42 protein-coding genes and 4 tRNA genes are annotated in these 42313 nt (G+C 51.8%); 33 read left to right on the top strand and 13 right to left on the bottom strand.

Translation table 11 applies throughout. The annotated features are described in order from the left end of the window. Window positions 1–95 precede the first annotated feature (95 nt). A complete protein-coding gene (gene cspD, locus AC5E51_RS14570; protein WP_491778759.1) occupies window positions 96–353 on the bottom strand; it encodes a cold shock domain-containing protein CspD in 258 nt (85 codons plus the stop codon). Window positions 354–544: 191 nt separating this feature from the next. Between cspD and clpS the strand changes: the two genes are divergently transcribed. Together clpS and clpA are read left to right on the top strand one after the other, a co-directional pair. Beyond that, complete coding sequence (clpS, locus tag AC5E51_RS14565; RefSeq protein ID WP_491778758.1) at window positions 545–925, top strand: ATP-dependent Clp protease adapter ClpS; 381 nt, start codon at window positions 545–547, stop codon at window positions 923–925. Between the two features lie 14 nt (window positions 926–939). Continuing rightward, complete coding sequence (gene clpA / locus AC5E51_RS14560; RefSeq protein WP_301378763.1) at window positions 940–3198, top strand: ATP-dependent Clp protease ATP-binding subunit ClpA; 2259 nt, start codon at window positions 940–942, stop codon at window positions 3196–3198. 27 nt (window positions 3199–3225) lie between these two features. On the opposite strand, the gene infA is transcribed toward clpA, so the two are convergent. The 3 genes from infA to aat form a co-directional block, all read right to left on the bottom strand. Further along, a complete protein-coding gene (infA, locus tag AC5E51_RS14555; protein WP_028292799.1) occupies window positions 3226–3444 on the bottom strand; it encodes a translation initiation factor IF-1 in 219 nt (72 codons plus the stop codon). A 67-nt stretch (window positions 3445–3511) separates the two neighbouring features. Next, window positions 3512–4219 carry an arginyltransferase gene (locus tag AC5E51_RS14550; protein WP_491778757.1) on the bottom strand — a complete coding sequence of 236 codons (708 nt, stop codon included), beginning with the start codon at window positions 4217–4219 and terminating at the stop codon, window positions 3512–3514. After that, window positions 4216–4911, bottom strand: a complete 696-nt coding sequence (aat, locus tag AC5E51_RS14545) for a leucyl/phenylalanyl-tRNA--protein transferase (protein ID WP_491778756.1) — start codon at window positions 4909–4911, stop codon at window positions 4216–4218. The genes AC5E51_RS14550 and aat overlap by 4 nt, the downstream gene beginning before the upstream one ends. Window positions 4912–4976: 65 nt before the next feature. Here aat and AC5E51_RS14540 point away from each other — a divergent pair, with 65 nt between their 5' ends. From AC5E51_RS14540 to cysG, 6 genes are read left to right on the top strand one after another with little or no spacing between them, the layout of a single operon-like run. Further along, window positions 4977–7652, top strand: a complete 2676-nt coding sequence (locus AC5E51_RS14540; protein ID WP_491778755.1) for a DNA translocase FtsK — start codon at window positions 4977–4979, stop codon at window positions 7650–7652. 24 nt (window positions 7653–7676) lie between these two features. After that, window positions 7677–8315: an outer membrane lipoprotein periplasmic chaperone LolA gene (lolA, locus tag AC5E51_RS14535; protein WP_491222669.1), complete on the top strand. Its 639-nt coding sequence runs from the start codon at window positions 7677–7679 to the stop codon at window positions 8313–8315. Beyond that, on the top strand, window positions 8305–9624 hold the full coding sequence (locus tag AC5E51_RS14530) for a replication-associated recombination protein A (RefSeq protein WP_301378749.1): 1320 nt from the start codon (window positions 8305–8307) through the stop codon (window positions 9622–9624). The genes lolA and AC5E51_RS14530 overlap by 11 nt, the downstream gene beginning before the upstream one ends. A 2-nt stretch (window positions 9625–9626) precedes the next feature. After that, window positions 9627–10001 (top strand): fluoride efflux transporter CrcB, encoded by a 375-nt coding sequence (crcB, locus tag AC5E51_RS14525; RefSeq protein ID WP_076517717.1) that lies wholly within the window; start codon window positions 9627–9629, stop codon window positions 9999–10001. Window positions 10002–10009: 8 nt separating this feature from the next. Further along, the gene (gene serS, locus AC5E51_RS14520; protein WP_301378747.1) at window positions 10010–11323 is read left to right on the top strand and encodes a serine--tRNA ligase; all 1314 of its coding nucleotides are present in this window, start codon (window positions 10010–10012) and stop codon (window positions 11321–11323) included. Next, entirely contained in the window at window positions 11320–12699 is a 1380-nt protein-coding gene (gene cysG / locus AC5E51_RS14515; protein WP_068440387.1) for a siroheme synthase CysG, read from the top strand. Before serS ends, cysG begins: the two co-directional genes overlap by 4 nt. Here the strand turns inward: cysG and AC5E51_RS14510 are convergent. From AC5E51_RS14510 to tusD, 5 genes are read right to left on the bottom strand one after another with little or no spacing between them, the layout of a single operon-like run. Further along, entirely contained in the window at window positions 12688–13656 is a 969-nt protein-coding gene (locus AC5E51_RS14510) for a glycosyl transferase family protein (protein ID WP_068440390.1), read from the bottom strand. The two genes, cysG and AC5E51_RS14510, sit on opposite strands and share 12 nt — an antisense overlap. Next, window positions 13653–13976, bottom strand: a complete 324-nt coding sequence (locus tag AC5E51_RS14505; protein ID WP_068438666.1) for a TusE/DsrC/DsvC family sulfur relay protein — start codon at window positions 13974–13976, stop codon at window positions 13653–13655. The genes AC5E51_RS14510 and AC5E51_RS14505 overlap by 4 nt, the downstream gene beginning before the upstream one ends. 1 nt (window position 13977) lies before the next feature. Then, complete coding sequence (locus AC5E51_RS14500) at window positions 13978–14244, bottom strand: DsrH/TusB family sulfur metabolism protein (RefSeq protein WP_068440393.1); 267 nt, start codon at window positions 14242–14244, stop codon at window positions 13978–13980. A 2-nt stretch (window positions 14245–14246) separates the two neighbouring features. Then, window positions 14247–14591, bottom strand: a complete 345-nt coding sequence (locus AC5E51_RS14495; protein ID WP_068439947.1) for a DsrE family protein — start codon at window positions 14589–14591, stop codon at window positions 14247–14249. Then, on the bottom strand, window positions 14591–14977 hold the full coding sequence (tusD, locus tag AC5E51_RS14490; RefSeq protein WP_068439949.1) for a sulfurtransferase complex subunit TusD: 387 nt from the start codon (window positions 14975–14977) through the stop codon (window positions 14591–14593). Before tusD ends, AC5E51_RS14495 begins: the two co-directional genes overlap by 1 nt. A 134-nt stretch (window positions 14978–15111) precedes the next feature. Here tusD and AC5E51_RS14485 point away from each other — a divergent pair. Continuing rightward, window positions 15112–15202 (top strand) — tRNA-Ser (locus AC5E51_RS14485). A 376-nt stretch (window positions 15203–15578) separates the two neighbouring features. Here AC5E51_RS14485 and AC5E51_RS14480 read toward each other — a convergent pair. Then, a complete protein-coding gene (locus AC5E51_RS14480) occupies window positions 15579–16502 on the bottom strand; it encodes a histone deacetylase family protein (protein ID WP_068439816.1) in 924 nt (307 codons plus the stop codon). 73 nt (window positions 16503–16575) lie between these two features. Between AC5E51_RS14480 and AC5E51_RS14475 the strand changes: the two genes are divergently transcribed. The 10 genes from AC5E51_RS14475 (at window position 16576) to AC5E51_RS14430 (ending at window position 25414) form a co-directional block, all read left to right on the top strand. Continuing rightward, window positions 16576–19290: a bifunctional acetate--CoA ligase family protein/GNAT family N-acetyltransferase gene (locus AC5E51_RS14475; protein ID WP_068440442.1), complete on the top strand. Its 2715-nt coding sequence runs from the start codon at window positions 16576–16578 to the stop codon at window positions 19288–19290. Window positions 19291–19345: 55 nt separating this feature from the next. Next, window positions 19346–19996 carry a UvrY/SirA/GacA family response regulator transcription factor gene (uvrY, locus tag AC5E51_RS14470; RefSeq protein WP_068440446.1) on the top strand — a complete coding sequence of 217 codons (651 nt, stop codon included), beginning with the start codon at window positions 19346–19348 and terminating at the stop codon, window positions 19994–19996. Next, on the top strand, window positions 19996–21822 hold the full coding sequence (gene uvrC, locus AC5E51_RS14465; protein ID WP_301378739.1) for an excinuclease ABC subunit UvrC: 1827 nt from the start codon (window positions 19996–19998) through the stop codon (window positions 21820–21822). Before uvrY ends, uvrC begins: the two co-directional genes overlap by 1 nt. A gap of 8 nt (window positions 21823–21830) precedes the next feature. Continuing rightward, window positions 21831–22373, top strand: a complete 543-nt coding sequence (pgsA, locus tag AC5E51_RS14460; protein ID WP_068439446.1) for a CDP-diacylglycerol--glycerol-3-phosphate 3-phosphatidyltransferase — start codon at window positions 21831–21833, stop codon at window positions 22371–22373. 91 nt (window positions 22374–22464) lie between these two features. Further along, window positions 22465–22540, top strand: a tRNA-Gly gene (locus tag AC5E51_RS14455). A 182-nt stretch (window positions 22541–22722) separates the two neighbouring features. Beyond that, a tRNA-Cys gene (locus AC5E51_RS14450) sits at window positions 22723–22796 on the top strand. A 34-nt stretch (window positions 22797–22830) separates the two neighbouring features. After that, window positions 22831–22917 (top strand) — tRNA-Leu (locus AC5E51_RS14445). 101 nt (window positions 22918–23018) lie between these two features. Continuing rightward, complete coding sequence (locus tag AC5E51_RS14440) at window positions 23019–23861, top strand: radical SAM protein (protein WP_301378737.1); 843 nt, start codon at window positions 23019–23021, stop codon at window positions 23859–23861. 9 nt (window positions 23862–23870) lie between these two features. Then, the gene (locus AC5E51_RS14435; RefSeq protein ID WP_068439443.1) at window positions 23871–24389 is read left to right on the top strand and encodes a DUF1285 domain-containing protein; all 519 of its coding nucleotides are present in this window, start codon (window positions 23871–23873) and stop codon (window positions 24387–24389) included. 164 nt (window positions 24390–24553) lie between these two features. After that, window positions 24554–25414: a DUF6160 family protein gene (locus AC5E51_RS14430; RefSeq protein WP_301378735.1), complete on the top strand. Its 861-nt coding sequence runs from the start codon at window positions 24554–24556 to the stop codon at window positions 25412–25414. 104 nt (window positions 25415–25518) lie between these two features. Here AC5E51_RS14430 and AC5E51_RS14425 read toward each other — a convergent pair whose 3' ends face one another. Next, window positions 25519–27159 carry an electron transfer flavoprotein-ubiquinone oxidoreductase gene (locus AC5E51_RS14425; protein ID WP_491778754.1) on the bottom strand — a complete coding sequence of 547 codons (1641 nt, stop codon included), beginning with the start codon at window positions 27157–27159 and terminating at the stop codon, window positions 25519–25521. A 284-nt stretch (window positions 27160–27443) separates the two neighbouring features. Here AC5E51_RS14425 and AC5E51_RS14420 point away from each other — a divergent pair, with 284 nt between their 5' ends. From AC5E51_RS14420 to gorA, 13 genes are all read left to right on the top strand, one after another. After that, window positions 27444–28193 (top strand): electron transfer flavoprotein subunit beta/FixA family protein, encoded by a 750-nt coding sequence (locus tag AC5E51_RS14420; protein WP_273091856.1) that lies wholly within the window; start codon window positions 27444–27446, stop codon window positions 28191–28193. A gap of 14 nt (window positions 28194–28207) precedes the next feature. Next, window positions 28208–29137, top strand: coding sequence for an FAD-binding protein (locus AC5E51_RS14415; RefSeq protein WP_491778753.1), 930 nt, complete (start codon window positions 28208–28210; stop codon window positions 29135–29137). A 174-nt stretch (window positions 29138–29311) separates the two neighbouring features. Then, window positions 29312–30592: a UDP-glucose dehydrogenase family protein gene (locus AC5E51_RS14410; RefSeq protein ID WP_491778752.1), complete on the top strand. Its 1281-nt coding sequence runs from the start codon at window positions 29312–29314 to the stop codon at window positions 30590–30592. 8 nt (window positions 30593–30600) lie between these two features. After that, on the top strand, window positions 30601–32124 hold the full coding sequence (gene gspE, locus AC5E51_RS14405; protein WP_297533552.1) for a type II secretion system ATPase GspE: 1524 nt from the start codon (window positions 30601–30603) through the stop codon (window positions 32122–32124). Between the two features lie 3 nt (window positions 32125–32127). Further along, complete coding sequence (gene gspF / locus AC5E51_RS14400) at window positions 32128–33345, top strand: type II secretion system inner membrane protein GspF (protein ID WP_297533553.1); 1218 nt, start codon at window positions 32128–32130, stop codon at window positions 33343–33345. A 10-nt stretch (window positions 33346–33355) separates the two neighbouring features. Then, window positions 33356–33799 carry a type II secretion system major pseudopilin GspG gene (gene gspG, locus AC5E51_RS14395; protein WP_068438701.1) on the top strand — a complete coding sequence of 148 codons (444 nt, stop codon included), beginning with the start codon at window positions 33356–33358 and terminating at the stop codon, window positions 33797–33799. Between the two features lie 5 nt (window positions 33800–33804). Beyond that, window positions 33805–34374, top strand: a complete 570-nt coding sequence (gene gspH / locus AC5E51_RS14390; RefSeq protein ID WP_068438698.1) for a type II secretion system minor pseudopilin GspH — start codon at window positions 33805–33807, stop codon at window positions 34372–34374. Then, window positions 34367–34753, top strand: coding sequence for a type II secretion system minor pseudopilin GspI (gspI, locus tag AC5E51_RS14385; protein ID WP_297533554.1), 387 nt, complete (start codon window positions 34367–34369; stop codon window positions 34751–34753). Before gspH ends, gspI begins: the two co-directional genes overlap by 8 nt. Continuing rightward, complete coding sequence (gene gspJ / locus AC5E51_RS14380) at window positions 34753–35457, top strand: type II secretion system minor pseudopilin GspJ (RefSeq protein WP_297533555.1); 705 nt, start codon at window positions 34753–34755, stop codon at window positions 35455–35457. The genes gspI and gspJ overlap by 1 nt, the downstream gene beginning before the upstream one ends. Beyond that, window positions 35450–36439 carry a type II secretion system minor pseudopilin GspK gene (gene gspK / locus AC5E51_RS14375; protein ID WP_297533556.1) on the top strand — a complete coding sequence of 330 codons (990 nt, stop codon included), beginning with the start codon at window positions 35450–35452 and terminating at the stop codon, window positions 36437–36439. Before gspJ ends, gspK begins: the two co-directional genes overlap by 8 nt. Before the next feature lie 22 nt (window positions 36440–36461). After that, window positions 36462–37646, top strand: coding sequence for a type II secretion system protein GspL (gene gspL, locus AC5E51_RS14370; RefSeq protein ID WP_297533558.1), 1185 nt, complete (start codon window positions 36462–36464; stop codon window positions 37644–37646). Next, window positions 37643–38161, top strand: a complete 519-nt coding sequence (locus AC5E51_RS14365) for a type II secretion system protein M (protein ID WP_297533560.1) — start codon at window positions 37643–37645, stop codon at window positions 38159–38161. The genes gspL and AC5E51_RS14365 overlap by 4 nt, the downstream gene beginning before the upstream one ends. 121 nt (window positions 38162–38282) lie before the next feature. Beyond that, complete coding sequence (gene gorA, locus AC5E51_RS14360) at window positions 38283–39641, top strand: glutathione-disulfide reductase (protein ID WP_491778751.1); 1359 nt, start codon at window positions 38283–38285, stop codon at window positions 39639–39641. 126 nt (window positions 39642–39767) lie between these two features. Here the strand turns inward: gorA and AC5E51_RS14355 are convergent, their stop codons facing one another. Beyond that, window positions 39768–41027, bottom strand: a complete 1260-nt coding sequence (locus AC5E51_RS14355) for a DNA-binding protein (RefSeq protein WP_245820078.1) — start codon at window positions 41025–41027, stop codon at window positions 39768–39770. Between AC5E51_RS14355 and AC5E51_RS14350 the strand changes: the two genes are divergently transcribed. Beyond that, window positions 41022–42050: a site-specific integrase gene (locus tag AC5E51_RS14350; protein ID WP_035458165.1), complete on the top strand. Its 1029-nt coding sequence runs from the start codon at window positions 41022–41024 to the stop codon at window positions 42048–42050. The two genes, AC5E51_RS14355 and AC5E51_RS14350, sit on opposite strands and share 6 nt — an antisense overlap. 12 nt (window positions 42051–42062) lie before the next feature. Here the strand turns inward: AC5E51_RS14350 and AC5E51_RS14345 are convergent. Beyond that, window positions 42063–42313: YnfA family protein (locus AC5E51_RS14345; protein ID WP_303955721.1), on the bottom strand; the 251-nt coding region annotated here is incomplete at its 5' end.

Here is a 42313-nt window from a genome sequence, read left to right as displayed (position 1 = left end):
CGAGCCTCAGATGAGGCTCGTTATATGATCCCAAAACTGTGGGACAGCAGTGGCCTTCCGGCGGTTTTTTATGCGCGCCTGAAACAGATTGCGCCTCAGGCAGGCTCTGCTTGTTCAGCCTTTGCTGCTGGTGCTGAAGCCTCTGCACCTTCAAGGGCCCGGATGTTGATCGCGTGCAGTCCTTTATCGCTGGGTTTGATGTCGAATTGGACAGATTGCCCTGCTTTCAGTGTGCGGTATCCGTCCATATCAATGACTGAGTAATGGGCAAACAGATCTTCATTGGTTTCGTCACTTAGGATAAAACCGTAACCTTTGGCGTTATTGAACCACTTTACAGTCCCTGTTTTCATCGCAAATCTCCTTATAACTACAGATATAGGTGCGTTTTTCGTGGATAGGGCTTGTATACCCTAGTCGTATAGAACCTACGCCGCCCATTGTGGCCCGTCAAGACACTAATTAACCTAATTAATTACATATTCGACTAAGGTGGTATGCCTGAGTGGTCGGGTTGGCCTGACAGCGTTATCATGTGACTAATTTGGCAAACACAGAATCCCATCGACGCGTCATGTATAAATATCAACTAAGCTTAAATGGTCAGGATCCTCATCACGAAGAAGACGGAAATATTGCGGTTCAGGAGTCCCTGCCGGAGCTGAAGCGCCCGTCGATGTATAGTGTGGTGATGATGAATGATGACTACACCCCAATGGAGTTTGTTGTAGAGGTTTTACAACAGTTTTTCAGCAAAACACCGGAGCAGGCGACCGAGATTATGCTCGCGGTCCACATGAAAGGCAGTGCCGTGTGTGGCGTCTATACTAAAGACATTGCTGAAACTAAAGCAGAAATTGTGAATCAATACTCCAAGGACTGCCAACATCCGTTGATGTGTGAGATAGCCCCGGCAGACGACTGAAACCAGGAGGCTTTATGCTGAATAGAGAACTCGAGCAAACCCTGAATGAAGCATTCAAGGAGGCTCGTTCTAAGCGTCACGAATTTATGACAGTCGAACATCTGCTGTTGGCGCTGCTAGACAATGATGCGGCTTCGACCGTACTTCAGGCTTGCGGAGCCGATATTGTCAAACTTCGCAAAGATCTGGATGACTTCGTCGATTCCACAACTCCCCTTATCCCTGAATCTAATGGCGAGCAGGAGACTCAACCAACGTTGGGTTTTCAGCGCGTCCTGCAGCGTGCCGTATTCCACGTTCAGTCATCGGGCAAAACCGAAGTCTCCGGTGCGAATGTTCTTGTCGCTATCTTCAGTGAGCAGGAGAGTCAGGCTGTTTATTTCCTGAAGCAGCAGAACATCGCTCGCATTGATGTGGTTAATTACATCTCTCACGGTATTTCGAAAGTCAGCGGCCCTGAAGAGGGCGCTGATCAGGCGGCAGACAATCTCGATGAAGAAGCGGAAACGGGTTCGAAGTCCGCTCTTGAAGGGTATGCGACTAACCTCAATCGCCTGGCGCGCGAGGGTAAAATCGACCCATTGATCGGACGCGAGTTTGAAGTTAATCGTCTTGTGCAGATTCTGGCGCGTCGACGTAAGAATAATCCGCTTCTGGTGGGTGACTCTGGTGTCGGTAAAACTGCCATTATTGAAGGTCTGGCTAAGCGCATTGTCGATGAAGAAGTGCCAGATGTGATCAGCGATGCTGTTGTCTACAGTCTCGACATGGGCGCACTTCTGGCTGGTACCAAATACCGGGGTGACTTCGAAAAACGTTTTAAAGCATTGCTGGCAGAGTTGAAGCGTCAGCCTCACGGCATACTGTTTATCGATGAAATTCACACCATTATCGGTGCGGGGGCCGCCTCTGGTGGCGTTATGGATGCGAGCAACCTGCTGAAGCCGCTACTGAGCTCAGGTGAGGTGCGCTGCATTGGCTCTACCACGTTCACAGAGTTCCGTGGCATTTTCGAGAAAGACAGTGCTCTGACTCGTCGCTTCCAGAAGATCGATGTTGCAGAGCCGTCTGTTGAGGATACTTACAAAATCCTCAAAGGCCTCAAGTCCCGCTTTGAAGAGCACCACAAAGTTAAGTACACGGACAAAGCCCTTAAAGCCGCTGCAGAGCTGGCTGATCGCTATATCAATGACCGCAATATGCCCGATAAGGCCATTGATGTGATTGATGAGGTAGGTGCTTTGCAGCAGATGGTTCCACCAAGCAAACGTAAAAAGACCATCAATGTCGGAGAAGTAGAAGAGGTGGTCGCAGCGATAGCACGAATTCCACCGAAGTCTGTTTCTGCGTCTGACAAAGAACTGCTCTTTGGTCTCGAAGATAAGCTTGAGATGGTAGTGTTTGGTCAGAATGAAGCGATTCAGACACTCTCAACTGCCATTAAGATGTCTCGTGCCGGGTTGAACAGCCCGCAGAAGCCGATCGGCTCTTTCCTCTTTGCTGGCCCAACCGGCGTCGGTAAAACTGAGGTTACGAAGCAGCTGGCGTCTGTCATGGGCATGGAGCTTGTCCGCTTCGACATGTCTGAGTACATGGAGCGCCACACGGTATCTCGCCTGATTGGTGCGCCTCCGGGTTATGTGGGGTATGACCAGGGCGGCTTGCTGACAGAAGCGGTAAATAAAACGCCTCATTGTGTTCTGCTTCTGGATGAAATTGAGAAGGCTCACCCTGAGGTGTTCAATATTCTGCTTCAGGTTATGGACCACGGTACGCTGACGGATAACAATGGTCGCAAGACGGATTTCCGTAACGTGATTCTGGTTATGACGACCAATGCCGGTGCTGCTCAGATGAGTCGTGCGAGTATTGGTTTCACCCAGCAGGATCATACAACGGATGGTGCCGAGGAGCTTAAGAAGCTGTTCACACCTGAGTTCCGCAACCGTCTCGACAGTGTTATTCAGTTCGCGCCGCTTACGCCGGATACCACGCTACATGTTGTCGATAAATTCCTGGCTGAACTTCAAGGGCAGCTGGACGACAAGGGCGTACTGCTGAACGTTGATGATGAGGCCCGCAACTGGCTTGCTGAGCACGGCTATGACGAGAAAATGGGTGCTCGCCCAATGGCTCGTTTGGTTCAGGATAAGATCAAGAAACCGCTGGCTGAGAAGATCCTGTTTGGTGATCTTTCGAAGGGTGGTGAGATTGAGATTACCGTCGTCGACGGCGAGCTTTCGTTGGAATTACCTGAGGCAATGCCGGCCTGATGGCCGGCAGATTGCCGAAGGCGAGGATCAGCGAGCGCGGTAAGTGATGCGTCCCTTACTGAGATCGTAAGGTGTCAGTTCCACTTTAACTTTGTCGCCAGTAAGAATACGGATGTAGTTCTTACGCATTTTGCCGGAAATATGAGCGGTCACTACGTGACCGTTTTCCAGTTTAACCCGGAACATTGTATTAGGAAGCGTGTCGATGACTTCGCCTTCCATTTCAATGTGATCGTCTTTTGCCATTCGTCACCTGTCTGAAACTTGTTCAATGCGCGCGCATTCTGCCTTAAAACACTCGCTATGGCAAAGCTTAGGCGGGATTTAGGCGTATCCAGTCGTTATCACTCAGAACTTCAAGAGGAGTGAAGCGTGCTTTGTAGCTCATTTTTCGGCAGTTCTCGACGTAATAGCCGAGGTAGTTGTAGGGAAGTCCGACGCTTCGGGCTAACAGCGTCAGGCGGATAATCATGGATGTGCCTACTGATTCGCTTTCGCGGTCCGGCTCGTAGAAGCAATACACAGCCGAAAGCCCATCATTGAATCTGTCGAAAACCAGAACACCAATTACCCCCTCGCCATCCTCGGCCACGAGAAACTGTGTGTTGCCGAGGCTTTCGCCAATAAACTCATCGTAGGTCTGTCGGGAGGGGGGATACATGTCGCCATCCTGATGCCTCGCATTGATATATCTGCAGTAGAGATCGAAGAACTCAGGACTATCCGACAGAGGGCGCACCGACACCTGCCAGTGGCGAGTTCGACTGAGTACGCGTTTCATGTTTCTGCTCAGGGTAAATTGCGCAGTTGGGATTCTGATGGACTGGCATTCGCGGCACGATGGGCAGGAGGGCCGGTAAATGAGCTTTCCGCTGCGCCGGAAGCCCAGCCGACTCAAGGCGCTCATGGTATCTATGTCTGGTACTATCCTGGGGTCGACATACTGACTCTGCGCTTGTCTGTCTTCAAGGTATGGACAGGCGTGTGTCTCGGCAGGTGTAAATAAGGGGATTGATCTCATTTCAGAGCGCCGGGAAGTGGTGGAGGCGAAGGCTTGTTTGCTCCCGCGAGAAGTCGGCTCTCAAATTCAGGGCGATCCAGCTCTATAATACCGAATCGCTCCAGATGTGAGGTTCGCATCTGGCAATCAATCATCTCAAAACCAAGTTCAAACAGGAGTGGGGCGGCGGTAGCAAAGGCCACCTTTGATGCTCCGCTGTGTTGGGTAAACATACTTTCGCCAAAGAGAATACGTCCTATGGATAGCCCATAGAAACCACCACACAAGGCTCCGGACTTATCCCAGCACTCTATTGATATCGCCCGACCTGCGTTATGGAGTCTGGGGTAGTTATCAATAATCTCATCGTCTATCCAGGTACCTTCGCTGTCGGCCCGGGGAGCCATACAGCCCTTTATTACTCCTCTGAAATCAAGGTTCGCTGTGACGCGAAGATCGGTATTGCGAACCTCGCGGGCAATCCTTTTAGGAATTCTGAAGGTTTCCGGAAGAATGACTGCCCGAGGCATAGGAGTCCACCAGAGTCGTGCCTCATCAGGGTCATTCCATGGAAAGATTCCTTTCCGGTAGGCGCAATCCAGCCAGGCGGGGCTCAGATGGCCGCCAGCGGCAAGAAGTCCTTCTGGCTCTTCGAGTGCTCTACTTGTATCTGGGAATTCCGGCGGCCGGAACTCATCTAACCAATCAATCATAGTTATGAACAGGCTCGTTTAGCCGTGTTAGACTGTGGACGTTTGACCATTAGCAGGACGATATTTTGTCATCGCAGCACTCTGAAATCGACAACAAACAGAAAAATATGTCGGACGACGGCTGGCGTAAACGCCACGACATAGGGTTTCTTCTGCTTACGCTTGGTTGTGTTTTGCTGTTTCTGGCTCTCTTTTCTTATGACCCGGAAGATGTCGCATGGTCTGTTGTCGGCAGCGGCACAGCAGATAACTCCATCGGGCGCGTCGGAGCCTACCTGGCCGACTTTCTGCTTCACGGCCTGGGATATCTCGCATTCGCTTTTCCTGCTCTGATCATGGCTAAGACCTGGTTGTTGTTCCGCAAGGCGCCAACCGTAGAAGGGCGGGTCTGGGTGCTCAGGGCCAGCGGCCTGTTACTCATTCTTATCTCACTTGCCGCTCTGGCAGATGTTAGTATCTGGCGCGGTGAGCTCCTCCCAGCTGGTGCCGGCGGCATCATAGGCGAGGGCGCTATAGCGCTGATGGTGCCGCTGTTCGGCTTTATCGGGTCCGTCTCAATTCTGATTGTCGCACTGGCACTCGGCCTTGTGTTGTTTCTTGAGTTCTCCTGGCTGATGTTTTTCGAGCGGGTCGGTGGTGCTGCTCTTTCTTTTGTTGGGCGCATTTCCGGAAACAAGAAAGCTGACTCTCAAAGCGTGGAGAAAGCCGGTACTACTGCCCACAACCAAAAAACGACCGGTGACAGCATCCTTCACAAGGCATTCGCCTTTATCGCCAGGAAACGTGCGACTGGCACCCAAGAGCCTGACTCTGCCAATAAGCCTGAAATCACCGCCTCGAACTCAGGTTCACCTAAGAATAGCCGGTTCGATCCGCCATCAGTCGGTGCGGCATCCGATGCAGACAAGGACCCGCTCGACAGCTTCGCAGGTTTTAGTGCATTGGATGACCAAGGTGACGATTCGCTCGTAAGTGATCTGCCCTGGGATGTCTCTAAGTCTGAACCTGGCCCTGAAGCCGAGCCCAAACCCGCACCTGCCGCCCAGGCAAGAAACGAAGAGGCAAGAAACGAAGATGCCATCCCGGTACAGGCTGTGGCCGCTCGCGAAGTGCCCAAGACGGCACCCAATACTGACATCATCGAAAACGCTGTTGCCGATGTTAAGTCTTTGAAAATTGAGCCGCTCGAAAAGCGCGAGTCGCGCCCAAGCGACCGGGCCAAACGAGACCTGCAAGGCAAATTATTCAAAGGTAACGACCCGTTACCTTCAATTGCTTTGCTGGACCCTCCCAAAAGCGATGGCAAGGCCGGCTTCTCGGAGGAACGTCTGCACGACTTATCCGAGCTGCTGGTGCAGAAACTTGCCGACTTCGGTGTAAAGATTGAAGTGACTGCTGTGGCACCGGGCCCGGTTATTACGCGTTTTGAGATCCAGCCGGCACCGGGTGTGAAGGCCAGTAAGATATCGAACCTGGCGAAGGATCTCGCACGCTCGATGGCCATGGTTGCGGTACGTGTTGTAGAGGTCATACCGGGCAAGTCGGTCATGGGGATTGAAGTCCCTAACGAAAATCGCGCCATGGTTACGCTGGGTGAGGTCTTGTCGTCCGAAGATTACGATAAGTCGAAATCACCGCTTACGCTCGCGCTGGGTCATGATATTGCGGGCAATCCCGTGATTACTGACCTTGCCAAGATGCCGCATCTACTCGTTGCAGGTACGACAGGCTCGGGTAAATCGGTGGGTGTGAATGCAATGCTGCTTTCACTGCTATTCAAGTCTACGCCCGAAGAGCTAAGGTTGATTCTGGTCGATCCGAAGATGCTGGAATTATCCGTCTATGAAGGGATTCCTCATCTGCTGACACCTGTTATCACTGATATGAAAGAGGCCGCCAGTGGCCTTCGTTGGTCGGTCGCTGAAATGGAACGCCGCTATCAGTTAATGGCTGCAATGGGTGTTCGTAATATTGCCGGTTATAACAAGAAGGTTAAGGACGCCATTGAAGCGGGTACGCCACTGGCTGATCCGCTTTGGCAGATTGATCAATCATTCGATACGACTCCGCCCACGCTTGAACCCTTGCCGTACATTGTGATTGTCGTGGACGAGTTTGCCGACATGATGATGATGGTTGGTAAGAAAGTAGAAGAACTCATCGCTCGAATCGCTCAAAAAGCACGTGCGGCAGGCATTCATATGATTCTGGCGACTCAGCGCCCATCTGTGGACGTTATTACCGGCTTGATCAAAGCAAACGTACCGACGCGGATTGCATTCCAGGTGTCATCAAAAATCGACTCGCGGACCATTCTTGATCAGGGCGGAGCTGAGCAGCTGCTGGGGCATGGCGACATGCTGTTTATGCCTCCAGGTAACGCTTTGCCTGAAAGGGTTCATGGAGCCTTCGTTGACGATGACGAAGTGCATCGCGTCGTTGCAGAATGGAAGCAACGTGGGGAACCTGACTACATCGAAGAAATCACACAAGTGGGTGAGGATGGTTCGGTGCCGGGGATGGGCGGCGATGACGCCGACGGTGAAAAAGACGATCTGTACGATCAGGCGGTTGCCTTTGTGACCGAATCCGGTAAATGCTCGATCTCATCAGTGCAGCGTAAATTACGTATTGGCTACAACCGGGCCGCAAGGCTCGTCGAGACCATGGAGGCAGCGGGTGTCGTTTCACCACCAGCTCACAACGGTAGTCGTGAAGTTATTGCACCACCTCCTGCTTAACTCAAATAAAAGTAGAGTCTTTTTATGTTTTCAAAGCTGACCGCATTCGCAGGCGGGATTATTTTTTCTGTAGTGTCATTGGGTATCCAAGCAGGTGAGGCGCTGGAGGAATTTACCTCAAGGCTGACGTCCCTCAACTCGATGGAAACCGAGTTCTCGCAGGTGACCATGGATCAGAATGGGGAAGTATTGCAGAGTTTATCAGGGACACTCTCGGTTCAGCGACCAGGAAAAATGCGTTGGCAAACAAACCCGCCTTACGAGCAACTGGTCGTCTCCGATGGCGAATCTGTATGGGTTTACGATATGGATCTGGAGCAGGTCACTATTCGTAATCTTGAGTCGAAGCTTCAGGAAACCCCAGCACTGCTTCTGAGTGGTGATGTCAGCAATATTTCTGACAGCTACACAGCAACAAGAGAGCAGGCTGGTAAAGCCGTGCGTTACAGGTTAAAGCCTCAGGATGCCAGTCAGTTGTTTGAAGCGCTTGAGTTTGACTACGTCAATGATGAAGTTGAGTTTATGCGTATATTCGACGCTGCCGGGCAAATCACCGAAATTCGCTTTACTGGTCAGCGAGTAAACCCTGAGCTTGATCCAGCTGCTTTCACCTTTGTTGCGCCTGATGATGTTGACGTAATCGACGGGCGCCATGGCAGCTGATTTATTTTCGCAGGATAAACCATACGAGCCGTTGGCTTCGCGCCTCAGGCCAGGCTCGCTCGACGATTACATCGGACAGGAGCATGTCGTCGGAGAAGGGGCGCCTCTTCGGAATGCTTTAAATGCCGGCCAGATACACTCTCTTATCCTGTGGGGGCCTCCAGGTGTAGGCAAAACCACGCTAGCTCGTCTTATCGCCAGCTACGTCGATGCTCAGTTTCTGTCACTGAGTGCGGTCATGGCAGGGGTCAAAGAGATCCGTGCGGCCGTTGAGCAGGCGCGACAGGCAGCGGGGAGTGGCCGCAAATCACTGCTTTTCATCGACGAAGTTCATCGCTTCAATAAGTCACAACAGGACGCCTTCCTGCCATACGTTGAGGACGGAACCTTTATCTTTGTTGGGGCAACGACAGAAAACCCGTCGTTTGAGCTGAATAATGCACTTCTCTCGCGAGCGCAGGTCTACATTCTTAAGTCTCTTACGGACGATGACCTTGTTAAGGTCATTCGGCGTGGACTTGAATCGGAAGGAGTTGAGCAGAAAGATCAATCTCCGCTTTCTGTTCTTGCCGCTGCCGCGGATGGCGATGCTCGCCGCGCCCTGAATCTGTTAGAGCAAGCGCTGCAGCTGAATGGCGGGTCTTCTCTCAGTGACGACGATGTTAGGGCGGTATTAGTTAGTAGTCTGCGCAGGTTCGATAAAGGCGGCGATGCCTTTTATGAGCAGATATCAGCTTTGCACAAATCGGTCCGGGGTTCTGATCCGGATGCCTCCCTCTACTGGTTCAGTCGTATGCTCGACGGAGGTTGCGATCCGCTCTATATAGCAAGGCGACTTGTCCGTATGGCGAGCGAGGATATTGGCAATGCCGATCCTCGCGCACTCTCTGTCTGTACTGCCGCATGGGAGGCTCAGGAGCGCCTGGGCAGCCCTGAGGGAGAGCTCAATCTGGCCCAAGCCGTTGTTTACTTAGCATGCGCCCCAAAGAGCAACGCAGTTTACACAGCGTACAAAGCGGCGAGGAAACTGGTGCAGTCAACACCGGGCTATGAGGTACCATTACACCTCAGAAACGCTCCCACTCAGATGATGTCTGACATGAGTTACGGTGCCGAGTACCGCTATGCTCATGACGAGCCTGAAGCATTTGCCGCGGGTGAAAACTATTTCCCTGAAGCCCTGGCGGATGAGCGTTTTTACTCACCGGTAGCTCGCGGCCTTGAGCAGAAGATTGGTGCCAAACTGGATCACCTTCGTGAACTCAATCGCCTGAGCGATAAGAAACGATATACAGACGGCGGTAGTTAACTTTGGCGTATTTATGGATCGCTCTGGGAGGAGCGCTGGGCGCGGTCGCGAGATTCAGCATGGCAACGGCGGTATTTAAGTGGTTTGACCGGCCTTTCCCCTATGGCACGCTTTCAGTGAACCTGTTAGGCTCCTTCGCCATTGGCGTCGCCTATATCTGGCTCGTCGAAAATGGGTTTGGTGGCGATCACCACCGTCAATTGGCGATGGTGGGTTTTTTAGGTGCATTTACTACCTTTTCTACCTTCTCATTAGAAAGTATTTCTCTACTTCAGCAGGCGCGATATGAAGCGTTTCTGGCCTACATAGGTGTCAGTCTGCTGGGGTGTCTTGCTGCTACGGCCGCAGGAATGTGGCTCTCAAAATCTCTGGTTTAAGAAGAACAATGCTCGATATTAAGTACATTCGCGACAACATAGATGATGTTAAAGATGCCCTCGCCAAGAAGGGCTTTTCATTTGATGATGTGGAATTCGGTCGACTTGACGATGCACGTAAAAAAGCACTGACTGAAGCTCAGTCGCTGCAGGCAGAAAAGAAGAAAGCATCCAAACAGATTGGCCAGCTGATCGGACAGGGCATGTCGCCAGAAGAGGCGAAGGCTCAGGTAATGAGTGGTCTGGATGCCGATATTACGCGCGCAGAGCAAGCTGCTAAGCAGGTTGAGTCTGATCTTCGCGAAATGCTGATGGCGATTCCGAATGTGCCCCTGGCGGAAGTGCCTGCGGGCAGCGATGAGGACGACAATGTTGAAGTCCTGAAATGGGGTGAGCCGCGCGAGTTTTCATTCGTGCCGAAAGATCACGTAGATGTAGGCGAGCCGCACGGCCTTAATTTCGATGCCGGTGCTGTGGTTGCAGGCTCTCGTTTTGCCGTCATGAGCGGTCCTATCGCCAGAATGCACAGGGCACTGACCCAGTTCATGCTTGATACGCACACACTCGAGCATGGTTACGAAGAAACTTACGTGCCGTACCTGGTTAACCGTCAGGCGCTCGAGGGCACAGGCCAGCTGCCTAAGTTTGAAGAAGATCTCTTTAAAATTCCGCAGGCTCAGGGTGATAAAGATCTGTATATGATTCCTACCGCTGAGGTTCCTGTAACCAACCTGCTGCGTGACACAGTCAATGATGTCGAGCTGCCGGTGAAAAAAGTTGCCCATACCCCATGCTTCCGTAGTGAAGCGGGTAGTTATGGTCGTGACACCCGAGGCATGATTCGCCAACATCAGTTCGACAAAGTCGAGCTGGTTCAGTTTGTTAAGGCGGAAGATTCAGAGAAGACTCTTGAAGAATTGACCGGTCATGCTGAAGCTATCCTTCAGAAACTGAATCTCCCATACCGCAAGGTGATTCTGTGTGGTGGTGACCTGGGCTTTTCCGCAGCCAAAACCTACGATCTTGAAGTCTGGCTCCCCGGTCAGCAGAAGTACCGTGAAATCTCCAGCTGCAGTACTTTTGGCGATTATCAGGCTCGTCGGATGCAGGCGCGCTGGCGTAATCCTCAGACAGGCAAACCCGAACTGCTCCACACACTGAACGGCTCAGGTTTGGCCGTCGGCCGGACACTGGTCGCTATTCTTGAAAACTATCAGGAAGAAGATGGTTCGGTTTCTGTACCAGAGGCGCTTCGTCCATACATGGGTGGTACTGAGCGGATCAGTACTGAGAAGGTTGCCTCTGAGCGGAAAGGTGCGTGAGCAACAGTCATCTACCCCTCGTAATTAATGCATCGCGAGCTCGCTTTTATATCATCGGCGGGGGAGCGGTTGCTGCGAGAAAAGTGAAAACTCTGATCGATACCGGTGCGATGATTTACGTTATTGCGCCCAATATCGATAATGCGATCCTTGATCTGGCTGGTGACAGACTGACTTGCCACGAGCGTGTCGCCGGAGAAGAAGATTACCGAGCGGGCGACTATGTTGTTCTGGCGACGGATGACAAGGCGACAAACGAACATCAGGCTCGTCTCGCCAGAAGCTCTGGCGCGTGGGTTTGTCGTACTGATGAGCCTGAAGACAACGATTTTTCCTTTCCCGCGGTTGTCGATCGTTCACCGCTGAAGGTTGCGATCTCCACCGGTGGGGCAACCCCTGCACTGACGCGGCTCGTCAGAGACCGCATCGAAGCATTTATCCCCACAGATTACTCGCGGCTTGGCCAGTGGCTGGAGTCGCTGAGGCTAAGGTTGCGCAGCGAGGGCACACCTAAGGAACGGGGGGTGTTCTGGCGAAGACTGATGCAATCTCAGGCCCCCGATCAGGTGTTGGCAAGACAAGAAGCATCAGCCGATAAGATAGTCGAGGGATTGCTCTCTGGTGAGAATATCTCTGCCGGAGAGGCATTTCTTGTAGGCGCGGGCCCCGGTGATCCTGACTTGTTGACCTTTCGGGCTCTGCGTTTGATTCAGATGTCAGACGTTGTCTTCTACGATCGTTTGGTCAGTCCAGCCATACTCAGCCTATTACCCGATGATTGCGAGCGGCATTACGTTGGCAAGGCGAGGAGCGACCATGCTGTCCCTCAGGATCAAATCAATCAGCGATTGGTTGATGAAGCTCTGAAAGGTCGAAGAGTGCTGCGGCTCAAGGGTGGAGATCCCTTTATTTTTGGTCGTGGCGGTGAGGAAATTCAACAGTTAGCAGAGGCAGGTATTCCATTTCAGGTTGTGCCCGGAATTACCGCTGCAAGCGGCTGCTCATCGTATGCTGGCATCCCGCTTACTCATCGGGATCATGCACAAAGCGTACGTTTCGTAACAGGGCATTTGAAGGACGGCACCTGTAATCTGCCATGGAATGAACTGATTCATCCACAGCAGACACTTGTAATCTATATGGGATTGGTTGGTTTGCCGGAGATCTGCAATCAGCTGATCGCGCACGGCATGCCTGCAGAAACACCGATTGCGTTGATCGAGAAGGGCACCTTACCGGACCAGCAAGTGCACACGGGTACGCTCGCTTCCATGCCTGAATACGTCGCTGACCGGAAGATTCAAGCCCCTACGCTCACGATTGTGGGGAGCGTCGTCAGCCTTCACTCTACGCTTAACTGGCGCTCAGGCCAGTAAGCTTTTATCCCGCTCTGCCCAGGCTTTGCTGCATTGCGATAAAGCGGATACGTAGTCTGTTGACTTAAGCATGGCACACAGGGCCAGGGCGGCTGTGCGTAGCACGGCATCGTGACCATATTGCGAGTGGTCCTGGCCTTGCCAGAGTTTGATGAGATGTTCGGTGTTCGGGCTTGCGGCTTTATCATCATAGTGGGATGAATCATTGGCAATCCGAAACTGGGCTTCTTCACCCTCAACAACCACTGTCACCTGACAGGGACGCTCAGGATTTACCTCAAATTCGCCACCTTCACCCTTGATGATGGCAGCCGTATCCTGATTAATACTTGCCGCCATAGAGTGAGTCGTCCGGTAATCCGGGTGGAATATGCCCTGCACAGAAGGCACGCCTGCCGGAGCGATTGTTTTAAGCACCGTATTGATCGGTGAACGCACCCCCAGGACTGACTTAAGACTAAGCCACTGTTGTAGCGTTGGGTGCACCTCAGAGCAGGGCAGGTAGACTAATGGAGCGGTAATCGTACCCAGGGAATCTCTGGTTGCGGCAGGTAAGCCAAGCTCCTGAAAAACTTCATGGGCATAAACCCGACCCAGAGTGTGAGCCAAAGTGCCGTGTACAAGGATACGATGCCCCATCTGACCAAGCAGTAGCGCAGCTAGCACCCACCACATCGGCTGGCGCCGTTTGCCTGCATAACTCGACCAGACCAGGTCAAAATGTCCAGCTGGCTCGGGCCAGTACTCATTAACTGCAGACGCAAACCCGGCTATTTCATCAGGGGTTTCTTCAAGTACCCGCAGCAGCATAAATATTGCACCGAGTTGAACATCTTCATAACGACCTGCGAGCATCTCGCCCATCGTAAATCGCGCTTCTTCGAACGTCATATTTCGGCTGGCGTTCTTTCCTCTGGCAAGGATGCGCACGTAATCAGCCAGGGCGTGTTGTGTCACAGGCAATTCTCCGGTCTTGGAAGGCCAGCTATTCTTGCGGCTTTTTTCGCCGGACTTTCAGGAAATAATGTCATCAGGTAAATACTCCCTGCTTTGTCAGCACCGAGTGTCTGCTTAATATAGCGGGAGAGGGGTCTCATCGCTGGCGCGAGGTCAAACTCGGCGTAGAAGGCGCGAATGGCATTGATGATTTCCCAATGAGCGTCTGTAAGGATGATACCTTCATCTTGCGCAAGCACTGCAGCAACATCCGCATTCCAGTCGTTAAGTTCAACCAGAAAGCCGTCTTTATCCAGTGTCAGGTCATTGAGGGACGCCATCTCAGAACCAACTTATTACTTGCTGGCTATCTGCCGTCAGGGTTACCCACTCGGGATCGCTGATCAGACGAGCATTAGTCTCATTGATTCCGCGGACCTGAGCGTCCTCTGTCAGCATAAAAAGATCAGCGTCTGAGCTGATCTGCTTTGCTCTCTCGATCTGGTAGCAGCCGTCTCCTGCGAGCAGGACTGCATCCCCCGGCAATAGTGCGGCTTTGACCTGGCTCAGTGTGTCAGGCGAATCTGAAAATAGGGTGTGAACAATCATGATCAGAAAGATACCACATGATGGGCATCTCTGGCCCAGTTTGCCGCTTCCTGCTGCGAAATAGTCTGGCAGGTATCGAAAGTTTTCGGGCTTTCGTCTGAGGTTGCCGGTCCGCCAGCTACAGCAATGTCATCAATACCGTACATCGGGAGTGCCGCAAGTAGCTTAGCCGGGGACTTTCCTCCGGGTTTGCGCGAAGCCTGGCCCGCGTTAAGCCAATCAATGCCGCGACCTGAGAAAAGAATTTTCACTTCGATATCAAAAGCCGCCATAGCCAGTGCATACTCCAGCGCCTCGCAGTCAGGCGTCGGTGGACGAGTGATGTTAATCAGAATGGAAGAGCTCATCAGAATTGCACCATTTTCTCACTGTCATGAACAACCTCGGCCATCTCCCCAAGCCCGGTGAGCGTGAATGAGGGGTGTATCGATGATACGCCAAGGTTATAGCGCTCAGCTTCCCGCTCATCAACAATCCCTCTGCGTACGCTGTTAGCAATGCAGGCGTGTAAAGGGATAGAGATTTCTTCTGCAAGCTCCGCCCAGCTTTGCGCAATCGATTTCTGCCCCTGCGGTGGGGTCTGAAGGCGATTTGCAGCGAGTACAGCATCGCCGTAGAAAAATATCCTCTTTATCGAATGATCACTTTCCAGAGTCGCACGTATAAACCGCATGGCCAATTGATGCTGGCTTCCCTGAAAAGGTGAGCTGGATATGAGTATGGTGTAGTTCACTGAAGCCCCCAAGATTTACCACCCATGATAGCCCTGTGGTTGAGTACTGTCAGCTCTAAAGGTAAGGCGGTAACGAATTGATTTTAAAAAAGAAGTTGACGTGGAAAATGAGAGAGGTAATATAAGCGCCGTTCGGAGGGATGGCTGAGCGGTTGAAAGCACCGGTCTTGAAAACCGGCATAGGTTAATAGCCTATCTAGGGTTCGAATCCCTATCCCTCCGCCACTTATTTCATAAAAAAGCCCAGCATATTGCTGGGCTTTTTTGTTTTTGAATTCATGTTTTCGTATTGATCTGTACAGATACCGTTCTAAAACAAAGATCGGGCTGCAGCGATCAGGACGGATGTGCTCACACATGCCGTCAATGCAATCAGCGCCATCTCTGCCTTTGTTACGCGTGACAGCGATTCTGGTGTAGCAACAATTGCGTAAATAACTCCAGTTTCTTGCTTTGGTCTCATAGCAGTATCCTGTTTGTTGGAACTGCTGAAATCATGCCATCTGCAATCGGGAAAATCGTGCGTACCTCTGTGGCTTTCTGTGACAGACGGTAAGTTTTGCACTCCAGAGTGTGACAGGGATTGTGAAAATAAAGCGCGCTAGTTTGACTGCAGGCCTGTCAGGTATGCAGCGACGGAACGACCCAGGGCGTTGAGGTCGTATCCACCTTCCAGAATACTCAGTACGGGAGTGTTTCTTGTTGCTGCAATGTTATCAATCAAACAGCCAAGCCAGTTATAGTCTGAATCCAGTAAATTCAATTCCGCCATTGGGTCATCTTTGTGGCCATCAAAACCCGCGGAAACGATAATAAGCTCAGGCGCATACGACTTCAGCGCTGGCAGCCAGTGCTCTTCGATCATAGCCCTGAAGGTTGCACTGCCGGTGCCAGACTCAAGCGGAACATTGATCAGGTTATTGAACTTTGACTGCTCGTAGTGAGTGTATGGGTAAAAAGGGTGCTGAAAACTGGAGCAGATGAGAAAACGCTGATCATTCCCAAGAATATCTATAGTGCCATTGCCCTGATGGGCATCGAAGTCGAGAAGGGCTATCCGCTGAAAGTGGTGGACGTCAGCAGCCCTGAGCGCTGATATGGCAACGTTATTGAAAAAGCAGAACCCCATGGCCTTGCGGTGTTCTGCATGATGACCCGGCGGGCGCGTTGCAACGAAGGCACGCGACTGTTCGCCTTTTGCAAGGTCATCCAATGCTGCTGTACAGGACCCTGCCGACCACAAGGCGGCATTGAGTGAGCCGGGTGACATGGCGGTATCTTCGTCAACGTAGATATGGCCATGCTTAGGTTGTATCAGGTGGAGCTGTTCAACATAGCCTTTGCTGTGCGCCCGAAGGATGTCTGGCATATCAGCCGACCGACCATTGACATGAATCAGTTGCTCCCAGATGCCCTGAGATTTAAGCTCCTGCTCTATGGCCATGATTCGCATGGCGTGTTCGGGATGGTCTTCATCCGTAAAGTGCGAGAAGTGCTCTTCCGACGTGTAATACGCTAATGGCATCTGTTCCTGACCGTCTTGTTTTTGCTCAGTGTACTCTCGACTGGCACAAACACAAAAAACCAATGGAGGTTTGATGGGTACCCGATCTCTTGAACGCTTTGTGCAGCCCGAGTCGATCGCTGTGATTGGTGCATCTGACAGGCAGGGCAGTCTTGGCGGTGCAATTGTCAGAAACCTCCTGGAGGCAGGGTACGAAGGCAAAATCCAGCCTGTTAACAGCAAGGGCTATAAAGAGATTTATGGCTTGCCGGCGGTGGCAAAAATAAGTCAGCTGAAGAACCCTCCCGACCTGGCTATTATCTGTACCCCTGCGGACTCCGTTGCGCGTGTAATAAAGCAGCTGCACGCTATTGGTGTCGAGGCCGCCATGGTGCTCACGGGCGGGATGGCGCGCACACGTTCGCGGCAGTTCCGGCCTAACTCGGAAAAAATCGACCGCATCGTTAAACAGACCCGGATGCGGATTCTGGGCCCTGACTGTCTTGGTATCGTTATCCCACACAGGAAGCTCAATGCAAGCTTCCTTCATGTCCCTGTCAGGCAGGGTAGTATTGCCTACATAGGGCAGTCGGGAACGCTCGCCTCTGGCGTAATGGACTGGGCTTACAGCAGGGGAATTGGGTTCTCTCATGTCGCAACGCTGGGTCGCAGCGAGGACGTGACACTTCCGGATCTGATCGATTACATATCTCAGGAACCTAAGGCCCGGACATTGCTCATCCAGCTTGATGAAATTCGCTCAGGCCGGGCGCTGGTTCGGTCTCTGCGCGCAGCTTCCAGGCACAGGCTTGTATTGGCAGTAAAGAATAACCGTTTTTCTGACAGCCCTCTCAATCCTGTGTCTTCTCCTAAAGGATTGTCTCGCCGCGACGACCTGATTGATGAGGTTTTAGCCAGAGCAGGGGTTCTCAGGGTAAATGCAACGGATGAACTGTTTGATTGCGTGGACGCCCTGAGTAATCGCCGCGAACGCTTCGGACCCCGGCTTGCCGTTATTGCGAACGGTCGAGGCCCTGCGATTATCGCGATGGATCGACTACTACACGACGGTGGTGAGCTTGCGACCTTTACGAAGGATGGATCGCAGGTACTGAAGAGCCAGCTTCCAGACTATGTCAAAGCCGAAAATCCGTTGCTTCTTAATCCTGAGCTGAAGCCCGAGCAGTTGAGCGCTGTTGCTAAAACAGTTCTCACGGATCGTAATGTCGACGCACTGCTGGTTATATTCACACCAGGATTGGGAACAGACGCACAAGCAAACGCAGAGGCCCTGATAGAGGTCGCTGCTCATACCCAGAAAATGGTGCTCACGAGCTGGGTCGGTGAATATTCGGTAGAAGGCGCGAGGGCCAGTTTTGATCGCGCAAAAATCCCGACATTTGATACGCCGGACAATGCTATCAAGTCCTACATGTACATGGTTCAGCACCAGAGGACACAGGACCTGTTACGCGAAACCCCGGAAAGTATCGAGATCCCTGTCTCTGCGCAGCACGCCGGACTGGATGAAGAGATTCGTAGCTCTTACAAGGCAGGGGACTATCTATCGCCACCGGATGCCTACAAATTACTCAAAGCGTACGGCTACTCCTGCGCTGATAGCATTTTCAGGACCACCCCAAATAAGCTGATTAAGGACGCTCAAGCAATTCCCAAGCCCTGGGTTCTGCGAGTCCATCACAAGGATTATTTGTATCCTTTTGCCTACGGCACGAACCCTCGTGAGCGTATTCGCAGCGTGGTTCGCGATCTGCACAACGAGAAGGAGCTATTGCCAGCGATCGACTCGCTTTCTCAGGTTATTACTGAGCGATTCCCGGAGAGTCCGATATTGGGATACACGGTACAGACCATGCACCGGGCACTGGATAATCTTCAGTTTTCGTTCGGCATTGGTCGTGACAACGAGGTTGGCCCGTTCATCTTCTTTGGCGGCGGGGGCAGTACCGCCGATATTCTCGTCGATCGCCAGGTGGCGCTCCCGCCTCTGAATGCAAACCTTGCCGAAAAGTTGATCCGCAAATCCCATTTTTATGAGGTTCTTCAGGAACGCTCGGAATACCCTGAAAAAGACTTACTGACACTCGAACGTTGGCTGGTCGCATTGTCTCATCTCGCTCTGAATCACCCATGGCTCTCGGGGCTTGAAGTGAATGCAATCCGCCAGCAGATTGGTCGGTACCGCGTGATTGGTGTGGCTGCTGAAGTCGGAGAGCCAGTTAAATGTGCAATCCTTCCTTACCCGACAGAATTGTCAGGCAGCTACACCTCGCCAAATAACATTGAATATCTTGTTCGGCCTATCCGCGGAGAGGATGAGCCGCAGCTTGATGCCTTTTATCATCGACTGAGCGCAGAAAGTCTCAGGTTGCGTTTTTTCTCTGCTCGCCGGCGCTTTGATCATACCGAGTTGGCTCGCCTTACACAGATAGATTACGACCGGGAAATGGCTTTCGTAGCCTGGTGTGACGGTAAAATATTCGGCGTCGTGAGAGTCTGGATCGATCCTGACGACGTAACCGCTGAGTTCTCTGTAATCGTTGATGATAATTCCAGGGGCGAGCGTCTTGGATTCCACCTGATGAGCCGTATTATCGAGTACCTGAAAGATCGCGGCGTTCTGCAGATCTACGGATCAGTTCTGCCCGAGAACGGGCCAATGCTGAAACTGGCTCAGCGTCTCGGCTTCTCGAACCGGTTGAATACTGCTGACGGTGTTGTTGAGGTGGCAATGATGTTGAACAGTGAAAAGTACGCGTGGCAATCGAAGCGCATGTACCCGGTGTAGTTGCTTTGGTATATTTCACACCTTATCGCAGCCAGCCAATTCTGGAGATGTTTTTTTGATTCGAGTCCTAGTAGTTGATGATCAGGATCTGGTTCGATCAGGTATTTGTCGCTTGCTTGCCGATGCTGAGCAGGTTGAGGTTGTCGGCGATGCTGCCAGTGGCGAAGAGGCCGTGCAGAAAGCGCGCGACCTGGAGCCTGATGTTGTCCTTATGGATATTAACATGCCGGGCATCGGTGGCCTTGAGGCTACCCAGAAGATTCTTCAGCGTCAGCCCGAGATTCAGATTATTGCGCTGACTGTTTACGACGGCGACCCCTACACATCGCGACTCCTGAAAATTGGTGCCTCTGGTTACCTGACCAAAGGTGCACATTTTGATGAAATGCTGAGAGCGATCGTTAAAGTGAATTCCGGCCAGAAATATATCAGTCCTGAAATTGCTCAGAAGTTGGCATTACGCCCATTTCAGGATGATGCTGGATCACCCTTCGAGACCTTGTCTGAAAGAGAGCTCCAGATCTCCATCATGATTGCGAAAGGCCAACGTGTCCCATTAATTGGTGAAGCACTGTTTCTGAGCCCTAAAACGGTCAATAGTTATCGCTATCGCATCTTTGAAAAGCTCGGTATAGAAAAGAGTGACGTGCAGTTAACCCATTTAGCCTTACGGCACGGACTGATTGACGCCAACGAAGTGAATTAATGCCTGACTTCGATATTAAGGCATTCCTGAAGTCGCTTACCCAGAGGGCTGGTGTCTACAGGATGTACGACAAAGACAAGTCGTTACTCTACGTAGGAAAGGCAAAAAACCTGAAGAACCGGGTTTCGAGTTACTTCCGCGCCCGAGGTCTTAACGCAAAGACCGTCGCTTTGGTCAGTCGGATTGATCATATCGATGTCACAGTCACGGGCAGTGAAGTCGAAGCGCTCATTCTTGAGCAGACTCTGATCAAGAAGCATCGCCCGCCGTACAATATCCTGCTCAAGGATGATAAGTCATATCCTTACCTGCACATCTCAGATCACCCTTATCCGCTTCTATCATACGCCCGGGGGCGACGCAGGAAAAAGGGCCTGTATTTTGGTCCTTATCCGAACCCCGGTGCTGCTCGTGAGGCGCAGAACTATCTGCAGCGACTGTTTCTTCTCCGCAACTGTGAAGATAGCTACTTTAATCACCGTAGCCGCCCTTGTTTGCAGTATGAGATTCATCGTTGCTCGGCTCCTTGTGTCGGTCATATATCGAAAGAAGAGTATGAGCGGGACATTCAGCGCGCAAGAATGTTTCTCGAGGGTAAATCCCGCGAACTTATCTCTGACCTTCAGGCTGGAATGGAGCAGGCAGCGGAGGATCTTCAATTTGAGAAGGCAGCTGAGTTCAGAGATAGAGTAGAGCTACTGAGGCGTATCCAGGAACGCCAGATGGCAGAGTCTGGAGAGAAAAATGCGGACGTCTGGGTCGCAATTGAGTGGCAGGCAATGATCTGCGTTCAACGCCTCACCTTTCGTAAAGGGCGCCTCACCAACTCCCAGAGTTTTTTTCCGGAAGATAAAATTGGGGTGCCACTTGAGGAGTTGTTTGTTTCCTATATCGAGCAGTTCTATCTGGGAGGTCATGCGAGTGATACCTTGCCCGAAGTTCTCATTGCTGACATAGAATCCGATGTGCTTGCACCTATGCTGTCAGCACTTAAAGAGCAAGGCCTCTCGTTGCAGCACCAGAGAGGTGTGCGAGGCGACGGTCGACAATGGCTGGCAATGGCTGAAGAGAACGCCAGAGCGGGTATACAGTCTGTCATGTCGGGCCGACAGGCAGCGCAAAGCAAGCTCGATGCAGTCGCTGATCTTCTGAAACTGAATTTTGTTCCGGCCCGGATAGAGTGTTTCGATATCAGTCATGCTCAGGGTGAGGCTGCGTACGCATCTTGCGTTGTCTATGGCAAAGAAGGGTTGGACAAGTCACGCTATCGGCGTTTCTCGGTGAAAAACGTCACTGCAGGGGATGACTACGCAGCACTTGAAGATTCTGTCCGCAGGCATCTCACGCGCATGCTTGAGCAGAATGACCTCCCGGATATTCTTTTGATTGATGGCGGCAAAGGTCAGGTCTCAAGGATTGATCAGGTCCTGGATGAGCTACAGATTGCCGATGTGTACTTACTTGGCATATCAAAGGGGGCGACCCGAAAGTCAGGGTGGGAATACTTGTGGCGACCGCAGACCGCGAAACCTATTCTTCCCGATGCTCATGATGCAGGCTTTCGCCTTCTGCAGTACGTTCGCGACGAGGCGCACCGCTTTGCTATAACCGGCCATAGAAAAGAGCGGGCTAAGAAGCGCGGGCAGTCGGATCTTGAGAAATTACCCGGAGTGGGACCAAAAAGGCGAAGAGAGCTTTTGCTTCACTTCGGCAGTCTGCGTAATATGCGCGGTGCGCCGCGGGCTGAGTTCGAAAAAGTCCCGGGTATCAGTAAAGCATTGGCAGGGCAGATTTTCGCTGCGCTCCATGGTGAAGAACAGGAGTAGTACCGGCAATGAACATACCTAATATACTGACTATGGGGCGGATATTGGTGATTCCGCTGATGGTGGTATGTTTTTACTGGTTAGGGGAGAGTGGCCGCGTCTGGGCATCCCTGTTATTCGCGGCGGCTGCGGTCACTGACTGGCTGGATGGTTATCTCGCACGAAAACTTGACCAGACGTCGGCGCTAGGTGCGTTTCTTGATCCGGTCGCAGATAAGCTGATTGTCTCGGTTGCTCTGGTACTGCTCGTGGAGCATTTTGCACACCCTTGGTTAACGATTCCGGCAATGGTGATCGTTGGCAGAGAAATCGTAATTTCGGCACTTCGTGAGTGGATGGCAGAGCTTGGAAAGCGGGCCAATGTCGCTGTCAGTCAGTTGGGTAAGATAAAAACTGCACTCCAGATGGTCTCTATAACCGTGCTGCTGGGTGCATCAGAGGGAAGCCTGCTGGAGGTTCTTGGGATTTACGCACTTTACGGAGCGGCGATTCTGACTCTCTGGTCCATGCTGATCTATCTTAAGGCCGCGTGGCCTGAGCTGAGACGCTAACAATTTCGGGAAAATAATTCTCTAAGTTGTTAAAAAGTAAGAAAAAAGGCTTGACTGGTTACACGTATTATTTAAAATGCGCAGCACTTAAGCGGGAATAGCTCAGTTGGTAGAGCACAACCTTGCCAAGGTTGGGGTCGGGAGTTCGAGCCTCCTTTCCCGCTCCATTCTTTCTTACCCTAAGAAATGAATATCAAAGCGCGTCACTAGAGCGCTGTTTATGTAAGTGCACTGGCTCCAGTGCAACCGCCAAGCTCCTGCTTGGCAGAATACGGCGCGATAGCAAAGCGCTGTTTATGTAAGTGCACTGGCTCCAGTGCAACCGCCAAGCTCCTGTTTGGCAGAATACGGCGCGATAGCAAAGCGGTTATGCACTGGATTGCAAATCCACGTAGGCCGGTTCGACTCCGGCTCGCGCCTCCACTTACTTTCTGACACCTCTGTCAGAAGCCCGTTCGCCCGGGTGGTGGAATTGGTAGACACAGGAGATTTAAAATCTCCCGACCTTATGGTCGTGCCGGTTCAATTCCGGCTCCGGGCACCATATCATAGCCCCACACCCTCTACGTAAAGCAATCGTATCCAATAACTATGTTCCCAGATTATATCGAGCCGGTTTTTCGCCCGCCCTCAGAAGGGCGATCTATGATTTTTCAGGTTACCAACGGGTGTTCCTGGAACAACTGCACCTTCTGCGATATGTACACTCAGCCTCAGAAGAAGTTCAGGGCCCGCAACGAGGATGAGGTGCTCGCAGAAATTAAAAATGCGGCAGCGGTCGGCCCGAGATTTGAAAAGGTGTTTCTGGCAGATGGCGATGCACTTGTCCTCCCTGTTCGGCGCCTCGAAAACATTCTTCAGCAGATCAGAGAGAGTCTCCCCTGGGTTAAGCGTGTAGGTGCCTATTGCCTGCCGCGGAACATCAGAAAGAAGTCTGTTGAGGATTTGCAGCACCTGAGAGAGCTGGGGCTTGGCATCGCTTACGTTGGAGCTGAAAGTGGAGACGACGACGTTCTCAAGGCCATCGCAAAGGGGGAGACATACCAGTCCACCCTGGAGGCGCTCCTTAAGCTGAAAGCAGCCGGCATCAGCTCATCAGTCATGGTACTAAATGGTATGGGAGGGCGCTCACTGAGTCACCAGCATGCAGTCAACACAGCAAAGCTGATGACAGAGGCTCAGCCGGAGTTTCTTTCAACCCTGGTAGTGAGCTACCCGCTTGGCCAGAAACGTGTCGAACAGGGTTTCGAAGAAGCAGGTTTCGACTACGAATTGCCGGACCAGCACGAACTTTTTGTTGAACTCCGTACCTTTATCGACAGTCTGGATTTGAAAGATACAGTATTCCGTAGTGATCACGCGTCTAACTACCTCCCTCTCAAGGGGAATCTCGGGGCGGATAAGCAGGCATTACTCGCCCAGCTTGATACTGCGATCAATAAACCAGACTCCATCAGGTTGCGACAGGAGTGGCAAAGAGGACTTTAAGGCAGGCCGATGAACTTAGATGATATAAGCAAGGCTTTCGATCTCGACAAAGTGCAGGCATACCCATTAGACAAATGGACTCCCGATTTGTCTGGGGATATAGACATCCGGGTAGCGAAAGATGGCAGGTGGTTTCACGAAGGTGGCGAAATCAGCCGCAAGCCTTTGCTGAGGCTCTTTGCATCTCTTGTAAAACAAGAAGGCAATGAATTTTTCCTCGTTACGCCGGTTGAGAAGTGGCGCATAAAAGTAGAAGACACGCCCCTTCATGTGATTTCACTGGTTGGGGAGCCTGATGCTGGGGTTAGTGCGGTTTTATCGAATGGCCAGGTGGAGCTTCTCGATAGCAATAGCGGGATTACATTGACCAAACTGGATGAGAATGACATTCCAGTTATAACGACAGCGCAAGGACTAACTGCACGCTTTTTGAGGTCAGCCTATTACCAGCTCTTAGAAATGGGCGAGCTTACAGAGGGCGGTTTTTCGATGCGCTCGGGTCAGAGCTCGGTTTCCTTCACTTTGTAAGCGAAGGCTGATACGTCATATTGTGCCACGTTGCTATTGAGGGCCTCATAAACCCTTGTGTATTGGCTGTAACAAGGTAGTTTGCTACTGAGTGTCAGTTGCACAAGTATGGTGCCGGACGTAAACTGATGTAACTACAATAAAAACTTGATGGATCGCCTATCATGAAGAAATCACTACTCGCGGGCTGCATAGCACTCGCTACCGCAGGTACTCAGGCTGAACTCTCGCCTATGTCTGAGTTTGAGCTGCATAACGTTACTGGCCAGGCCGGTGTAGACATCGAGCTAGATGTTGGTGTGCAAGTTGGAGAGATTCGCTACACCGATACGGAGGAGGTCGTTGGCGGCGTCAGCGATGGCGACGGAGGCAGCTTGACTATTTCAGACGTTTACATCGGTGGCGGGGAGGATCGTAACACTCTCTTTGGCTTCAGCAATCCTGGCAACACCGCCAACCTGAACAATCTCAGATTTAAGATTGACATCGACCAGGATGGCTCCTTACTTGTTCTTGGTGAGCCCACCTCTGGCGGTGTAGGGGTTGTTGACATCCTCTTGACCACCGGTGAGATAGCTGTTGAAGGTGCAGGCGGCATCAACCGACATGTTCTCGTTGATAGTATTAGCATGTACGGTGGCGCGCTTGCTCTTGAAATGCGCGTCGATGGTGCAACTAACGACATCGAGTTTTACACTGCAATTGGCATTGAGGATCTCGATATCGACATGTCGTCTTCTTTCGGAATTGTTATTGAAGATGCTGTTGTTGCAGGTAATTCATACAATGAAAAGTTGGCTGCAAATCGCACGCCTGATGCTAGCGACCGTGTCGCCAAACTGTATGTGAACATGAGTACAGATGTTGCAGATGGTGTAAGGTTTGATTTTGCATCTCCGTTTGATGATGAGAATGTTATCGACGTTCGCATGCCTAGCGTCAGTGTTGGAGGCAGTCAACTGGGCAGCATTGTAATTGATGACTTTCAGTTCCGTGGCGTATCGATGGTTGTGTCGGGCCGCTGAGTCGCAATATGGCGCCCCTAAACAAGAAAGGGCTATCGGGCCCTTTTGGTTAAAACGTCACTATCAAGACAATAAAAAAGGGCCTTTCGGCCCTTTTTATTGTCTTACATATTTGGATAGTTTGGACCGCCGCCGCCTTCTGGCGTAACCCAGGTGATGTTCTGGGCAGGATCTTTAATATCACAGGTCTTGCAGTGCACGCAGTTCTGAGAGTTGATCTGGAAGCGCTGACCATTCTCATCCTCCACCACTTCATAAACACCGGCAGGGCAGTAGCGCTGCGCAGGTTCATTGTACTTAGGCAGGTTCTGAGATAAAGGAATCGACGCATCCGTCAACTTCAGGTGGCAAGGCTGGTCTTCTGCGTGGTTTACGTTACCCACGAAGACAGAGCCGAGCTTATCAAAACTGAGCTTGCCGTCTGGTTTCGGGTAGTCGATCTTCTTGCAATCAGCTGCTGGCTTGAGCATTTCATGATCCGCCGTCTTGTCATGCAACGTGACAGGAATCGGGAAAATGTTCTGATCGATAAAGTTGAAGGCTGCACCACCGAATGTACCGAACTTGTGCATTGCAGGGCCAAAGTTACGGCTGCGATGCAGTTCTTCCCATGCCCATGATGCCTCAAAGGCTGCAGTGTATTCGTTGATTTCGTCATTGGCACGATCAGCCTGAAGCGCCTTGAACATTTCTTCTGCTGCCACAAGGCCACTCTTCATCGCGGTGTGAGTACCCTTGATCTTAGCGAAGTTAAGCGTACCCGCGTCACAACCAATTACCAGACCACCTGGGAAGGTCATTTTAGGCAGGCAGTTCAGGCCGCCTTTGGCGATCGCGCGCGCGCCATAAGATACGCGCTTACCACCTTCAAGGTACTGTTTCAGTACTGGGTGGTGCTTCATGCGCTGGAATTCATCAAACGGGCTGACGTGTGGATTGCTGTACGACAGATCCGTAATCAGGCCAACAACAACCTGGTTGTTTTCAGTGTGATACAGGAAGAAACCACCGGTAGAGCCAGACTCACTGAGCGGCCAGCCCGCCCCGTGCAGAACCAGACCTTCCTGGTGCTTTGCAGGATCAATATCCCACAGCTCTTTGATACCAATGCCGTAGTGCTGAGGATCTTTGCCAGCGTCAAGATTGAATTTAGCAATGAGCTCCTTGCCTAGGTGACCACGACAGCCCTCTGCAAACACGGTGTATTTGGCACGCAGTTCCATACCAGGCATGTAGCTGTCTTTCTCTGAGCCGTCTTCAGCAACGCCCATATCACCAGTAACAACACCCTTGACAGTATCATCTTCAATGATCAGAGATGCTGCTGGGAAGCCCGGATAGATTTCTACACCAAGAGCTTCGGCTTGTTCGCCCAGCCAGCGGCACACATTACCGAGAGACACGATGTAGTTTCCATCGTTATGCATCGGCTTAGGAATCGCCCAGTGTGGAGTTTTGACAGACTTTTCATCGGAAGTAAGGAAGTAAACTTCATCACCTTTGACTGGCGTATTCAGCGGAGCACCCATCTCTTTCCAGTTTGGAAAGAGTTCCGTGAGCGCTCGGTCTTCGATGACCGCACCGGAAAGGATGTGTGCACCAATCTCAGAACCTTTTTCAACCAGGCACACTGAGATTTCCTGGCCTGCTTCTTCTGCCAGTTGTTTGATACGACAAGCTGCCGACAGGCCTGAAGGGCCGCCGCCGACGATGACTACGTCGTATTCCATTACGTCACGTTGCATAGATGATCTCCTCAAATCACGATGGGAGTGCCGCATTCGCGGTCGTTGCTTCACCGGTTGGCCCGGTTCGAAAAAATGGTGGCCATTATACGGCGAGAAGACTGTCAGGCAACTTATTTAGAGGCAGAAGTACCGTATTTACTGGACTGAATCAGTACTGAGAATAGCTCACACTTGACCTGAAGTGTCACAATCCCAATAATGTGGCCCGCTGGAAAGGGTATCGGGCAATGTTTTAGCTGCAAATCACCCTTTAATCATCCACTAGAGAATACGAGGAATCTATGAAGGTTCTTGTCGCTGTAAAACGCGTTATCGACTACAACGTCAAAGTACGCGTAAAAGCAGACAACTCTGATGTTGATCTGACTAACGTCAAAATGGCTATGAACCCATTTTGTGAAATTGCCGTAGAAGAAGCAGTTCGCCTGAAAGAAAAGGGTGTTGCTTCTGAGATCGTTGTTGTTTCTATCGGCCCTAAAGTTGCTCAAGAGCAAATCCGTACTGCTCTGGCACTGGGTGCTGACCGCGGCATTCTGATCGAAACAGAAGAGAAGCTGGAGCCGCTGACAGTTGCCAAGCTGCTGAAAGGCGTTGTTGAGAAGGAACAGCCACAGATCGTTCTGATGGGCAAACAGACCATCGACAGCGACAACAACCAGACTGGCCAGATGCTGGGGGCGCTGACTGGCATGCCGCAGGGTACATTCGCTTCAGAAGTTGCTGTAGATGGCGACAAAGTTAACGTTACTCGTGAAATTGACGGCGGTCTGCGCACTGTAGCTCTGAACCTGCCAGCAATCGTTACGACTGACCTGCGTCTGAACGAACCACGTTACGCGTCACTGCCTAACATCATGAAAGCTAAGCGCAAGCCGCTGGATACCACTACGCCTGCAGACCTCGGTGTTGAAGTTAAATCAACTCTGTCTCTGGTTAAAGTGACTCCGCCAGCCGAACGCTCTGCTGGTATCAAGGTTGACAGCGTTGCGACGCTGGTTGATAAACTGAAAAACGACGCGAAAGTGCTCTGAGAGAGGTTGGTGTAATGGCAATTTTAGTAATCGCAGAACACGATAACGCCACTCTGAAAGGCGCTACCCTGAACACTATCACTGCTGCTACCAAAATTGGTGGCGATGTTGAAGTTCTGGTTGCAGGCTCCGGTTGTGGTGCGGCTGCAGAAGCTGCTGCAAAAGTAGCTGGTGTTGCAAAAGTACTGGTAGCGGACAACGCTGCTTACGAATATCAGCTTGCTGAAAACATGGGCGAACTGGTTGCTGAGCTTGGCAAAGGCTACAGCCATATCCTGGCAGCTGCTACCACGACTGGCAAAGACTTCCTACCACGCGCAGCGGCGCTGCTGGACGTCAATATGATCTCTGAAGTTATTGGTGTTGAAGGTGAAGATACATTCGTTCGCCCAATCTACGCTGGTAACGCAATCGCTACTGTTAAGTCTTCTGACAGCATCAAAGTGATGACTGTTCGTGGCACTGCATTTGATGCAGCTGCTGCAGAAGGTGGTTCAGCTGCGACTGAGTCTGTTGATATTGCAAAAGACGCTGGCGTTTCTGCTTTCGCAAGCGAAGAACTGGCCAAGTCTGACCGTCCTGAACTGACTGCGGCAAGCGTGGTTATTTCTGGTGGTCGCGGCATGGGCAATGGCGACAACTTCGAAATGCTGTACAAAGTTGCAGACAAGATCGGCGCTGCTGTTGGTGCATCTCGTGCTGCAGTTGATGCTGGCTTCGTTCCAAACGACATGCAGGTTGGTCAGACGGGTAAAATCGTTGCTCCAGATCTGTACGTTGCAGTCGGTATCTCTGGTGCTATCCAGCACCTTGCAGGTATGAAGGACTCTAAAGTCATTGTTGCTATCAACAAAGACGAAGAGGCTCCTATCTTCCAGGTTGCAGACTACGGTCTGGTTGCTGACCTGTTCGACGCGGTTCCTGAACTGGAATCTGCTCTCTAAGGTTTATTAAGCCTTAGAAAAAAGCCCGGCTATTGCCGGGCTTTTTCGTTTTGGCCATATTCAGCTGAACAAGTGTCTTGTCATGCTCTTGTCATTTATCTGTAATAGGGTACTTTACACAACCGCTCGGAGAGAGTTGGTCGTGTTTTACTGGCAATTACATAGGATGTCCCTTTGAAAGTCACCGTTGCTGGCTCCGGTTACGAGTCATTTGTCATTAGCGCCTGTCTCGCTGAAATGGGCAATATCATCACCCATTATTCTCAGACTCCCCCGACTAACGTTCACGACCTGAGTTTCCATGAGCCGGGCTTGCCGGCCATGCTCGAAAGTAACGTTTCTGCTCGACGACTTTCGTTCTCAGATGACATCTCCCTCGCAAGTGACTGTGATCTATGCATCCTTGCTTTGGGGCACGCCGACACTGTTGACGTACAGGCATTAGACTTTGCTACTGAGTTTGGGGCTGCACTTAACAGCGAAACGATTCTGGTAAATTCAAGCCCGACGTCGCTGGGAGTAACAGAGAAAATGCTCGAAGCCGTTCAGTCTTCAGGAAACACGGTGAACATCGTCTGCTATCCCGTCTTTCTGAAAGAAGGTGAGGGGGTCGAAGATTTCATGAGGCCTGACCGTATCGTTCTTGGTACTGAGAGCTACGAAGCTCGATCTGTCATGGTGTCGCTCCTGAGACCGTTCAGTCGTCAAAAGGATCGGGTTATACCCATGAGTATCCGTGATGCGGAACTGACCCGCCTTGCGGCCAGTGCGATGCTGGCGACCAGGATTTCATTGATGAACGAAATTGCTGCGATCGCTGAGTCATTTGGGGCTGATATTGAGGCTGTTCGCAGTGGTATAGGGGCAGATTCACGGATCGGCTATTCTTACCTGTATCCTGGTGTAGGCTACGGCGGGGTTTGCCTTCCCGGTGATATTAACGAGCTTATCAATGAAGCGACCGGCAAAGACATACAACCCGTTTTGCTTAATGCCGTACTGCAGCGGAACAGCATGCAGCAGGAGTGGGCCGCATCTGCCCTGAGAGACTGCCTCGGCGATCTGCGCGGTAAACAGATTGCTGTCTGGGGGCTGGCATTCCGTCCGGAAACCGCAGATGTGTCCGGATCGGCTGCCATTGTATTGATTCGTCAACTGCTTGATGCTGGCGCGACTGTCGCGGCGTATGATCCCATGGCAATGGAGGCCGCGAATAAGGTTCTCGGAGAGCAAGCTGGCGTGACCTTCTGCAGCCACCAATACGATGCGCTGACGGATTCCGATGCGCTGGTACTGATGACAGAGTGGAAACCGTTCCGCCAACCAGATTTCAATGCGATCGGAAAGCTTCTGAAACAACCGGTTATTATTGATGGCCGCAATCAATATGATTCTGCCGCACTGAAACAAGCTGGCTTTACTTACCGCGGCGTTGGCCGTGGTAACAGAGAATAATTAGAGACATGACTGCAGTACCAGAAGAAACACAACCGGAACAGAGTCAGGCTGTATCAGGCGGTAGCCTGGCAGTGCGCCTGCCTTTCAGTTTTGCAAAACGTTATGGCGTTCTGGTCGACGCCAGCAGCGATACATTGCACGTACTTCACAAGGAGGGGTTGAACCCCCAAGCGTTAATGGAAGTTCAGCGACATCTGGGCCGTCCTTACAACCTTGAAGCAATTCCAGACGACGAATTCGATCGTAGACTAGGGCTTGCTTATCAGAGCGACTCCTCCGAAGCGATGGAGATGGTTGAAGGCCTCGGTGATGATATGGACCTCGCCAGCCTTGCAGACTCGGTCCCTGAAACGGAAGATCTGCTTGAGCAGGAAGGCGACGCGCCGATCAAGCGCCTGATTAATGCTTTGCTTACTGAAGCCGTCAAAGAAAGCGCCTCAGATATTCACGTCGAAACCTACGAAAAACGCCTTGTTGTGCGCTTCCGTGTGGATGGCGTATTACGTGAGGTGGTTCAACCGAAGAGAGCACTGGCCGCCTTGCTCGTCTCCCGGATCAAAGTCATGGCAAAACTCGATATTGCCGAGAAGCGTGTCCCTCAGGACGGTCGGATCGCGCTTCGCATTGGCGGACGGGAAGTCGATGTTCGTGTTTCTACCATGCCTTCAAGTCATGGCGAACGTGTAGTTATGCGTCTGTTGGATAAGCAGGCAGGACGACTGAGTCTTGGTCAGCTTGGCATGTCGTCCCGTGATCTTCAGACGATGCGTAACATCATCAGCAAGCCTCACGGCATTATTCTGGTGACTGGCCCCACGGGCTCGGGTAAGACCACGACGCTGTACGGAGCACTCAGCGACCTTAACGATACCAGTCGCAACATCCTGACTGTAGAAGATCCGGTAGAGTACAGTCTTCCGGGTATTGGACAGACTCAGGTAAACCTGAAGGCCGATATGACCTTTGCGAAGGGGCTGCGTGCGATACTGCGCCAGGACCCTGATGTCGTAATGATTGGTGAAATACGTGACCTGGAAACCGTTGAGATTGCCATTCAGGCTTCTCTTACCGGTCACCTTGTATTGTCGACGCTACACACAAACACCGCTGTAGGCGCCATCACCCGACTACAGGACATGGGCGTGGAACCTTTCCTGCTGTCATCTTCTGTAATCGGCGTTATTGCTCAGCGCCTCGTTCGTGTTCTGTGTGACGACTGCAAAGTACCTGCAGTAGCGGATAGTGCAGAGTGTGAACTGCTCGGTATACCGGAATCCGAAGCCCCCGTTATTTATCACGCAAAGGGCTGCGACAAGTGCAATCAACTCGGTTATCGCGGTCGTCAGGGGATCTACGAGATCATTGAAGTGGATGAAGGTATGAAGACCCGAATTCACGACCAGGTCGGCGAGCAGGAGCTCGAAGCCCATGCTCGACGCCTTGGGCCAAGCATTCGCCAGGATGGCATACGCAAAGTTCTGGGTGGTCACACCACAATTGAAGAACTTCTGCGGGTAGCAAAAGGTTAATGCATGGCAGCGTTTGAATATCAGGCTCTGGACGTTAAGGGTCGCCAGAAGAAGGGCGTTCTGGAGGGCGATAGTGCGCGCCAGATTCGCCAGCAGTTGCGCGAAAAGGGGTGGATGCCGCTCGAGGTGTCACCCACAACAGAGAAGCAGGCCAGTACGGGCTTCAGCCTGTTTAATCGAGGGCCCTCGTTATCCGTTTCGGATCGTGCGTTGCTTACCCGACAGTTGGCCACCCTTATTGGCGCAGGCTTGCCGATTGATGAGTCACTGAAAGCGCTTGCCGATCAGACCGAACGCCAGAAAACCAAAGCCATGGTATTGGCCATTCGCGCAAAGGTTCTGGAAGGCTACACACTTGCGAAGGCACTTGAGGAGTATCCTCGTGCTTTTCCTCTGCTGTTCCGTTCAACGGTCAGTGCCGGTGAGCATTCAGGCAATCTTGCGCCCGTATTGATTCGTCTTGCAGATTATTCCGAGCGCTCACATGAGTCTGCCCAGAACATCCGCAATGCGGCGATCTATCCAGTGCTGCTTACGTTCGTAGCCACCGCATTGGTTATTGGCCTGCTTACCTATGTCGTTCCCGATATTGTCGAAGTCTTTGTGAAGAACGGGCAGGAACTACCCGGTCTGACGCAAGCCATGCTGGACGCCAGTTATTTTCTCAGCAACTACGGCATCTATCTCGCTGCGGCTATGGTGCTGGCATTAGTTACGTTTGCACAGCTGATGCGACAAGAGAATTTCAGAAGCAAAGTACATCACCTCATTCTGAAAACCCCCCTCATCGGGCGATTTGTGCGTGATGTAAACACCGCGCGTTTCGGCAGTACTCTCGCCATTCTTACCAGCAGTGGTTTGCCTCTTGTTGAAGCCATGCGGATAGCCAGTGACGTCGTGCTGAATCTCCCTATTAACCGCTCACTGAGTGAGGCGACGGTTCGCGTTAGCGAAGGGGGGAGCTTGCATAAGTCGCTTCAGGAAACACGATACTTTTCACCCATCATGCTGCACATGATTGCCAGCGGCGAAAGCAGTGGTGAACTGGACAGCATGCTGGCCCGTACCGCAGAACAGCAGGAAAAGGCCCTGGAGAGCACAGTCTCAGGACTGGTATCGATCTTTGAACCTATCATGCTTTTATTTATGGGTGGTGTCGTGGCGCTCATTGTTGCTGCGATCATGTTACCGATTCTCGAATTACAACAAATGGTGCAATAGGAGTTAATTCATGCGTCAGTCTCTAGCTAAGAAACAAAAACAAGGCGGCTTCACCCTGATTGAGGTGATGGTCGTAATCGCCATCATCGGCGGCATCCTCGCCATGGTTGCCACCAACATTATCGGCTCGGCTGATCAGGCTCGTGTGGATACCACCAAGAACCAGATTAAGCTCATTGAAGGTGCGCTGGATATGTACAAGCTACATAACTTCCGTTACCCAACCACAGAGCAGGGTCTTGAAGCACTTGTGCAGAAACCGTCCTCATCGCCAGAACCAAAGAATTACCAGAATGGCGGCTACCTGAAAGGTGGCAAAATGCCTGTCGATGCGTGGGATAACGAATTCCTGTACTTCGAAGACAAAGGCAAGTACGAAATCATTTCATTGGGTTCGGATCAGGCTGAAGGCGGCGAAGGCGATGCTGCAGACATCAGCAATCTGGATATCTGATTGGCATGAGGCAGCGCGGTTTTACACTGGTTGAGGTTATGGTGGTGCTGGTCATTGTTGGCCTGCTCCTTTCCATGGTGAACCTTAATTTCAGTGACCGCGCTGCTCAGCAGGAAACCGAACAGTTTGCCCAGAAGCTGGATGTTGCTTTCAACAGATACAGAGAAGAAGCTGTCTTTCAGAATCTGGATCTCGGTGTTGCCTGGGTTCCTGGCGAGTTCAATTTGGTGGGGTTTTACGATCTCCGACTGAAGAGTGTTGCCGAAGGCCTGACCGAAGAAGAACTATCACGACTCTCAGAAAATCCATGGGCTCCCATTGATGCCGCTCTGGCTCAATCCATGAGCATTCCTGAAACAGTAGAGATCCGCATTCTGGTTAACGATGAGGAACTTGATCCGCCAGAAGAGCCCGATGAGAACGGAGCAATTCCTGCTCTGATCTTTCTGTCTTCAGACGAATACATTCCTTTCGTTGTTGAGCTCACGCACCCTGATGATGAAAGTTTTGTAATACGGCTCATCGGAGACGGGATCGGCCCCATCAGGCGCCGGATGGAGCGTCTGGATGTCTGATTTTCATCGTTCAGGGTCACGTCAATCCGGATTCACGCTGCTCGAAGTTATGGTCGCGGTCGCCATCTTCGCTGGTATTGCGATTACGATTTCCGATACAGCAAGCATGCGCGTAAACAACCTGTTGAGCATGCGAACCATGACACTGGCGTCTTTCGTTGCTGAAAACCGCCTGACCGATATACGCCTTGCGGGTGTGCCACCGCAAGCTGGGGAAACCAACGATATCGTCGAGATGGCAGGCCAGGAATGGCACCTTTTTACTGAAGTCACTAAGACTCAGTTCCCCGGACTGGTGCGCATTGATGTTGCGGTCGCACCAGAGATCAGTCCGGACAACCCCGTCATTACTCTGTCGACGATCATGGGGCCGAACTGATGAATTCCCGCGGTTTTACGCTCCTTGAGGTATTGGTTGCTGTCGCCATATCTGCAACCGTCGGCATTGCAGCTGTGCAGCTTCTCAGCAACATATCAGGTGTAAATAAAGCATCTATTGAGAAGGCCGATGATCTGGCTGCTCTTCAGCGACTGAACCAGGTAATGGGTCGCGATCTGGGCCAATACATCAATCGCTCAATACGCGACGAGTACGGAGACACTATCCCAGCACTCATGGTCGGTTCGGGTGATTACCCAATAGAGTTGACGATTGCAGGCTGGAGAAACAATCCGGTGACAGAAGACCCGAGAGCCACTCTGCAACGCATAGCCTATCGGAGCGAAGACATTTTTTCTGAGCCCTGCGAACCCGCACTGGAGAGAATTGCGTACGAGCAGGGCCTGGATCCGGATGATGCTGACGTTGAGGGCGAGTGTCTGGTTCGTTATTACTGGAAAGTCCTCGACCGCGGCGATGTGTCAGATCCACTGTCTCAAGTCGTTTACGACCTGATCGAAGACGTTCGGTTCGAAGCCGTTGTGGCGACACCGTCCACCACCGACATTCCAGAACTCAACTCCGTCGACTACTGGCCCCCGGTCACAGAGGTAGAAGACGCTCGCATCGCTGCGATCAAGGTATTCTACACGGCGCCCGGGTATGGAGAAATAATGCGACAGTGGCCGGTCAGTCATGAATAGTTATCCTACTCTGCGATCCGGTCAGGGCGGTATGGTACTGCTGATGGTGCTCCTTATATTCTCGGTTGTCGCCATCCTTGCGACCTCGATGATAGAGCGGCAGGCGATTGATATTGAACGCTCTCAGACTCTTTTTACCCAACAACAGGCGCGCCTGTACGCCCTGGGTGCAGAATCGGCAACGCGCACTGGCCTGTTTATGGACTGGGAGGCCGATAGCGGAATTGACCACGCAGCCGAAGAGTGGAACATTGAAAGGACGTTTCCGCTTGATCCGGGCGTGATCACCATCCGAATACAGGATGCGCAAGGGCGGTTTAACCTCAACAGTCTTCTGCCGGGGGGCAATGCCACTGTTTACGAACAGCGCTTCCGCAACCTGCTTAGCTTGCTGGGTCTCGAGGTAAGCATCGCCAGCGACTGGGCCAAGTGGCTGAATCAGGAAAGCAACGTCGACAGCAAGTACCTGTCGATGGACCCCGGCTACAGGCCCGCTTACCAGGCCTGTAGCCATAGCAGTGAGCTAATGCTTATTGAAGGCGTTGATCTGGATGTCTACGCCAAGCTTGAGCCCTATATAACGTGTTTGCCTGCAGCGGTTCAGCTCAACGTAAATACAGCGCCTGATTTTGTTCTTGCTGCACTGGACAGTCGCCTGACGTTAACTGATGCGGAACAGATCATTGCAGGGCGAGGCGGCGAAGGTTACCGGAGTGTTCAGGATTTTCTGGGGTCCGCTCCGGTCAGCAACCTCCGTACAGAGTCGCCAGCTGATGATGGAACAGGCAGGCAGGATGCGGTGACTCCGTTAGTTGAAACTGATTTCTCTGTCACTACAGAGTATTTTGAGATGTTCGCACGTATTGATCTTAACGGTCGCATAGGTACTGTAGAGGCCTTGATACGGCGAAATATAGCCGATGGTAAGATGGATACCATCAGAAGAGATTTTTCACGCCGGGCTGCACGCGAAGCCTGGTGATATGCACGCGTAAGAGTGACCGATGAATAGCAAAAATAACCGGGTTGAGTGGGCTGCAGATCAAGGTATCTGGCTAATCACAGAAACCGCAGGCAACCCACCACGTAACCTTGAAGACTGGGCGGAAGAGCAGGCGGAGATGAGCAGCGTCTCGCTGGTGCTTTCTGCGACCAACTATGCAACGCACTGGGTGTCATTACCTGGAGTCAAGGGGCGCCACCTGAATCGTGCACTGCCTTTCGCTCTTGAGGAAGTATTGATCAGAGACGTCAGCGACTACACCGTCGTGCCTGGTGGTAGCCTGGGTGGTAAGCATAAAGCCTATGTCGTGGAATCTGATCTGGTCGATCGATTGATCGAATTGCTGGCAATTCACCATTTGCGTTTAAGTGCTCTGCATCCTGAAACCGCAGGATATGCCGGAAGCCAGATCGTACGCTCAAAGTCAGGATGGATTGTCAGTCTCGAGGGTGTGTTCGAAGGCTGGGTTCCAGATGCTGCTCTGCCAGCCGTACTTGAGGGCGTCAGCGATAAAGTCCAGGGTGAAGAACTCACTATCAGCGCATCCTCTATGGATGAGGGCAATCTGCTCAAGACCACCATATCAAGCGGCTACCCAGATTCCTTTGACAGCATCTCTGTCAGCACATCCAAGCCAGAAACCAAAGAGAACGCGATATCTCTTCTTCAGGGTAAGGCAGCCAGCGCCGGACGTGAGAAGAAGCCTGCGCCATGGTGGACAGGCATTGCCAGCTTCGCAGCGATCTTCGCTGTATTCGCGTGTGGTTTTCTTATTGTCGACAACCACCGTACCGCTGAACAGATTGATATGGTTTCAAACAGCAGTCAGAAACTTTATAAGCAATGGTTCCCGGGAGAGTCCACTAGCAATTACGAATCGCGCTTCAGACGAAAATTACGCAGTGATGGTGACGCAACGGACAGTGCGGGCTTTGATAGTTTGATGGGTAATGTTGCAGCCGCATGGGCAGGCCTGGATCAGAGCAAAGGCAGCATATCCATTCAGAGCATTCGTTACTCTGAGCGGATTGGAGAGTTTTTAATCGATATAGATGCACAGCAGCAGTCTGACCTACAGGCATTTAAGGCGGCTATCGAGGCACGCGGGCTAACGGCTGAAATTTCGTCAGCGAAGGCAGACAAGGACATTGTCAAAGGACGCGTTAAGGTGGGAGGTGCCGCATGAAAGCACTCGACAAATTACGTTCATCATTCGAAAGCGACCCGCGGATTCAGCAGGCAAAGGACTGGTATCACACCCAAACACCTCGCGACCAGCTTATTGTTCGAGGCGTGGCGATCCTGTTTGCTCTTAGCCTGGCATTCCTGATTCTGGTGCTGCCCCTCATACAGCAGAATACTCAGCTCTCGACGACACTGAATGCCAAAATGAGTTTTTACAATACCATGGCTGATAATGCGGGGCGGTTTGCGCAGGGGCGAGGTGCCAGTGCAGCGGCTTCGAACACGCCACTTCTTGCCCTCGTAAGCCAGCAGGCTCGCAAAAGCGGTGTGACACTGACCCGATACGAGCAGGACGGGGATTCTCTACGTGTCTGGGTCGACGGTGCAGCTTTTGATGAGGCGATAACCTGGATGGAAGAACTCGGACGTCAGTTTGGCGTCAGAGCGACACAGGTCAACATTGATCGGATAGGCGATGCTGGCCGCGTAAATATTCGTGCAACCTTTTCTAAGTAGATGCTTCAGAACACAGCTGCCGTTCGGGCGTCTCGCTCTCAGTAGTTACTACTGAGAGGAACACACAGAATGAACCGCTCGAAGTAAGAGCAACCAAGGTATTTAAACAAGGGTACAAAACATGTCTGAACAATATGACCTGGTGGTTATTGGGGCGGGTTCTGGAGGCGTTCGGGCAAGCCGGATGGCTGCTGCAACAGGAGCAAAAGTCGCGGTCATTGAAGATATGTTCCTTGGCGGCACCTGCGTCAATGTCGGGTGTGTGCCTAAGAAGCTGTTTGTCTATGCGAGTCAATTCAAAGGGCATATTGAGCACGCGAGCGGCTTCGGTGTCGATGCCAGTTTCAACGGTTTTGACTGGTCGACACTAAAATCCAATAAAGATAATGAAGTCAATCGCTTAAACGGGATATATAAAAATATTCTTGAAGGCCCTGGCGTTGAAATTATTCGCGGGAGGGGTAGGGTTGCCGGTCCGGGAAAGGTCGAAGTTAACGGCAAAATACTCGAGACAAAGAGAATTCTGATCGCTACCGGCGGCTGGCCATTCAAACCGGAGATTCCGGGCGGCGATCTGGCCATGGATTCAAACGACGTCTTCGCCATGGACACGCTGCCAAAGCGCATTGTCGTTGTTGGGGGTGGCTATATCGCCGTCGAGTTCGCCGGTATTTTTAACGGCCTCGGCTGTGACACTCAGCTGCTGTATCGTGGTGACCAGATACTTCGGGGTTTTGACAATGAGGTCAGGCGCTTTGTCACACAGGAAGTCGCCAAGGCTGGCGTAAAAATCCGCACCCAGACGGATGTAGAAAGAATCGAAGAAGATGGTGATGAAAAAATCTGCCACCTCTCTGATGGCTCAATACTCCGTTGCGACCTGGTGATGATGGCAACTGGGCGCAAGGCAAAGACGTCAAATCTTGGCCTTGAGGAAGCCGGTGTTGAGCTTCGCAAGAACGGCAGCATCGTCGCCAATGAGCGATTTGAAACCAGCGTACCCGGCATCTTCGCCTTAGGAGATGTGATCGACACACCCGCTCTCACTCCGGTTGCTCTTGAACAGGGCATGATCTTTGTTGACCAGCAGTTCGGAGAAGGTAAACGCACTCTGAATTACGAGCTGATTCCTACGGCGGTATTCTGCCAGCCCAACATCGGTACTGTCGGCGTTTCTGAAGAGGAAGCAGGGGAGCGCTATCCTGGTGATATCGACGTTTACACGTCTGAGTTCCGGGCACTTAAGCATACCCTGAGCGGCTCGTCTGAGCGCACACTCATGAAGCTTGTCGTTAAACGTTCTGAAGACCGTATTCTCGGCGCCCACATGGTTGGCGATGAAGCAGGTGAAATCATACAGGGAATCGCGATTGCAATGCAGGCTGGCGCAACTAAATCTCAGTTTGACGCCACCCTGGGCATTCATCCAACCGGAGCGGAAGAGTTTGTAACGATGAGGTCTGTCACTAGAGAGCTTTGATCGTATCCGGGCTTGCGTTATCTCAAGCCGGGACATCCCAGTCCCGTCTGCTACAACGAAGCCCCCAACCCTTCAAGGGGTTCTGTGGAAGAACCGACAAATTTGACAAGTTTGGCTCTAACACGATCATAGCGAGCCCTGGAGTTGCTTAAACTGCCCCTGGATCATCGCCTTTTCCTGAAGTATTACCTTGTTCTCGTCAGTCAGAAATGCAATCTTGTCCTGGCAGGCTTTTAGTTCGGCTTTGGTGGTCTCCAATACTTGAGCTGACACAGCCAATTCCTTGCTCACATCTGCTTTTTGGGTGGTGATCACTGCCATGTTTTCCGCCATTTGTTCATTTTTATGCTGGGAATCCCGATACTTCGTCACGGCGTCTTCAAGCTCGCGCTTCAGACCCTGGATATCTTCTATCTTTCCGTTTAGCTCCCTGTTTAGCGTTGCATTGGCTTGTTCAAGTTTACCGGCGTTGCTTTGTAACTGTGCATTAGCATCAAATAACTCAGACGCTTTGGACTCGGCTTGGGTGAGCCGGTGTTGCAGATCACGAATCTGATCTTTTAATCCCTGAATAACAGTGCGAAACTGTTCGCGCTCCTGCTGACGGTCTTCCGCTGTGCGCTGCTGATAGTGTTCAAAGTGCTCTCGAATATCCTTGTTTTCCTGCTTGAGTTCAGCAACGCTTCCCTTCAGTTCAGTAGTCCTCGCAATCGCTTCGTCTCGTTGGGACTCGGCTTTAACCAGGCTGATACGCGCACCTTCCAGAAACTTTTTTTCCTCACCTTTTTCTTTGTTTTGCCGCTCAATCTGGCTTTCAAGATCTTGTTGTCGAGCAGTAAGCTGCGCGATTGTGTTTTTGGAATCGGTCAACTCTTTACGAAGCTCGTTATTGAAACCTTCAAATTCCTGACGGGCCTGCTCGATACGATGGTCGGCCATTTGTTGTACCCGCTCATACAGCGACTTTACCACTTCGATTAAGTCGTTCGGTAGCCCGCCGATATCGGCCGCCTCTCCGTTATCTGATCGCCAACGTTTGAGCAGTGGTGCGATGGTGCTTTTGCTGCCGGTTCCGAGGTGTTCACGCACCCGGTCTACAGTAGGTTCTTGGCGCTGACTTTTGATCGCTTCAGCGGCTTTGGCAACGTCGTGGTAAGTGACACCGGCACGGGCCATGTGGATTCCTCTCAGATTATTTAATAACGTATTATGTAACACGTAAAATAACATTATATTGATGTTTTTCAAATACGATTGAATTTCAAATTCTAACCAACGATAATGACCATTATCGTTGGTTATGATAATCAGGCATAATTTTTTCACTTGTAACGCCGGTACATAGCCGCCTTTTGAGCGACCGCGATAGGAATTCGATTCATGCACAGCAAACCACCCAAATTGACCACTGACTTATCATTACGTAATGAGCGATCATATCAGATTGCCCATCGGGAATCCGAAGCGCTGCGTCACTATCTCCAGGCAGCCACCTCTGACAACACGCGCAAAGCGTATCGCTCGGCCATTCGCCAATTCGAAAAATGGGGTGGCCGACTGCCTACCGACAGGGATACTGTCGTGCGCTATCTACTGATCAAAGCTGAATCTCTCAACCCTCGGACACTGGATCTCCACCTGACGGCCATCGGCCAATGGCACTACTACCAGGGAGTCGCTGATCCAGTAAAAGATCCTCTCGTGCGCAAAACGATGGAAGGCATCCGCCGCACTCACGGCCAACCCAAACGCAAAGCCAAGGCGCTGCGCCTGGAGCACATCGCACAGATGGTAAAGCATCTCCAGCAACTACCAGATAGCAAGAAGAAGTATCGGGATATCGCACTGGTGCTAACGGGCTTCTTCGGGGCGTTTCGTCGCAGCGAGTTGCTCGCAATACAAGTCACGGACCTGGTGTGGGAGCCTGAGGGCTTGATCATTCGGCTGCCCCGTTCCAAGACCGATCAGCAAGCTACTGGCTTAGTGCGAGCCCTGCCTTTTGCAGGGAATCCAACCTGTTGTCCAGCCAGAGCAATAAAGCAATGGATGGATACCGCTGATATAGCGATTGGTCCGCTGTTTCGGCCGGTCAATCGCTGGGATCAGGTTCAAGCCAGGCAATTGAATCCTGGGGCAATCAATGATGTGCTCAAAACCCTTGGTAAAGCCTGTCAGTTCGATTTTGTCCCCGAACTGAGCAGTCACAGTTTTCGTCGCGGCCTCTCTACCTCGGCGGCTCGGGAACGCGTGGACTATGAACTGATTAAAAAGCAAGGAGGTTGGAAAAGTGATGCTACCGTTTGGGAGTACATTGAGGAAGGACAGCAGTTCAACAATAACGCGTCAGTCATTCTGATGGAAAAAATGAGTTTGCTGCTGAACGCTGAATCTCCAAAAAAGGGAAAGTAAACAGGATCGAAATCATCTCGGTGCGAACATGATAATGCCCATCCCTACCAGAGTGACGGCCACGCCAACAAAATCCCATAGGTGCGGGCGAATCCCATCCACACCCCATAGCCACAGCATGGCTGTCGAAACATAGACGCCGCCATAGGCGGCATAAACCCGGCCCGCGGTGGTTGGATGAAGAGACAGTAGCCAGGCAAACAGCGCCAGGCTGAACGCTGCCGGCAGCAAAACCCATGCGGATGCCGACTTCTTCAGCCAGA

This window comes from Thalassolituus sp. (assembly GCF_984348125.1).
Note: the sequence above shows the minus strand (reverse complement) of the source record. Positions and strands in the feature narration are given on the sequence as shown.

Coding starts and splice junctions, on each gene's coding strand:
- gspE (WP_297533552.1), top strand. CDS start 30,601: ATGACTGCAGTACCAGAAGAAACACAACCGGAACAGAGTCAGGCTGTA.
- gspK (WP_297533556.1), top strand. CDS start 35,450: ATGAATAGTTATCCTACTCTGCGATCCGGTCAGGGCGGTATGGTACTG.
- gspI (WP_297533554.1), top strand. CDS start 34,367: ATGTCTGATTTTCATCGTTCAGGGTCACGTCAATCCGGATTCACGCTG.
- serS (WP_301378747.1), top strand. CDS start 10,010: ATGCTCGATATTAAGTACATTCGCGACAACATAGATGATGTTAAAGAT.
- gorA (WP_491778751.1), top strand. CDS start 38,283: ATGTCTGAACAATATGACCTGGTGGTTATTGGGGCGGGTTCTGGAGGC.
- AC5E51_RS14415 (WP_491778753.1), top strand. CDS start 28,208: ATGGCAATTTTAGTAATCGCAGAACACGATAACGCCACTCTGAAAGGC.
- pgsA (WP_068439446.1), top strand. CDS start 21,831: ATGAACATACCTAATATACTGACTATGGGGCGGATATTGGTGATTCCG.
- cspD (WP_491778759.1), bottom strand. CDS start 353: ATGAAAACAGGGACTGTAAAGTGGTTCAATAACGCCAAAGGTTACGGT.
- AC5E51_RS14475 (WP_068440442.1), top strand. CDS start 16,576: ATGGGTACCCGATCTCTTGAACGCTTTGTGCAGCCCGAGTCGATCGCT.
- gspG (WP_068438701.1), top strand. CDS start 33,356: ATGCGTCAGTCTCTAGCTAAGAAACAAAAACAAGGCGGCTTCACCCTG.
- clpA (WP_301378763.1), top strand. CDS start 940: ATGCTGAATAGAGAACTCGAGCAAACCCTGAATGAAGCATTCAAGGAG.
- AC5E51_RS14480 (WP_068439816.1), bottom strand. CDS start 16,502: ATGCCATTAGCGTATTACACGTCGGAAGAGCACTTCTCGCACTTTACG.
- AC5E51_RS14365 (WP_297533560.1), top strand. CDS start 37,643: ATGAAAGCACTCGACAAATTACGTTCATCATTCGAAAGCGACCCGCGG.
- AC5E51_RS14350 (WP_035458165.1), top strand. CDS start 41,022: ATGCACAGCAAACCACCCAAATTGACCACTGACTTATCATTACGTAAT.
- AC5E51_RS14505 (WP_068438666.1), bottom strand. CDS start 13,976: ATGGCGTCCCTCAATGACCTGACACTGGATAAAGACGGCTTTCTGGTT.
- infA (WP_028292799.1), bottom strand. CDS start 3,444: ATGGCAAAAGACGATCACATTGAAATGGAAGGCGAAGTCATCGACACG.
- lolA (WP_491222669.1), top strand. CDS start 7,677: ATGTTTTCAAAGCTGACCGCATTCGCAGGCGGGATTATTTTTTCTGTA.
- gspF (WP_297533553.1), top strand. CDS start 32,128: ATGGCAGCGTTTGAATATCAGGCTCTGGACGTTAAGGGTCGCCAGAAG.
- gspH (WP_068438698.1), top strand. CDS start 33,805: ATGAGGCAGCGCGGTTTTACACTGGTTGAGGTTATGGTGGTGCTGGTC.
- AC5E51_RS14500 (WP_068440393.1), bottom strand. CDS start 14,244: ATGATTGTTCACACCCTATTTTCAGATTCGCCTGACACACTGAGCCAG.
- AC5E51_RS14420 (WP_273091856.1), top strand. CDS start 27,444: ATGAAGGTTCTTGTCGCTGTAAAACGCGTTATCGACTACAACGTCAAA.
- gspL (WP_297533558.1), top strand. CDS start 36,462: ATGAATAGCAAAAATAACCGGGTTGAGTGGGCTGCAGATCAAGGTATC.
- aat (WP_491778756.1), bottom strand. CDS start 4,911: ATGATTGATTGGTTAGATGAGTTCCGGCCGCCGGAATTCCCAGATACA.
- AC5E51_RS14440 (WP_301378737.1), top strand. CDS start 23,019: ATGATTTTTCAGGTTACCAACGGGTGTTCCTGGAACAACTGCACCTTC.
- AC5E51_RS14435 (WP_068439443.1), top strand. CDS start 23,871: ATGAACTTAGATGATATAAGCAAGGCTTTCGATCTCGACAAAGTGCAG.
- AC5E51_RS14430 (WP_301378735.1), top strand. CDS start 24,554: ATGAAGAAATCACTACTCGCGGGCTGCATAGCACTCGCTACCGCAGGT.
- gspJ (WP_297533555.1), top strand. CDS start 34,753: ATGAATTCCCGCGGTTTTACGCTCCTTGAGGTATTGGTTGCTGTCGCC.
- AC5E51_RS14425 (WP_491778754.1), bottom strand. CDS start 27,159: ATGCAACGTGACGTAATGGAATACGACGTAGTCATCGTCGGCGGCGGC.
- AC5E51_RS14550 (WP_491778757.1), bottom strand. CDS start 4,219: ATGAGATCAATCCCCTTATTTACACCTGCCGAGACACACGCCTGTCCA.
- uvrC (WP_301378739.1), top strand. CDS start 19,996: ATGCCTGACTTCGATATTAAGGCATTCCTGAAGTCGCTTACCCAGAGG.
- AC5E51_RS14530 (WP_301378749.1), top strand. CDS start 8,305: ATGGCAGCTGATTTATTTTCGCAGGATAAACCATACGAGCCGTTGGCT.
- AC5E51_RS14495 (WP_068439947.1), bottom strand. CDS start 14,591: ATGAGCTCTTCCATTCTGATTAACATCACTCGTCCACCGACGCCTGAC.